Annotated in this window: 48 protein-coding genes and 2 pseudogenes; 29 read left to right on the top strand and 21 right to left on the bottom strand. The window is 68.3% G+C overall.

Annotated elements, in window-relative coordinates; genetic code table 11:
* Positions 1 to 869 precede the first annotated feature (869 nt).
* The gene (locus tag ACIA5D_RS50030; RefSeq protein ID WP_396037809.1) at positions 870 to 1637 is read right to left on the bottom strand and encodes a lysostaphin resistance A-like protein; all 768 of its coding nucleotides are present in this window, start codon (positions 1635 to 1637) and stop codon (positions 870 to 872) included.
* A 419-nt stretch (positions 1638 to 2056) separates the two neighbouring features.
* Here ACIA5D_RS50030 and ACIA5D_RS50025 point away from each other — a divergent pair, with 419 nt between their 5' ends.
* From ACIA5D_RS50025 to ACIA5D_RS50010, 4 genes are all read left to right on the top strand, one after another.
* Entirely contained in the window at positions 2057 to 2488 is a 432-nt protein-coding gene (locus ACIA5D_RS50025; RefSeq protein ID WP_396037808.1) for a hypothetical protein, read from the top strand.
* Positions 2489 to 2492: 4 nt separating this feature from the next.
* A complete protein-coding gene (locus tag ACIA5D_RS50020) occupies positions 2493 to 5873 on the top strand; it encodes a BTAD domain-containing putative transcriptional regulator (protein ID WP_396037807.1) in 3381 nt (1126 codons plus the stop codon).
* A gap of 66 nt (positions 5874 to 5939) precedes the next feature.
* Complete coding sequence (locus tag ACIA5D_RS50015; protein ID WP_396037806.1) at positions 5940 to 6449, top strand: hypothetical protein; 510 nt, start codon at positions 5940 to 5942, stop codon at positions 6447 to 6449.
* 89 nt (positions 6450 to 6538) lie between these two features.
* On the top strand, positions 6539 to 7474 hold the full coding sequence (locus ACIA5D_RS50010; RefSeq protein WP_396037805.1) for a type II CAAX prenyl endopeptidase Rce1 family protein: 936 nt from the start codon (positions 6539 to 6541) through the stop codon (positions 7472 to 7474).
* 238 nt (positions 7475 to 7712) lie between these two features.
* On the opposite strand, the gene ACIA5D_RS50005 is transcribed toward ACIA5D_RS50010, so the two are convergent.
* Together ACIA5D_RS50005 and ACIA5D_RS50000 are read right to left on the bottom strand one after the other, a co-directional pair.
* Positions 7713 to 8129 carry an ASCH domain-containing protein gene (locus ACIA5D_RS50005; protein WP_396037804.1) on the bottom strand — a complete coding sequence of 139 codons (417 nt, stop codon included), beginning with the start codon at positions 8127 to 8129 and terminating at the stop codon, positions 7713 to 7715.
* A gap of 361 nt (positions 8130 to 8490) precedes the next feature.
* Positions 8491 to 8637 carry a hypothetical protein gene (locus ACIA5D_RS50000; RefSeq protein ID WP_396037803.1) on the bottom strand — a complete coding sequence of 49 codons (147 nt, stop codon included), beginning with the start codon at positions 8635 to 8637 and terminating at the stop codon, positions 8491 to 8493.
* Positions 8638 to 8695: 58 nt separating this feature from the next.
* On the opposite strand from ACIA5D_RS50000, the gene ACIA5D_RS49995 reads away from it, so the two are divergent.
* Entirely contained in the window at positions 8696 to 9262 is a 567-nt protein-coding gene (locus ACIA5D_RS49995) for a hypothetical protein (RefSeq protein ID WP_396037802.1), read from the top strand.
* Between the two features lie 216 nt (positions 9263 to 9478).
* Here the strand turns inward: ACIA5D_RS49995 and ACIA5D_RS49990 are convergent, their stop codons facing one another.
* Positions 9479 to 10042 carry a GAF domain-containing protein gene (locus tag ACIA5D_RS49990; RefSeq protein WP_396037801.1) on the bottom strand — a complete coding sequence of 188 codons (564 nt, stop codon included), beginning with the start codon at positions 10040 to 10042 and terminating at the stop codon, positions 9479 to 9481.
* Between the two features lie 1135 nt (positions 10043 to 11177).
* On the opposite strand from ACIA5D_RS49990, the gene ACIA5D_RS49985 reads away from it, so the two are divergent.
* Together ACIA5D_RS49985 and ACIA5D_RS49980 are read left to right on the top strand one after the other, a co-directional pair.
* Complete coding sequence (locus ACIA5D_RS49985; protein ID WP_396037800.1) at positions 11178 to 11525, top strand: hypothetical protein; 348 nt, start codon at positions 11178 to 11180, stop codon at positions 11523 to 11525.
* 284 nt (positions 11526 to 11809) lie between these two features.
* Entirely contained in the window at positions 11810 to 12337 is a 528-nt protein-coding gene (locus ACIA5D_RS49980) for a hypothetical protein (RefSeq protein WP_396037799.1), read from the top strand.
* A 153-nt stretch (positions 12338 to 12490) separates the two neighbouring features.
* On the opposite strand, the gene ACIA5D_RS49975 is transcribed toward ACIA5D_RS49980, so the two are convergent.
* Positions 12491 to 12835 carry an Lsr2 family protein gene (locus tag ACIA5D_RS49975; RefSeq protein WP_396037798.1) on the bottom strand — a complete coding sequence of 115 codons (345 nt, stop codon included), beginning with the start codon at positions 12833 to 12835 and terminating at the stop codon, positions 12491 to 12493.
* Between the two features lie 323 nt (positions 12836 to 13158).
* On the opposite strand from ACIA5D_RS49975, the gene ACIA5D_RS49970 reads away from it, so the two are divergent.
* Positions 13159 to 13329 (top strand): hypothetical protein, encoded by a 171-nt coding sequence (locus tag ACIA5D_RS49970; protein WP_396037797.1) that lies wholly within the window; start codon positions 13159 to 13161, stop codon positions 13327 to 13329.
* Positions 13326 to 13838, top strand: a complete 513-nt coding sequence (locus ACIA5D_RS49965) for a hypothetical protein (protein ID WP_396037796.1) — start codon at positions 13326 to 13328, stop codon at positions 13836 to 13838. Before ACIA5D_RS49970 ends, ACIA5D_RS49965 begins: the two co-directional genes overlap by 4 nt.
* A 162-nt stretch (positions 13839 to 14000) precedes the next feature.
* Here the strand turns inward: ACIA5D_RS49965 and ACIA5D_RS49960 are convergent, their stop codons facing one another.
* The gene (locus tag ACIA5D_RS49960) at positions 14001 to 14405 is read right to left on the bottom strand and encodes a hypothetical protein (protein ID WP_396037795.1); all 405 of its coding nucleotides are present in this window, start codon (positions 14403 to 14405) and stop codon (positions 14001 to 14003) included.
* Positions 14406 to 14598: 193 nt separating this feature from the next.
* Between ACIA5D_RS49960 and ACIA5D_RS49955 the strand changes: the two genes are divergently transcribed.
* The 4 genes and pseudogenes from ACIA5D_RS49955 (at position 14599) to ACIA5D_RS49940 (ending at position 18737) form a co-directional block, all read left to right on the top strand.
* Positions 14599 to 15099 carry a hypothetical protein gene (locus ACIA5D_RS49955; RefSeq protein WP_396037794.1) on the top strand — a complete coding sequence of 167 codons (501 nt, stop codon included), beginning with the start codon at positions 14599 to 14601 and terminating at the stop codon, positions 15097 to 15099.
* A gap of 285 nt (positions 15100 to 15384) precedes the next feature.
* Complete coding sequence (locus ACIA5D_RS49950) at positions 15385 to 16071, top strand: hypothetical protein (protein WP_396037793.1); 687 nt, start codon at positions 15385 to 15387, stop codon at positions 16069 to 16071.
* Between the two features lie 449 nt (positions 16072 to 16520).
* The gene (locus ACIA5D_RS49945; RefSeq protein WP_396037792.1) at positions 16521 to 18116 is read left to right on the top strand and encodes an MFS transporter; all 1596 of its coding nucleotides are present in this window, start codon (positions 16521 to 16523) and stop codon (positions 18114 to 18116) included.
* Positions 18117 to 18343: 227 nt separating this feature from the next.
* A pseudogene (locus ACIA5D_RS49940) lies at positions 18344 to 18737 on the top strand (DDE-type integrase/transposase/recombinase).
* A 62-nt stretch (positions 18738 to 18799) separates the two neighbouring features.
* Here the strand turns inward: ACIA5D_RS49940 and ACIA5D_RS49935 are convergent.
* On the bottom strand, positions 18800 to 19189 hold the full coding sequence (locus ACIA5D_RS49935; RefSeq protein WP_396037791.1) for a DUF2255 family protein: 390 nt from the start codon (positions 19187 to 19189) through the stop codon (positions 18800 to 18802).
* Positions 19186 to 20076, bottom strand: a complete 891-nt coding sequence (locus tag ACIA5D_RS49930) for a helix-turn-helix domain-containing protein (protein ID WP_396037790.1) — start codon at positions 20074 to 20076, stop codon at positions 19186 to 19188. The genes ACIA5D_RS49935 and ACIA5D_RS49930 overlap by 4 nt, the downstream gene beginning before the upstream one ends.
* Positions 20077 to 20530: 454 nt before the next feature.
* On the opposite strand from ACIA5D_RS49930, the gene ACIA5D_RS49925 reads away from it, so the two are divergent.
* The 6 genes from ACIA5D_RS49925 to ACIA5D_RS49900 are packed head-to-tail and all read left to right on the top strand — an operon-like array spanning position 20531 to position 29497.
* Positions 20531 to 22099, top strand: a complete 1569-nt coding sequence (locus tag ACIA5D_RS49925) for an APC family permease (RefSeq protein WP_396037789.1) — start codon at positions 20531 to 20533, stop codon at positions 22097 to 22099.
* Positions 22096 to 22941: an urea amidolyase associated protein UAAP1 gene (locus ACIA5D_RS49920; RefSeq protein ID WP_396037788.1), complete on the top strand. Its 846-nt coding sequence runs from the start codon at positions 22096 to 22098 to the stop codon at positions 22939 to 22941. The genes ACIA5D_RS49925 and ACIA5D_RS49920 overlap by 4 nt, the downstream gene beginning before the upstream one ends.
* A complete protein-coding gene (locus tag ACIA5D_RS49915) occupies positions 22938 to 23579 on the top strand; it encodes an urea amidolyase associated protein UAAP2 (protein ID WP_396037787.1) in 642 nt (213 codons plus the stop codon). Before ACIA5D_RS49920 ends, ACIA5D_RS49915 begins: the two co-directional genes overlap by 4 nt.
* Positions 23576 to 27139 (top strand): urea carboxylase, encoded by a 3564-nt coding sequence (gene uca, locus ACIA5D_RS49910; protein WP_396037786.1) that lies wholly within the window; start codon positions 23576 to 23578, stop codon positions 27137 to 27139. Before ACIA5D_RS49915 ends, uca begins: the two co-directional genes overlap by 4 nt.
* Entirely contained in the window at positions 27136 to 28812 is a 1677-nt protein-coding gene (atzF, locus tag ACIA5D_RS49905; protein WP_396037785.1) for an allophanate hydrolase, read from the top strand. The genes uca and atzF overlap by 4 nt, the downstream gene beginning before the upstream one ends.
* A 4-nt stretch (positions 28813 to 28816) precedes the next feature.
* Entirely contained in the window at positions 28817 to 29497 is a 681-nt protein-coding gene (locus ACIA5D_RS49900) for a helix-turn-helix domain-containing protein (RefSeq protein ID WP_396037784.1), read from the top strand.
* Positions 29498 to 29599: 102 nt separating this feature from the next.
* Here ACIA5D_RS49900 and ACIA5D_RS49895 read toward each other — a convergent pair whose 3' ends face one another.
* Together ACIA5D_RS49895 and ACIA5D_RS49890 are read right to left on the bottom strand one after the other, a co-directional pair.
* Positions 29600 to 29746, bottom strand: a complete 147-nt coding sequence (locus ACIA5D_RS49895; protein WP_396037783.1) for a hypothetical protein — start codon at positions 29744 to 29746, stop codon at positions 29600 to 29602.
* Between the two features lie 244 nt (positions 29747 to 29990).
* Entirely contained in the window at positions 29991 to 30482 is a 492-nt protein-coding gene (locus ACIA5D_RS49890) for a hypothetical protein (protein WP_396037782.1), read from the bottom strand.
* Between the two features lie 266 nt (positions 30483 to 30748).
* Between ACIA5D_RS49890 and ACIA5D_RS49885 the strand changes: the two are divergent.
* Positions 30749 to 31204: pseudogene (locus tag ACIA5D_RS49885) on the top strand (DnaB-like helicase C-terminal domain-containing protein); the annotation flags it as partial.
* A 429-nt stretch (positions 31205 to 31633) separates the two neighbouring features.
* Here ACIA5D_RS49885 and ACIA5D_RS49880 read toward each other — a convergent pair.
* The 4 genes from ACIA5D_RS49880 to ACIA5D_RS49865 all read right to left on the bottom strand — a co-directional run bounded on the left by ACIA5D_RS49880 (position 31634) and on the right by ACIA5D_RS49865 (position 37125).
* On the bottom strand, positions 31634 to 35509 hold the full coding sequence (locus ACIA5D_RS49880; protein ID WP_396037781.1) for an SGNH/GDSL hydrolase family protein: 3876 nt from the start codon (positions 35507 to 35509) through the stop codon (positions 31634 to 31636).
* 70 nt (positions 35510 to 35579) lie between these two features.
* Positions 35580 to 36017 carry a hypothetical protein gene (locus ACIA5D_RS49875; protein WP_396037780.1) on the bottom strand — a complete coding sequence of 146 codons (438 nt, stop codon included), beginning with the start codon at positions 36015 to 36017 and terminating at the stop codon, positions 35580 to 35582.
* Positions 36018 to 36160: 143 nt separating this feature from the next.
* Positions 36161 to 36595: a hypothetical protein gene (locus ACIA5D_RS49870; RefSeq protein WP_396037779.1), complete on the bottom strand. Its 435-nt coding sequence runs from the start codon at positions 36593 to 36595 to the stop codon at positions 36161 to 36163.
* A gap of 296 nt (positions 36596 to 36891) precedes the next feature.
* Entirely contained in the window at positions 36892 to 37125 is a 234-nt protein-coding gene (locus ACIA5D_RS49865; protein ID WP_396037778.1) for a hypothetical protein, read from the bottom strand.
* 333 nt (positions 37126 to 37458) lie between these two features.
* Here ACIA5D_RS49865 and ACIA5D_RS49860 point away from each other — a divergent pair, with 333 nt between their 5' ends.
* A complete protein-coding gene (locus ACIA5D_RS49860) occupies positions 37459 to 38163 on the top strand; it encodes a hypothetical protein (protein WP_396037777.1) in 705 nt (234 codons plus the stop codon).
* Between the two features lie 117 nt (positions 38164 to 38280).
* Here the strand turns inward: ACIA5D_RS49860 and ACIA5D_RS49855 are convergent, their stop codons facing one another.
* On the bottom strand, positions 38281 to 38436 hold the full coding sequence (locus ACIA5D_RS49855) for a dihydrofolate reductase family protein (protein ID WP_396037776.1): 156 nt from the start codon (positions 38434 to 38436) through the stop codon (positions 38281 to 38283).
* A gap of 520 nt (positions 38437 to 38956) precedes the next feature.
* Here ACIA5D_RS49855 and ACIA5D_RS49850 point away from each other — a divergent pair.
* The 3 genes from ACIA5D_RS49850 (at position 38957) to ACIA5D_RS49840 (ending at position 44774) form a co-directional block, all read left to right on the top strand.
* Positions 38957 to 41866 (top strand): BTAD domain-containing putative transcriptional regulator, encoded by a 2910-nt coding sequence (locus ACIA5D_RS49850; protein ID WP_396037775.1) that lies wholly within the window; start codon positions 38957 to 38959, stop codon positions 41864 to 41866.
* Positions 41867 to 43263: 1397 nt separating this feature from the next.
* Entirely contained in the window at positions 43264 to 44070 is an 807-nt protein-coding gene (locus ACIA5D_RS49845) for a BTAD domain-containing putative transcriptional regulator (RefSeq protein WP_396037774.1), read from the top strand.
* A gap of 395 nt (positions 44071 to 44465) precedes the next feature.
* Positions 44466 to 44774, top strand: a complete 309-nt coding sequence (locus ACIA5D_RS49840; RefSeq protein WP_396037773.1) for a hypothetical protein — start codon at positions 44466 to 44468, stop codon at positions 44772 to 44774.
* 117 nt (positions 44775 to 44891) lie between these two features.
* Here ACIA5D_RS49840 and ACIA5D_RS49835 read toward each other — a convergent pair whose 3' ends face one another.
* Entirely contained in the window at positions 44892 to 45026 is a 135-nt protein-coding gene (locus tag ACIA5D_RS49835; protein WP_396037772.1) for a hypothetical protein, read from the bottom strand.
* A 502-nt stretch (positions 45027 to 45528) separates the two neighbouring features.
* On the opposite strand from ACIA5D_RS49835, the gene ACIA5D_RS49830 reads away from it, so the two are divergent.
* Positions 45529 to 45822 carry a transposase family protein gene (locus tag ACIA5D_RS49830; protein WP_396037771.1) on the top strand — a complete coding sequence of 98 codons (294 nt, stop codon included), beginning with the start codon at positions 45529 to 45531 and terminating at the stop codon, positions 45820 to 45822.
* 30 nt (positions 45823 to 45852) lie between these two features.
* Here the strand turns inward: ACIA5D_RS49830 and ACIA5D_RS49825 are convergent, their stop codons facing one another.
* Entirely contained in the window at positions 45853 to 46764 is a 912-nt protein-coding gene (locus ACIA5D_RS49825; protein WP_396037770.1) for a LysR family transcriptional regulator, read from the bottom strand.
* Between the two features lie 318 nt (positions 46765 to 47082).
* Here ACIA5D_RS49825 and ACIA5D_RS49820 point away from each other — a divergent pair, with 318 nt between their 5' ends.
* The gene (locus ACIA5D_RS49820; protein WP_396037769.1) at positions 47083 to 47727 is read left to right on the top strand and encodes a dihydrofolate reductase family protein; all 645 of its coding nucleotides are present in this window, start codon (positions 47083 to 47085) and stop codon (positions 47725 to 47727) included.
* Positions 47728 to 48067: 340 nt separating this feature from the next.
* Positions 48068 to 48856 carry a methyltransferase domain-containing protein gene (locus ACIA5D_RS49815; protein WP_396037768.1) on the top strand — a complete coding sequence of 263 codons (789 nt, stop codon included), beginning with the start codon at positions 48068 to 48070 and terminating at the stop codon, positions 48854 to 48856.
* Between the two features lie 794 nt (positions 48857 to 49650).
* Here the strand turns inward: ACIA5D_RS49815 and ACIA5D_RS49810 are convergent.
* Together ACIA5D_RS49810 and ACIA5D_RS49805 are read right to left on the bottom strand one after the other, a co-directional pair.
* Entirely contained in the window at positions 49651 to 50016 is a 366-nt protein-coding gene (locus ACIA5D_RS49810; RefSeq protein ID WP_396037767.1) for an SDR family NAD(P)-dependent oxidoreductase, read from the bottom strand.
* A 38-nt stretch (positions 50017 to 50054) separates the two neighbouring features.
* Complete coding sequence (locus ACIA5D_RS49805) at positions 50055 to 50951, bottom strand: alpha/beta hydrolase (RefSeq protein WP_396037766.1); 897 nt, start codon at positions 50949 to 50951, stop codon at positions 50055 to 50057.
* Positions 50952 to 51081: 130 nt separating this feature from the next.
* On the opposite strand from ACIA5D_RS49805, the gene ACIA5D_RS49800 reads away from it, so the two are divergent.
* A complete protein-coding gene (locus ACIA5D_RS49800) occupies positions 51082 to 51552 on the top strand; it encodes a MarR family winged helix-turn-helix transcriptional regulator (RefSeq protein ID WP_396037765.1) in 471 nt (156 codons plus the stop codon).
* A gap of 226 nt (positions 51553 to 51778) precedes the next feature.
* Here the strand turns inward: ACIA5D_RS49800 and ACIA5D_RS49795 are convergent, their stop codons facing one another.
* The gene (locus tag ACIA5D_RS49795) at positions 51779 to 52429 is read right to left on the bottom strand and encodes a response regulator (RefSeq protein WP_396037764.1); all 651 of its coding nucleotides are present in this window, start codon (positions 52427 to 52429) and stop codon (positions 51779 to 51781) included.
* Positions 52426 to 53607, bottom strand: coding sequence for a sensor histidine kinase (locus ACIA5D_RS49790; protein WP_396037763.1), 1182 nt, complete (start codon positions 53605 to 53607; stop codon positions 52426 to 52428). The genes ACIA5D_RS49795 and ACIA5D_RS49790 overlap by 4 nt, the downstream gene beginning before the upstream one ends.
* A gap of 133 nt (positions 53608 to 53740) precedes the next feature.
* On the opposite strand from ACIA5D_RS49790, the gene ACIA5D_RS49785 reads away from it, so the two are divergent.
* The gene (locus ACIA5D_RS49785; protein ID WP_396037762.1) at positions 53741 to 55192 is read left to right on the top strand and encodes an alpha/beta hydrolase; all 1452 of its coding nucleotides are present in this window, start codon (positions 53741 to 53743) and stop codon (positions 55190 to 55192) included.
* Positions 55193 to 55518 lie beyond the last annotated feature (326 nt).

Here is a 55518-nt window from a genome sequence, read left to right as displayed (position 1 = left end):
CAGAATCCCGAACGGTTCACCCGCCGACCCCAACCGAAGAGCCTGCGACTGGCCGACACCGCCTGGATCAACAAACCCGAACCCGCCACCGACCAGCCCGAGGCCATGACCCTCGCTGCTTAACACCCACTGGTCTCACCGATCTTGACAAATTCCGCACGCGCGTACGACGCTCCCGTCGAACGGCTGCTGCCGTCCATCAATGAAGTATTCGGTCCTCGTGATTCTGTTCCGGAGCGGTTCAGCCAATGCCGCATTGCTTCGGCAGCGCTGTGGCTGCCGAAAACTCATCCGAGTTCCTGACCTGGGCGTTGCTCGGAGTCTCCCCGACGGGAACGGTCCGCGGATGAACGTGTTCAAGTTCTAAGGCTCGTTTCTGAACGTGCTCAGATAGATCGCGGCTATCGATCAGGATCGGACGCGTGGTGCGAGCCAAAGGCGCGGTCGAGTTTTCGGCACCCACAGCGCTCCCGTGCGGCTGCGGCGCTGCGCGGTTCCTTCTCGATCAGTTCGGCCCGCACCCGCGCGGCGTCCGAGCGACACGCCAGGACACCGACGAGGTCGTTGCCCTGGCCCGCGCACACGCTGACGACCCACAACCTCGACTCCGGCCGCTGGTCCAGCCAGTCTCGGATGTGCGTTGCGCGAGCAGCAGCCGCGCCGGATGCTCTCCTGCCGCGCAGCCTGTTCCTCGCAGGGGCATTTGAAACCGTCGTTCCGATGATCGCGGACGAGTCCCTACCCACGCTGTCGCGGACCCTCGCAGAGATCGATCCAGGCATGCCTGGATCGTCTCGACGCGCCCGCGTCGGCATCCGGGCCCAGGCGGCAGCCCAGTGCGTGGTCCTGATCCCGATGCAGGCGCCGGCTCACCCCAGGACGAGGCTGAGGGCGCCCGCGAGCACCACGACGCTCTGGGCGCTGTGCACGATGATGCCGATCAGCGCGCTGCGGTACCGGCGGGACGGCAAGGCGATCGCGACCGTGTCGACCAGGGCGGCGGGGATCGCCCACGGCATGTGCAGGTGGTACACCGCGAACAGCACGCCGTTGGCCACCCAGTCCCCGCGGCCGAAGGCCTCCCGCATCCGCGGCAGGAGCAGGCCACGGAACAGCAGTTCCTCGCCGAGCACGGTGTTGAAGATCGTCAAGGCGACGATGACGGCGAACCAGGCCCAGCTGTCAGCCAGGAGGGCCGAGCCGGCGTCCGACTGCAGGAACGTCGGCAGGTCGTAGCCGGCCGCCGGCATCGTCGACGGCAGGAACTCCTCGGCGCCGAACAGCAGGATGCACGGCACAAGGACCAGCCAGAGCAGGCCGCCTCGACGGCCGGTCCCCGGGTGCACCGGCGCCCGGAGCCAGAGCGCGTCCCGGACGACGGGCCAGCTCAGTGTGCCCTGCTCGCGCCGGACGAGCGCCACGACCAGGACGAACTGCCAGATCAACCCGGCGGTAAGGCTCAGCGTGACTGCTCGCTCCAGCGCCGCGGGCCCCGAGAAGGCGTGAGCCAGAAGGGGTGCGACGACCCAGGCCAGTATGCCCATGGGAAGGGCCGCCGCCGCCCACACCGCGAGGACCTTGCTGCGGCTCCATTGGGCGATCTGCACTGTCCGCAAAGCCGTGTCGTTGGACGTCATGTCAGGCTCCTTCTGTTCCTTGGCGGATGGGGGCGGAGGTGGTCCGGCGAAGGGCCCCGGCGAACCACTGACGCCAGGGTCGAGGCGACAAGGCGGCCTCCGGGGCGTTGGTGATCGTCGGGCCAGGCACTCGCAGCGTCCGCAGCGCCAGGACGAGAACGAGGGCCTGGGCCGCCCCCGCAAAGGCCATAGGGTGCGGTTCGGTTGTCAGAGCTCCTGAGGTAGTGGTCATGGCGTGCTCCTCGGTGCACCGGCTGTCGGCGCGGGCTTGGTGTGCGGGGTGTGAGTGATGAAGCTTGGCGAGCCGAACGTGTGCTCTTGTGGTGGATGTGAACGTGGGCAGTGTGCCGGCGAGCCGTTGTGGCCCGATTGGAGGCGGCGCCAAGCCAGGTCCAACTGTGGTGGTGCACGGTGGGCCCATGGATGACTCCGACGAATCGCTGCTCGTGCGGCATGTTCCGGTCGTGGACGAGAGTGCGCTGGGCTGGATCCGACCGATGGCGCTCAGCAACGGCCCCGCCGCCGTGCTGCCGACCTGGCCGGCGCCGGTGCAGATGTTCGTGTTGTCCGATCCCACGGCGGCGACGGTGGAGGACCCTGCTGCTGTCCTGCTGTTGCACGCGGACGTAGATGGTGTCACCGCCGTTCTGTGCGCTCTGGCCGTACGGCCGGGTGCTTCGCGGCGGTCGTTGGGCGCCCGAATCCTTTCTGATGTTGCCGACTTCCTGCGCGCCGCCGGTATAACCCGGTTTTGCGCTCATCCGAGATCTTTGTCAGCAGAGGTCATAGGCCTACTCCGCGACGCCGGGTACGGGCGCTCTGCGGACGGACGGTGGACACTCGACCTGTGAGCCCATGACCGCTTCCGACCGCCCGGTATGGTCCGATTCCCGCGCCACCGACGGTGCCAACCGGGTGGTGGACGATGCGCAGGGCGTGCCGCCGGCAGTACGGTTACCCCGCTCGTTACGGAGGGGAGCGGCAGTGGTGAAATACCGGATCCTCGGCCGCTTGGAGGTGCGCTCGGAACGGGGCCTCGTCGAGGTCGGTCCCCCCAAACAACGCGCGGTCCTGGCGATGCTGCTCCTGCAGGCCAACCAGGTGGTCTCACTCGATCGGCTGATCGACCAACTCTGGGGCGATGCGGCGCCACCGCAGGCGATCAGTTCGTTGCGCGCATACGTGGCCAATCTGCGTCGAGTGCTTGAGCCGGATCGAGCACCGGGAAGCCGGCCAGGTGTTCTCGTCACGCGACCTCCCGGCTACCTGCTGAACGCGGACCCGAGCAGCATCGACGCCTTCAGCTTCGAGAGCCTGGCCCTCACGGGTCACCAACTCCTGCAGGAAGGCCGTGTGGGGCAGGCGGCCACCGTCCTGCTCGAGGCACACCGATTGTGGGCGGGGGTCCCGCTTGCCGAGTTCGCGAGCGAGGCCTTCGCCGAGGCCGAGGTGACGCGTTGGCAGGAGCTCTACCGAGGGGTCCGCGAGGACAAGGTCGCCGCTGACCTGGCTCTGGGCGGGCATGCGGTTGTCGTCGCGGAGTTGGAGTCCATGCTCGTTGAACACCCGCTGCGGGAACGGCTCTGGGCGATGCTCATGACCGCTCAGTACCGCAGCGGCCGGCAAGCCGACGCCCTGCAGGCCTTCCAACGCGCGCGGCGTGTACTCGTCACCGAACTGGGGGTGGATCCAGGTCCAGAGCTGCGCCGGCTGGAGGCTGACATCTTGTCCCAGGCGGAAAGTCTCGACGTTGCGCCGACGTCCGCTGAGGGCAGCTCACCCGGGTCCAATGTGGCGCTCGTCGCGCCCAGGATTACACGAACACCACGACAAGCCGACGCAGCGACGATCGTCGGGCGTGGCGAGGAACTGCGGCAGCTCGACGACGCCTTCGAGCGGGCGGCCCGCGGTACCGGTGGTGTGGTCTTCATTCAAGGGGAGCCGGGTATCGGTAAGACACGACTCGTGACCGAGTTCGCGGCCGGCGCCGGGTCCGCCGAGGCGACCGTGCGGTGGGGTCGCTGCCACGAGTCTGCGGGTGCGCCGCCGCTTTGGCCGTGGACGGCGGTCCTGGACGAACTTCATGCCGACCTCGACGGCCAGGACGTGGCAGGCGGAACCGATCCGCGGCTGCGGTTACTGAGCCCGCTGCTCAGCCTGCGGCCCGTCGCCACGGGTACCACCGAGATCAGCGAATCCTTGCCGGCGCGTTTTGGCCTGTTCGAAACCATCTTTTCGGTGCTTCAGGATGCCGCACGCGGTCCCGGCGCGCTGATCGTCGTGCTGGAAGACTTTCATTGGGCCGATGTAGCCAGCGTCCAACTTCTTCAGCACCTCGCCGCCCGGATCCAGGTAGCTCGGATCCTGATGGTGGTCACGTATCGTGCGTCAGACCTCGCAGAGGGTCATCCGTTGGCCGACGCGCTGGGTGCCCTGGCGATCCAGCGTGGCGTGTCACTGCGGACGCTGGCGGGTCTCACCCTTCCCCAGGTCGGTGAGCTCGTGGAGCAGTCCACCGGCGATGACGTGGCCGGGCCGTTGGTGCGGACGATTTGGGAGCGTACCGGGGGCAACGCGTTCTTCGTGACCGAGCTGGTGTCGCTGCTGGTGAGCGAGAAGCGGCTCAACACTGATGACGCGGCGCGCAGCATTCCACCGGGCGTGCTCGGCGTCGTCCGGCGGCGGCTGGCACGTCTTCCGGATCAGACGAAGGCGGTGCTGGCCATCGCCGCCGTCCTGGGGCGCGAGTTCGATCTCACCATGTTGCAGTCTGTTTCCGGGCTGGGCGCGGAGGAAGTCCTCGACGCGATCGAAGTCGCCCTGCTCACCAACCTCGTGAGCGAACACGGAAAGGACGAGGACGCGTTCCACTTCGTGCACGCCCTCACTCATGATGCCGTGTACCAAGGGATAAGCCGCAGCCGCCGGATCCGGCTGCATGCCCGTGCCGCCCAGACGATGTCAGCGCGGGGTCGCACAGATGCGGCGACGGTCTCGATGCGCGCCCACCACGCCTGGTGTGGTCGCGGTGTGCTACCGGTCGAGGAGACAGTGCGCTGCCTTCTGCAAGCCGCCGATGTGAGCCGGTCCCGATTCGGCTGGGAGGACGGCGAAAGGATGCTCCGCCAGGCATCGTCGGTGCTCGACTCGGCACCGGCCGGGCCCGACCGGGACCGTCAGGAGATCAAGATCCAGTTTCGGCTGGGCCAGTTGATGCGGGCTACCCGCGGGCTTGCCGATCCGGAGACTGCTGAGCCGTTTCGACGCGCTCAAGAACTCGCGGTCGGGCTGGAACCCGATGCTGATGTGCTGGAGAGTATCGAAGGCGCCTGGGGTGTGTCGTTGAGCCGCGGCGACGTGGCGACGGCCACCAGGTTGGGCGAAGCGATCCTGGCGCTCGGGGAAAACGGCTCGGAGCCGACGTTCCGTATGGTGGGGAACTTCGCCATCGGTGCGAGCACCTGCTATTCGGGGAATCCTGGTAGGGCCCTCCGCCACCTGGATGCGGCGCTCACTCCGGCCCCTGGTAGTGCGGCCACCACGGCGCCACGCTTGGTGCGCTCACCTCTGGGGTTTCCGGTCACAGCGGTGGCGAGCAGCTTCCGCGCGATGGCCCTCTGGCTGATGGACAAGCCTGCCGAGGCGTGGGCATCGGCTCGCTCCGCTACCGCCTTGGCGCGCCTGGAATCGCCGTACGGCGCTGTGCTCTGCCTCCAGCTGGAGTTGTCGCTGGCGCTGCTCGAAGGCGACTTCGCAGCCGTCGGCCGGTGCCTGGCCGAACAAGCGCAGCTGCACAAACAGTTCGGTGTGGCACCCGAACACGTCACGCACGGCAGCATCATGGCCGGATGGGCAGCGATTCACGAAGGGCACGTCACCGGCGGACTTGCTCAGGTGGAAGACGGCTGGAGCGCCGTGCGGGACAGCCCGACCCGAATGGAGCACCCGTTCAGACTGTTGGTGCTGGCGGACGCCAGACATTTCGCCGGCCAGCTGGACAGCGCACGTCAGGCACTCGAGGAAGCCCTGATAGAGATGGACACGACCGGCGTCCGATGGCCTGAGGCTGAAGTGCGGCGCACCGTGGCGCTGCGGCTGCACGATCTCGGCGGTGTCCATCGCGCGCAAGCCCACGAGGCGTTGCATCAAGCAGAATCCGTCGCCATGGCACAAGGAGCCGAAGCGTTCGCACGACGAGCGCGGCAGACCCGTCGCCGCTGGACCCACCAGCAGTAGTCCGACGCGGGCCGGGCTTGGAGGGGGTTCCAAGCCGGTGCCAACACCCGCGAGCACGCTGCAGTCATGAATCGCATCCTGCTTTCCAGCCTCGTCGCCGCAGCCGCCTCGCTCGCCATCGGCGCCGCCGCAATCGCCAGCCCTCCGACCGCCGCAAAGGCGGGCGTCGACTCGGCGACGGCACACAGAGACGTGCTCACCTTCGCCGTCCACTTCCGTCCGTTCCCCGAGAACTTTGTCGATCTGGGCGAACCCGGCCCGGGAATCGGCGACCAACTCGTGTTCCAGGACGATCTGATGGACCTCACCGGACGCCACGTGGGTGTCGAGGGCGGCACCTGCGTCATCACGGCAGCCTTGCCGGACGGCTTCCAGATCGAATGCCTGGGAACCATCTCGTTGGCAGACGGCCAGATCAGCTACCAGGGCCTGGTCAGCAACGCGCCGACCAAGCAGTTGGCCATCGTCGGCGGGACCGGCCGTTACCGCGGAGCCTCAGGGGAGGCAACTCTCGTCGAGCTCGGCCACGACGACGCCGGCACCCTCACCGTGTCAATCGACCGTACGACGCGATGACGTTGCCGAACAGTTCCCACCAGGCTGACTGCTCGCCAACCCGACACAAGCCATACCGATCAGGCACGTCCGACCCTCAGGAGATCACGTTGTCAACCTCCACTGTGGCCTTGCCGCGCAGCGGTCTGCCGCGGCCCGCCCGCTACCCCGTGGCGACCCTGCTCGTGGGCACCATCGCGTTCACCTGGATCACTCAAGCGATCTCGTTGCTCGCGGGCTGGCCGGTGATGCCGGCCAAGATCGGCGAACTCCTCGTCCTGCTCGGCGGCGCCACCACCATCACCTACTGGATCAACGGCCGCCCCGGCGTCCGGAACCTCTTCGCCGGCCTGGTGAACTGGCGCCTCGGCGCCGGACGGTACACGCTGCTGCTGCTCGCCATGCCGCTGCTGACCCTCGGCGTCGCGGCCGCGACCGGCACCCTGCAAGCACCGGCGGACGGCTGGCTCAGCGTCGCACTGACTTATCTGATCTACCTGGTGTTCGGCGCCCTCACCGCCAACGTCTGGGAAGAGACCGTCTGGGCCGGCTTCGTCCAACAGCGCCTGATGACACGCCGCGGGCTGCTGACCGGCTCCCTGCTCACCGCGGTGCCGTTCTTCCTCATCCACCTGCCGCTGGCGTTCGAGACGCAAGGCTGGCAGGGCACCACCTGGACCGACGCGGCCGCGACCTGGGCCGTCCTACTCGCCGCCGCCCCGTTCATGCGATACCTGATCGGCACCCTGCTCATCGACACCCGCGGAAGCACCCTCGCCGCCGGGCTCCTCCACGCCTCCTTCAACGCCGCCGGCGCGTTGGCGGTCCTGCAGATCGGCTGGCAGGGCGTACCCGCACTCGCCCTCCTCACCGCCGGCGTTGTGGCGTACCGATCCCGCCACGGCCTATCCGCGACCCACGGCGTACCCGCTCCGGATTCGCCGGTCGAGCCATCTGTACAACCGGTTCACACCATGACCGCCGCGGCGCCGGCCACCGACAACCCAACACCGCTATCCTTACCTAGCCTCAAGACCGGTAACTAAACGATGCGGCGTGCCCGGGAATCAGTGTTCGTGGTCGATTCAAGTTGATGCGAAGAGGCTGCGTACTGATCTGCCGCCGAGCGCGTTCGGGGACCTGCCGGCCGTCACGCTGCGTACACCGGGCCGCGGCGGACACGCGGTCATACCGAGATGAAGCTCATGGCCAAACGTCGCAGGTCAGTGGGGTTAGGTCCGGGTCCTGCGGGAGGTGCGCGGGGTCCCCGTCGGTCGCGAAGGGTTAGAGGACGGCAACCAGGCGGAACCGCTCCAGTACGGCCGGCGTGTCGTCGTCCACGGTGAAGTCTGGGTCGCCCATCCAGCCTCGGTAGTCCGCGCCGTGCCAGTAGTCCTCGTGCCCGGCTCGCCAGGCGGCTACCGAATCGTGGCCCTCGCCTTCGTCGCGGGCATGGTCGAGATCGACGTCGCCAAGTCGACTGACACGCACCTCGATCAGCTCGATGACCGCGACCCGACGACCGGCGGAGTCGACCACCGCCGCTCGGGTTCCCACGACCGGAAGCGGTTCGCCGTCGATCTCATAGTCCTGGAGCAGGCCGGTGGTGGTGGATTTGGTCCCGTCCAGCACCGCCGCGACCAGCTTGTCGCGCAACGGTCCGGGGAAGGCGAACTCGAAGGTGGGCAGGTCGGTGGTCATCGGACGAGGCTAGCGGCCATGCGCAGCTATCACCTCGACGCCCGATCATGCCGCCGAGAAGGCGCGGTGTCTACGCTTCGTTTACTTCACGGCGGCTGTGGTCAGCAGGTGCGAGCTGATGCCGAACAGGCTTGGTTCCCGCTCGACGGAGCGCAGCGCCTCGAGCAGCCCGACGGTGCGCTCGTCGCCGTCCAGCCAGCCGTCGCGGTCGGCGAAGAGCCAGGCGCCACCCCTCCAGCGCGTACCTCGTCGCCGGGGTCAGGCCAGGCTCGGCGAACTCGGCCACGATCTCGTCGGGATGATGGAAGTACGCATGCGTGAACAGGTCCTGCTCGAAGGGCTTGTGCACCCCGGTCACGACCTAGGCATCGGTGATCCGGGGTACCTCCGGTTCGAGATAACGGCCCCGGACCAGAGTGTCGTACAACCCGGCGTACCGGCTGATCGTCGCCGCGACGACGATGCCGCCGGGCGCGGTCACCCGCGCGGCCTCCCGCAGGGCCCTCACTCGATCCCCGCGCTCGGGCAGGTGATACAGCGGCCCGAGCAGCAGGGTCGCCTGGTAGGTGGCCGTCCGGCTCGTCGAGCCGGCGGGCGTCGCCGAGCACCGCGTCCACCCCGGCGATCTCAGCGGCGTGCCGGACGTGCAACGGCATCGGGTCGACCAGCCGCGCCTGATAGCCGCCGGCGGCGAGCCAGCGGGCATGCACCCCGGCGCCGCCACCGACGTCGAGCACCCGCGCCGGGGCGGGCGGCAACAGCCGGCGCAGCACATCCTGGGTGCCCAGGAACTCCAGCCGACCTCGCCCGCCGGTCAACCGGTGCACCTCTCCGCCTCGGGCGTAGTAACCGCTGATCGCCGCGATCGGCTGATACTCAACCAGCTGGCACGTGGGCAGCAACCACATACACGAGACATCGATTCGCGATCGGACGAGCCCGGCGACGCCTTATCCGCGACTCGCTCGCCGCGGCGTTGCATGCGGCGGCCCTTTCCAGAAATGGGCCCTGGCAAGATTTCGCCCGTGAGCGCCCTGACGCTCGGTCAGGTCGATGGCGAAGGGGTCGCCATTCAGCTCCGACTTCGGCGACGCATTGTCATGCCGCCGATCGTGCCCGTAGGCGGGCAGTGAGCCGTCACGCCGAGTGACTGAGTCGCAGGGCTGGCCGACGCTTCGAACTGCGGTCAGAGCGCGCGTCGGCCCGGTGCGCAGACGCACCCGCAGGAACGATGCGAGAGCCGACGGGCCGTTTCTTTATCAGGCGTTGATGCGTTCCGCGGTGATGAAACCGGCAATCTTGCCAGAGGTAGGCATACGATCGGCGTTACCGATCACATGGGCCCTTACTCAGTTGACCGTTTCTCGCATGCGCTGCTCGGCCATGGCGCTGCGGATCACCATCAGGCGTAGTTCGAGCTCGTCGGACACTGTCGCGGCCAGGCGCTCCAGTGCGGTCAACTGTTGTTTCGTCGCCTCGCGCGGCCGGCTGTCGATCACGTTAACCGTGCCGAGCCGGTAGCCGTCGTAGGCCCGGATCGGCGCTCCCGCGTAGAAACGCAGGCGAAGCTCGCCGCGGACCAACGGGTGCTCGTGCGTGCGCGGGTCGGTGGCCGCGTTGTTGACCACATAGACGCCGTCCTGGGCGATTGCTGACCCGCACAGGCCGGGTTCCGGGCCGACCTCACGGACGCCGGGCAGGCCATAGGCGGCGACCAGCCAGACGCGATGCCGCTCGACCAGCGACACCGTCGCGATCGGAGTGTCGAAAAGGGCGGCGGCGACGAACGCGATCCGTTCGTACGTGTCCTCAACCGGCTCATCCACCAGCTGGTAGCGGTGCACAGCATCGAGCCGCGCCTGCTCTTCGGGGCCGAGGCTGTCTAGGTACTCATAGGTACCGCTGCACCGCATGGGGTCCTCCTCGCCTGATGATCACTCTGGGTCATATTAACCGTAGTGAGCGCGCAGCATGGCTGGCTATGCCCGTGTACAGCACTTCGCGGGCGGAATCGCTTCCACGCCAGAATGTCGCACACGTTGTCCGATCCCCGAGGTGCGTTCTTCCGCCGCGATCCGCGCCTCTGCGAGCCTGCCGGATATCTACGGTGGGTGGGTAACGGTCAAACTGTGCGGGATGCAGCTGGCCCCTGCGCATTTGTCGGGTCGTGGTGACGGCACGAGGTGCGCGGGCCATGAAGGGCTGCTGGTCGGGAGCCCGGCCCGGCTCGAACGGTGCCGCCATCCTTGGGTTCAGTGACGCGCGCTTACCCGGCATCGCGCGCGTTGGGCGGGCCTGCCGGTGCAGCATAGGACGCGTATGGACTCGACGCGGCCGTATTGGGTCTGGCCTGCGCGTAGATCAGCTCGGACCTCGCAGTAGCCGTCTGTCGGCAAGATCGAGTGACGTAGCCTCTGGTGATGGCGGAACAAGACGTCCTGGACCTTCCCCGGTTGTCCGCTGGTCTGTTCGTGGAATACCTCGGTCCCACGGAGGGCGGCCCTGACGTCACGACGATCGGCATCAGAGATCCCGCACCTCTGTGCGATCGCCTATGGCATGGACACCCCGGTGTGATCTGCGAGCCAGTACCACAGCATGTCCTGGTCACCTGAGTCGGACTCGAGCACGCGGTCGCCCGTTTCGCGGTCGGCTTCAGCTGCGACGACCGGGGCTGCTACGGCGGGCTGGGCATCCTCACCGCGCACGAATACGAGACGCGGCGCAGCCGGATCCCGACCGGCCGGCCACCGGCAGATTGACGTACCTCCATGCTCCAGCGCGGTGCGCACATCTGCCGCCGATGGTGCGTACGAGCGCGGGGCGAGTCGTCACGCTGCGTGCCGTCGATGCTCGGCCTACGTGCTTACGCCGACGAGAGGGCGCGATGGCGTCGCTCGCAGATTTCTGCCGCGCTGCTACCGAACCGCAACCGTGGTCGCAACGGAACGTACCTAGCCTGACCAGCGACCCGTCTTCGATGAGGAAGGACGGCGGCTTGACCGGGATCGTCCGGCTGCGGTCGGCTACGGATGGAAGGACGGCCTGGTGAAATTGCGGCATGCTGCGGCCGGCATCGTCGTCATTCTCTTTGCGGTGATGGCCGTGGGTCCAGCCGAAGCCGACAGTTCCGGCCGCTGCGGCGGCGAGCAAAGCGCGCAGCGGCAACACCCGCCCGAGCTTCGCTTCGGCGGCCCATCCGTTTCGTGGGACGAGGCTATCCGAGGCGGTGACCGGCAGCTCACGGAGGCGGAGTCGGAGGCCGCAATCGCAGACACTGAACGGAATTCCTCGATGTCTCACTACTATCCCGACAGGCCGGACGATCCTATCGAGAATCCGCCTCAGCCGACCAATACTCTCGAGAATGCGACGCCCACGCGTAGCTGTCCATGACGTTCAACTGCGAAGGGCCAGATCCGACGTCCGGATCTGCCGCTGTCCGTGGGGTCGCCCGGTGCGTCGCTGTGACGTACGGTGGCAGGCCGCGCCGCCGTGCGTGTCACCGACACAGCTCTCGCGGGGTCCGTCTCTGCTGCGCGGCAGCGTAGACGTCGGGATGGTGGTCGACCGTCTCCGTCGGCTAGCCTCGCCGCATAGAGGCAAAAGCTGGAGTGGTCCCCGACCGGGTGCCGGACCCCGTCGACATTCGTCTGCGGGTCGCTCGTGGTCGCCGACTGATGATCCCGCTGGACGAGAGCGTCACGATGCCGGCTGCTACGGCCGCCGCACGGGCCTTAAGCGTTGCACTGCAGCCCGATGTGATTGTCATCGCGTCGCCGAGCAGGGCGGGTCGGAGATCAGCCCTGACCGTGCTGCAACTCCTCACCGACTCGGAGGCTGCGACCGTACGCCCGGCTCTGGAACATCTTGTCGCCGAATTCCGGCAAGTGGCTGGCGAACTCGTCGATCAAATGCGGGCTGGCGTGGCACCCGGGAGTGACATCGACGGGGACTGCCCGGAGACGGTCCGTTGCCGCGACGCGACCTGGAACCTGCAACCGCACGGGGAGCATTGCCGGTTCGAAGATCCGGTTAGCGGCGAGGTCGTCGAGGCCAACATCGATGCCCCGGGCGCCGTCGATCCGTACTTCCTGTTGCTCTACGCGGAAACGTCCGGCCGGCATGGCGCGGTCGTTGGTGCCTGCACGGAGGGCTTCCATGACATGTGCCGTCTACTGGATTTCGCCGGCATAACGAGCGGCTAGTGCACTGCGCCGGGAACAATACAGCGGCACGCCAAGATCCAGTGCATTGATCTGCCGCGGACAAAGCGCGCGCCAGCGGCGGTGCAGCTCTTCGCTGCCTGGTGCTGGAGTGGTGCGCCCGCCGCGGCCGGGCGCAGCTCATTGCCCTACCGGTCAGCGCTTGGCGTGGAAGGCCTCGACGATCGAAGCCGGGATGCGTCCTCGTTCCGACACCTCGTAGCCGTTCTTAGTGGCCCATTCCCGGATGGCCTGGTTCTGATCGCGGTTCGACCGGCTCGATGCCGCTGTGGTGCGGGAGGCGATACGCCCGTTCGCGCTGCTGCGGCCGACCTTGGAGGCGACTGTCAGGTAGGGGTCGAGTGCCTTGCGGAGCTTGCCGGCGTTTTTCTCGGACAGGTCGATGGTGTAGTTCACGCCGTCGAGCCCGAACTCGATGGTGCGGTCGGCGTCACCGCCGTCGAGATCGTCCGTAAGCACCGTGATGGTTTGCTTGGCCATGGTCTCTCACTCCCCGAAAGCGCGAAGGACGCGGTGAATACGCAGCCGCTGTAAACCATAGTCGCCGTGTTCATGACGCTGTTCAGCGCGTTGACGAAATCATGATGCCGGCCTAGCTCGATGGAAGACCGTCCGGGTCTGCCGCCATGTGGGCGCGGCAGCCGTTGGATCGCTCCTCAGTGTCGACCGTGCCGATGCTGCTGCCGGCGGGAGGAGCACCATCATGTCGTTGCGCGGATGTCGTTCGGCCGATCCTGGGCGCTGTGGCGGCACGCCAGTTGAGCCGTCGGCGCCGTCCCGGTCGGCCTCTATAGAATTCGTCGATGGGCGACGATCTCCTCGACGACTTCATCCGTGCGAATAATGAGCGGGGCCTGGGCGTCTACGGGATTCACGTGTACCGGGAGGGCAGCCCGCCGATCGAGCGGCGGGTCCGCTCTGACGACCGGGTCAGTCGACGGACTGCGCGTGTCCCCGCTACGGTCGTGCGATGAACCGGCTGCGACGGTATCGCTACGTCGGTCCGGCAGAGCTTCGCGACGAACATCCGGCGACAGGAGCGGTCATCGTCGTTTCTCGCGAGACTCTGGACCGCTGGCTTGGTAGGCGCACGCAGGCCGAGTTGGACGAACCGTTCACCTTCGTCGTTGCCCTCGACGGCCGCCTCAGGCTCGCGCCGCGCCGCAGCGAACACGTCGCCCTGGCCGACGGCCAAGACGTGCTAGCCGCGGGCGAGATGACGTTCTCGTACGACGGTGGTGATCGCCGCGTACTTCACGTGACCAACCAATCGACCGGCTACTGCCCCGATCCCGACTGTTGGACAGCGGTCGGCACAGCACTCGACGACCTCGGCCTGCCTCACCCCGGCGACTTCAGCGCCAAGCTGGTCTTCCGCCGCTGTCCGACATGCGGCGAGCGCAACATCATCCGCGACGGCGATTTCACCTGCGCCTTGTGCGAGAGCGCTCTGCCATCGCAATGGAACTTCGCACCTGCTTGATCGGTCGTTGAGCTGGCATCCGGATTCGCCGCGAATCGGGTGCCGCGAGGACAAGACCCGGTGCGATCATCTAGCGGCGGACAGAGCCCTCTTCACAGCGGGTGACCTTCGGATGCCGGAAGGGACGCAGCGGAGCCGGCCGGTTTCGCCTCGGGCGTCAGCTCAGCGGAGCCTGCGCCAGACGCGTCTGACAAGATCACCCAGAGCGGTGGCAGCGAGCGCCCAACCTGCCAGCCGCAGCCACAGATTGCTGTGCCCAGGGGCAAAGCCCAGACCGACGACGATGTAGGCGACATCAGCCCACCAAGCGGTATGACCGTGCCGGCGCTCCGCGGTAGCCGCTTGCCTGAACGGGTCCCGTCCCATTGCCGTCCGGAACATCGTGGCGAGCTGGATCCTGCTGAACTCGCCGCGCCGAACGGCCTCGGCCACCGCGGGCATCACGTTCGCGACGCTCACCAGTTCCGCCTCCGTGAGGACGGCCACCAGCGGACGCGGGGGACCAATTCGCAACGTCACCTGTACCGTTCCGCTGCCGCTCCTGGAAACGGTCCACACGTCCTCCACGCTCCGCACCCTAATGGCACGCGGTACCAAGGTCAGGTGCCCTCTCATGGCCGCTGTCCGCGCGCTGGCGTGCGCGAGGTGTCCGGGCCGCTTGATCGGCAGGGTGATGGCGGCGGGGAGAGCGGCGGCGGGTGGGGCGTGCTGGGCGGGGCAGGACCTTCGGGGCATGGCGTGTGCTGCTTAGACTCCGGCTGTGCGGATCAGTAGACGGCGTTTGGGCACCGCTGTTGCAGGGCTGGTGCTAGTTGTCGTGATCGCCTTGGCGGCGACTGGCTTGCTGCGATGGAAAGCCTCCGGCATCGCGCATGCGATCGCCCCGCCCGCAGGGGCGGCCGCGCCTTCCTTCGACGGCGCGGAGTACGAGAGGGATGTCGCCGACCGCACCGCCCTCGTTGCGCTCAGGCTGGGCAACGATCGTGGGAGGGCAACTGTGCGCAGCTACGCGATGCCGCCCGGCTCGCCTTGGCTGCAGTCGCGAAAGGTCGTCGCCACACAGCTCGACCAGTGGGAGCAGGTCGGCGACTGCGCCGACAACCTCGAGGCCACGATCATTGAATGCGCCTGGCGGGAGCCGACCCGGTGGTGGCCCCGCGAGGTCACGCTCACCATGATGCGCCTGCCGTCGGCGGGCGAGGCACGTAGCGAGCGGACCGGTGCCACCTTCGTGATCATCGGCTCCGGCGTGGGTGAATAGCACGTCGAGGTCCGATCAGATCCTGCCGCATTCGCTGGCTGACCAAGTCCGCCGGCCAGGGGGCGGCATCGAAGCTTGGCGCGGGCGGCGTCAAGGCTGATCTGGGCAGCGGATGTCGTGTGCTGCCGATCACTGAGGCCGGGTCGGGACCGTGGTGTCGGAAACGGGGGAGCGAACTTCATGAGGATCACAAGGATGCGGTCTGCCACGGCCGGGATGGCCGTTGGCGCGTTACTGCTGGGCGGGTGCACGAGCGGGCGAGCAAGCGATTCAAGCAGGGCGGCTGTGGCCGCAGCGTCGGCCGCCCCGTCCACGTCGACGCCGTCCACGCTGGCCGGCAACGGCGTCGCCGACCTGGAACCAGCAGCGATCGTCAAGAAGGCGAAGTCCGCGTTGGCCGAGGCGAAGTCGTTTCGCTTCGAGGGCGTCGTCCACTCGGTTGACGAGCACTCGGTCGGCACGTCTTTCGCGCTCGACTTCAAGGTACGAGGCGCGGACGTCCTGGGCGCGCTGACGATCGATGGGTCGACCGTCGAACTACTTCGAGTCGGCAAGAAGGCGTACATGCGTCCGTACGAGGCGTTCTGGAAGGCGAGCATCGGCAACGCCAGCCAGGCGAAGAAGGTTATGGCAGTCGTCAAGGGTCGTTGGGTGCTGGTTCCGCCGACGAACAAAGATTTCGACAACATGTTCAACTACGCTGACGCCAACAGACTCATCGACGCTGACAGCGCCTACACCAAAGGCGATATCCAGATGATCGATGGTAAGCAGGCCGTCGCGATCAAAGACACGAGTTCGGATCCTGGCACGCTGTTCGTCGCCGTCGAGGGCCCGCCCTATCCGTTGCGGATGGACGGCGGTATCCAGCTTGGCGGTATCCTGACTTTCACCGATTTTGGGTCGGACTTCGCCGATCTGAAAGCGCCGTCGGCATCGAAGATTGTCGACCTCGCCACGTTGGCCGGCTGAACCGTCGCCGTTTCGTGCGTCGCTCGCTAGGCCCGGACCCACCGGCCAGACCGTGACCCTTGCTCCAGCCGCCAGGTACTGCCGGGTTGAACGGTGAGTCTCCGGGACGGCGAATCAGTATTCGGACAGCGCCCGTTGGGTCTGCGCGTTGGCCTCTCGCGAGCCCTTGCCGGACTCCCCAGGCCTGAAGCAGTGGTTCCTCGGCATCATGTTCGGCCTGAACCGGCTGCTGCTGCGCCAGGCGTTACTCGAGCCGACGCCATCCACGAGGGCCCAGGCCCCGGGTTCCGGGCGTTCCTAATACCAGTAGTCAGCACTGGCGCTTCCACTGTCTGCGGTGCGCCAGGCTTTGGTCGTGGACGAGCGTGCGTACCACGGAATCCGTACGGACGAAGGGTCCGGCGGCGCGAGCGGTGCGGCTGACCGTAGCCGCGTTTGGGGTGAGACAGATGGCTGAACTCCCGGCGACGGCGTCGCGGCAGCGGTGGACTCTTGGACTGGTGTGTACGGCGGCGTTCATGCTGCTGCTGGACATCACCGTGGTGGGCGTGGCGCTGCCATCGATCCAGCGCGACCTGCATGCGAGCCTGCCGGACCTGCAATGGGTGAGCGCCGCCTACGCCCTGGTGCTGGCCGTGCTGCTGCAGCCGGCCGCGACCCTGGGTGACCGGCTGGGCCGGCGCCGGCTGTTCCTGTTCGGAATGGTCGTCTTCACCATCGGATCGCTGGCCTGTGCGCTGGCCACGACCGCGCTGGCGCTCGAGCTGTTCCGCGCCTTGCAGGGGGTCGGCGGGGCGGTGCTGTTCGCCACCGCCACGCCACTGCTGCGCGCGGAGTTCTCCGGCGCCGCCCTGGCCCGGGCGCTGGGCGCCTTCGGCGCGACGCTCGGCGGCGCCAGCGCCGTCGGGCCGCTGGTCGGCGGGGTACTGACCGACACCCTGGGCTGGCGGTTCATCTTCTTCGTCAACCTGCCCATCGGGGTGGCGGCGTTCGCCGGCGGCATGGCCCGGCTGCGCGAATCCCGCAACCCGGCCGGCGGCCGGGCCGACTGGGTGGGCACGGCGCTGGTCACGGTGGCGCTGACCGCGCTGATGTTCGCCCTGATCCGGGGCAACACGATGGGCTGGGGGAGCCCGGCGATCGTGGCCGTGTTCGTGATCGCGGCGGTGGCGTTTGCCGGGTTCGTGTTCTACGAGTTGCGGGTCGCGGCCGCGCCGATGGCGGATTTGCGGCTGTTCCGGCGGCGCAGCTTCGCCGCGACCGGGTTCGTGGCGTTTGCGATCTCGGCGACAGCCATCGGGATGATCGGGTACCTGTCGTTGTACATGCAGAACACCCTCGGCTACTCGCCGGTCCAGGGTGGTCTGCGGTTCCTGCCGATGTTCCTGGCGTCGTTCACGGTCGCCCTGGTGACCGGCCGGCTGATCGGGAAAGTGCCGATGCGGGTGCTGCTGGGCGTGGCGATGGCCTCGGCCGCGGTGGGGCTGGGCTCGATGGCCCACTTGACCGCGACCTCGACCTGGCTGGTGTTGTTGCCGGGCCTGATCCTGGCCGGGTTCGGGCTGGGTATCACCTCCACCGGCCTGGCGTCGGCGGCGCTTTCGGCGGTGGAGCCGGCCCGCGCCGGGATGGCCGCCGGCCTGACGAACACGCTGCGCCAAGTCGGCACAGCCACCGGCGTAGCCGTGCTCGGCGCGCTCTACGCCTCCCGCGTCACCGCCGCCACCCAGCACGCCCTGACGGACTCGCCCGTCCCGCCCGACGTCGTCCATCGGCTCGCCGCTGCCGTTGCCTCCGGCGCCGGCACCCGGGTCGCCTCCGAGTTCCCGCCTGCCCTCCGTGCCGGGGTGACCTACGCTGCTTCCGCCGGCACGGCCGGCGGGCTCAACTACGTCCTGCTCGCCGCCGCCGCGTTCGCCCTGATCGGCGCGGTAGTCGGCTTCGCGTACGGACCTGACCACACCGGCAAGCCGCCGCACAGTCCCGCCCCCGGCGGCCAGGCGGCCCGGCCGGCGCCCGCCCAGCATCAAGCCCAGCGACCCTGATCATTCCACCGGCGTCGTCACGCATCAGGTGAAGATGATTCGTGACCCGGACGCGGTGCGCGACGTCATGCGTCGCGCGCCGCGTCGCCGACCGCGAGCTGACGGTCATCCGCCTGCCGTTCGGCGCAGAATGCAATCGAGTGCGCGGATTTGCGGCTCTGTTGCGTTCGCCCCGTCGGAAGATCGAGGCAGGCTTGACCGGTGAAGCATGCTGCGCAGACTCGTCCCTGGTTGCCTCCCCAGTCGCGTTCGTAGGGTTCCGCTTCCCGGCCGAGGTGATCGTGGTGGCGGTCCGGTGGTACCTGCGTTACGGGCTCTGCTATCGCGATGTCGAAGAGCTGCTCGCCGAACGCGGGATCGACGTCGACCAGGTCAGGGTCTACCGGTGGGTGCAGCGGTTCACCCCGCTGCTGGCCGATGCTGCTCGAGGCCGATCACGGTCAGCTCAAGCACCGACTGCGACCGATGCGCGGACTCCAGACCGATCGGACGGCCCAGGTGGTGATCGCCGGGCACGCCTTCGTGCAGAACCTGCGACGCGGCCACTACGACATCGCACTCGACAATCCGCCGGCCACCAGACTCGCCGCCGCCTTCGCCGGACTCGCTCGAGCCATCTGACCAGCGGCGGCCCAGGAAATTCGTCGCGCCTGCCGAACAGACAATGCAACGGCGCCGGGCGATCAGAGTGTGGTCGGGCGCAGGTCGATGCGCACCGTGAGTGGCTGCATCGCTTCGTTGGTGATCGACTCGATCATGCGCCGGCCGGCGAGGCGGTACTTCTTGGCGTAGGCGGCGTCGACCTGCTCGTGGGGTGCATCGGCGCCGTCATGGAAGGTGACCTCGCGCATGGTGCGGATGACGCGCCCCGCACGAATGATGCCGGCGCCGTTGGCGAGTGCACGCCGGTACCAGAGCCCGGAGGCGGTCATCGACCGTACGTAGATGTCGCCGTCGACGATGACGAACCCGACCGTGACATCACGGCTCGCAGTTCCGTCGGCGCGCTGCGGGTTGACCCGGAGCAGAAGCGACCGGGCGATACGTTTCAGATCATCGGCGGGCCAGGTCACGTATCGGTCCTTTCGGCGGGAGCGGGCCGGGTGGCGGCGGGAGCCGCGATCCAGGAGGCGAGGATCCGGAACTTCTCGTGCGTGGGCGAGCCGGGTTCGGCCGACCAGACGATCAGCTGCTGGGTGGGGTCACCGGCCCAGCTGAAGCCGTCCCAGTCGAGGACCAGGTCCCCGAGCTCGGGGTGGCGGATGGTCTTGGAGCCGAACTCCTGCCGGGCGACGTTGCGGGCCGCCCACCAGCGGCGGAATTGCGGGTGCGCGACCGACAGCTCGCCGACGAGGGCGGCCAGCCGCGGGTCGGTGGGGTTGTCGACGGCCTGCATCCGTAGCAGGGCGACGCCGGTGCGGGCCATGCTTTCCCAGTCGGGGTAGAAGTCCTTCATCCTCGGGTCGGTGAACATCATCCGCACGTAGTTGCGCTCGTGCGGGGCCATCTTGTCGACGTCGATCAGCAGCGCCGCGGCGAGCGGGTTCCAGGCGAGGATGTCGAGGTACTTACCGACCACGAATGCCGGCGTGTCCGTCAGCTGGTCGAGCAGCCGCTGGATCTGTGGGCGCACCGGGCTCGACCGGCGCGGCGGGGAAGTGCGCCGGTCAGCCTGCTGGGCGAGGCCCTCGACGTAGGTCTGCTGATCCGGGGTCAGGCGCAGGGCGTGGGCGATGGCCTCGAGCACGGGCTCGGACGGTGCGAGCCGGCCTTGCTCGATGCGGGTGTAGTAGTCGTGGCTGATCGCCACGCTCGCCGCGACCTCTTCGCGCCGCAGGCCGGAGACCCGGCGTGTTCCCGGGTCGCTCGGGGGCAGGCCCACGTCGGTGGGGTCCAGTTCGCTGCGGCGTGCCTTCAGGAACTGTCCCAGCTCTTCCAGGTGCGGGTTCTTCGCGCTCACATCGGGCTGCTTTCGTCGAGGTTGGGCCGCCTCGGCGCAGACGAGTGGCGTCTGCGCCGAGGCTTCGGATGGTCAGGCGGCCAGGTGGGCGCGGAAGAACCGGGACACGTTCCCGACGGCGTTGTCCATCTGCTGCGGCGAGGTCGTAGTAGTCGTAGTGGTTCCCGTCGGCCCACACGAGCTCGTTCTCTCCCTGGACGGCGTCGTAGAGGGCCTTCGCGTTCTCGGGGAAGGTGCTCTCGTCGGAGTGCACGACCATCGTCGGGATCGTCACCGAGGGCGCCTGGCCCAGCGGGTCTCTGCCGGAGCTGGGCCTGGACTGGCCGACGGTCATCGCGAATTAACGCGGCGGAACCGGGTCTTAACGTCGCGGAACTGCTTCCGGAACACCCGGGCTCCAACCTCAGGTCCATTACCTGTCAGGCGACAGATAAGACCCGCCGGAGGTGGAGTCATGAGCGCAACCGAGTCCGCGCCCGTCCGCAGCGCGGACGTCGACCCTGGTCACATCGGCTACAAACAAGAACTGCACCGGGGTGTCGGGACGTTCGCGTCCTTCGCCGCGGGTTTCTCCTTCGTTTCGATCCTGACCACGGTGTTCCAGCTTTTCGGGCTGGGCTTCCTGCTGGGCGGGGCCTCGTTCTTCTGGTCCTGGCCGGTGGTATTCGCCGGGCAGCTGTGCGTCGCGCTGTGCTTCTCCGAGTTGGCCGGCCGCTGGCCGGTGTCCGGTGCGATCTTCCAGTGGTCGAGCCGGCTGGCCGGGGTGAGCTGGGGCTTCTTCACCGGCTGGATCATGGTGATCGGCCAGATTCTCACCGTCGCGGTGGCGGCGATCGCCATGCAGGCCGTGCTCCCGGCCATCTGGTCGGGCTTCCAGATGGTCGGCGGCTCGTCGGCCGACCCGTCGATCCTCTCCGCGACCGGGGCGCAGAACGCGATCATCCTCGGCGTGCTCCTGCTGGCCGTCACGACGCTGGTGAACGTGCTGGGCATCCGGCAGATGGCCGCGGCCACCAGCGTCGGCGTCGCGGTGGAGATCGTCGGCGTGATCGTGCTGATCGGGGTGCTGTTCGCGCTCTCGGAGCGGGGCCCGTCGGTGGTGCTGCACCACACTGGCTGGAACGGCAGCGGTCCCTACTTCTTCGCTTGGCTGGCCTCCGCGCTGATGGCCGCGTACGTCATGGTCGGTTTTGATTCGGCCGGCGAGCTGGCGGAGGAGACCCACGCGCCGCGCAAGACCACGCCGAAGACGATCATCCGCGCGCTGACCACCTCGGGCCTGGGCGGCGGCCTGCTGATCCTGGCCGCACTGATGGCCGCCCCAAGCCTCACCGACGGCAACCTCTCCTCGCTCGGCTTGTCCTGGGTGCTCACCGAGCGGCTCGGCAGCGTGCTGGGCCGGCTGCTGCTCTGCTGCGTCGCGGTTGCGGTCTTTGCCTGCACCCTGGCCTGCCAGACCTCCGGGGCGCGGATGATGTACTCGATGTCGCGCGAGGGCGCCCTCCCGTTCGCGAAGGCGCTGGGCAAGGTCTCGCCGCGCACCGGGACGCCCATCCTCACCTCGATCGTGGTCGGCGGTGGCGCGGCGATCGCGCTGCTCGTGAACATCAACTCCACGACGATCTTCACCGCGCTCTCCAGCATCTGCATCGCGATGCTCTACATCGGCTACCTCGGTGTCACGCTCCCGCTGCTGGTGGTGCGGATCCGGCACCGGAACACCGACCGGTTCCCGGCCGGGGTGGACGAGGACGGCAAGCCGCTGTTCTCGATCGGCCGGTTCGGGCTCGCCGTCAACGTCGTGGCGGTGATCTACCAAGTGATCATGGTGGTCAACCTGATGTGGCCGCGGACGGAGATCTACGACCTCTCGCCGAACGGGAACTGGGTGCTGCAGTACAGCGCCCTGCTGCTGGTTACCGCCGTGGTGGCCATCGGCGCCGGTTACTTCGGCTACAAGCGGCTGCACCGACGGATCGAACTGGTCCACGTTCCGCACACTCACGTGCCTGCCGAAGCATGAACATCCGCGCCGAACACCGCACCGACAGCGTCCTCAGCGCGCGGGACGACGCCCGTGCCCAGGCCGGGCTGAGCAGCGAGTGGATGCCCTATCTGCCCGCGTCGAGCAGCCCGTACCTCCCCGCCGGGGTCGACCCGGCCGGGCTCACCTGGGCCGAGACGGTGGCGCCTGGCGGGTACACGCACAAGGTGCTCGCCCGGGGCACGCGGCTGCGCCTGGACGATCCCACCGGACAGGCGTGCGCGCACCTGCTCGTCTACAACGCGCTCGAGCCGGTGGAGCGGCTGAACGTGGCCGACACGCTGAAGATCCCGTGGCAGGCCTACCTGCGGGCGGGCACGCCGCTGCTCTCCGGCGACGGGCGGGTGCTCGCCAGCCTGGTCGAGGACTCCTCGGGGCGCCACGATGCGTTCTGCGGCACCACCACCGAGGCCTGGAACGAGCGCAAGTACGGCGACGCCCGGCCGGAGGGGCCCTCGCCCGCCGGGCGCAGCCTGTTCGTCAAGGCGGCCGCCAAGCACGGCCTCACCCGGCGCGACCTGCCGCCCAGCGTCAGCTTCTTCCAGGGCATCCGGGTCGCGGACGACGGCGAGCTGGGCTGGCTCGGCTCGGCCGGGCCCGGCACTCACGTGACGCTGGTGACGGAGCTGCCGCTGCTGGTGCTGCTGGCCAACGTCGCCCACCCGCGCGACCCCCGGCCCGAGTACGTGGTCGGGCCGCTACGGGTGCACGCGTGGCGCGGCGAGGCCACCGGCCCCGCCGACCCGCGGTTCGACGCCACCCCGGAGTTGAACCGCGCCTACCTCAACACCGTCGACTACGCGGAGGCACGCGGGTTATGACCGTCCTTGAGTGGAGTGGGCCCCTCGTCGGCGGCGCCGTGACCAAAGACGAACGCGTGGCGCCGAACGCGTCCTGGTCGGGCGTCGTCGCGGCCGGGCAGGTGCTCACGATCGTCGACGTCGGCGGCAACCAGTCGGCAGACTGCCTGATCTACAACGCGCACGACCCGGACGAGCGGTACAGCGTGCCCGACACGCTGGCCTGGCAGGGCAACGCGTACGTCCGCACCGGCACCGTCCTGCGCAGCAACGAGGGACGCCCGCTGATGACGGTCGTCGCCAACGAGATCGACCGGCAGGACACCATCGGCGGGGCGTGTGGCAAGGAGTCCAACACCCTGCGCTACGGCCGCCACGTGATGTTCCACCACGGCTGCCGGGAGAACTTCCTCAGCGAGGGGGCCAAGCACGGCCTCGGCGTACGGGATCTGGTCTCGAATTTGAATTGGTTCATGAACGTCCCGGTCGAGCCCGACGGTGCGCTGGGGATCGTGGACGGGATGTCGGGGCCGGGCAAGCGGGTGGCGGTGCGGGCCGAGATCGACGTGCTGGTGGTCGTCTCCAACTGCCCGCAGATGAACAACCCGTGCAACGACTTCAACCCCACGCCGCTGCGCATGATCGTGGTGCAGCCGTGAGCACGGTGCTGATCGCGAACCGTGGCGAGATCGCCCGCCGGATCATCCGCACGGCCCGCAAGCTAAACCTGCGTACGGTCGCGGTGTTCTCCGACGCCGACCGGGCTGCGCCGCACGTGCGTGAGGCCGACGCCGCGGTCCGGCTCGGCCCGGCGCCGGCCCGGGAGTCGTACCTGCGTGGCGATCTGATACTCGCCGCCGCGCTGAGCAGCGGAGCCGAGATCATCCACCCCGGCTACGGATTTCTCTCCGAGAGCGCCGAGTTCGCCCGCGAGGTGGAGGCGGCCGGGCTCTGGTTCGCCGGCCCGACGCCCGAGCAGATCGTCGCGTTCGGCGCCAAGCACACCGCCCGGGCGCTGGCCGAGCAGGCCGGCGTTCCGCTGCTGGCCGGCACCGGGCTGCTGGGCTCGGCCGACGAGGCGGTGGCCGCGGCGGAGGCGATCGGCCTGCCGGTGATGCTGAAGGCGACCGGCGGCGGGGGCGGGATCGGCATGCAGGCCTGCGCCTCGCCGGACGAGGTGCGCGCGGCCTTCGCGCGGGTTGAGGCGCTGGCCCGGGCGAACTTCGACTCCGCCGGGGTCTTCCTCGAACGGCTGGTCCGGCCCGCCCGCCACGTCGAGGTGCAGGTCTTCGGCGACGGCGCCGGGCGGATCGCGGTCCTCGGCGACCGGGACTGCTCGCTGCAGCGCCGCAACCAGAAGGTGCTCGAGGAGGCGCCCGCGCCGGGCCTGCCCGGGCCCGTCCGGGAGCGGCTGCACGCCGGCGCCCGAACGCTACTGGCCACGGTGGACTACCGGGGCGCCGGCACGGTCGAGTTCGTGTACGACCCGGTCCGGGCGGAGGCCGCCTTCCTGGAGGTCAACACCCGGCTGCAGGTCGAGCACCCGGTCACCGAGGAGGTCTTCGGGGTCGACCTGGTGGCGCTGCAGCTGGAGCTGGCCGGCGCCGGGTCGGTGGATCCCGCGCTGTTCGAGCGGGACTGGCGGCCGTCCGGGTTCGCGGTGGAGGCGCGGGTCTACGCCGAGGACCCGGCGAAGGATTCGCTGCCGTCCTCCGGCCTGGTCACCCGGGCGGCGTTCCCGACCTCAATTCCCGGCGTACGGGTGGACGGATATGTCGAGACCGGCCTGGAGGTCTCGCCGTACTACGATCCGATGCTGGCCAAGGTCATCGCCACCGGCCAAACCCGCGACGAAGCCCTCGACCTGCTCGGCGAGGCTCTCGACGCGACCCGGATCGACGGCATCGTCACCAACCTGGGGCTGCTGCGCTCGCTCACCGACGACGCCGACCTGCGCGCCGCCGTCCACTCGACCACGACGCTGCGGTCCACGGCCGACCCTCGGCCGCGGATCGACGTGGCCGCGCCGGGGCCGATGACCACCGTCCAGGAACTGCCCGGGCGGCTGGGGTACTGGCACATCGGGGTGCCGCCGAGTGGGCCGTTCGATGCCGTCTCGTTCGCCGAGGCGAACCTGGCGGTGGGCAACCCGGCCGGGAAACCCGCGCTGGAGGTCACCGCGGGCGGCCTGTCGGTCCGGTTCTCCACGCCGTCGGTCGTCGCGGTGACGGGGGCCCCGGTGCCGCTCACCTTGGACGACGAGCCGGTGGATCTGTGGACCGCGATCGAGGTGCCCGCCGGGGGAGTGCTCACCCTCGGCTCGTCGACCGGTCCCGGGCTGCGCACGTACGTCGCGGTGCGCGGCGGCCTGGACGTGCCGTCCTATCTGGGCAGCGCGGCCACCTTCACGCTCGGCGGGTTCGGCGGCCACGGCGGCCGGGCGCTGCTCGCCGGCGACGTGCTGCGCCCCGGCCACGTCGAGGATGGTGAGGAATTGCCCGCGCCGACTCCCCTCGATCGACGACCTCACCTGACGAACAGCTGGCAGGTCGGGGTCACCGAGGGACCGCACGCCGCGCCGGAGTTCTTCACCCGGGCGGACATCGAGGTCCTGTACGCCACCGACTACCAGGTGCACCACAATTCCGCGCGTACCGGCATCCGGCTGATCGGCCCGAAGCCGGCCTGGGCCCGGCCCGACGGCGGCGAGGCGGGCCTGCACCCGTCGAACATTCACGACACCCCGTACGCGGTCGGGGCTCTGGATTTCACCGGCGACACCCCGATCATCCTCGGGCCCGACGGACCGTCCCTGGGCGGCTTCGTCTGCCCGGCCGTGGTGGCCAGCGGCGAGCTGTGGAAGCTCGGCCAGCTCCGGCCCGGCGACACCGTACGGTTCGTTCCGGTCCGGGAGGCCGACGCGGCCGGTCTCATCAGCTGGCGCAGCGCCCCCACGGTCGCCACCCGGGGCGGCGACGGCGACGACGGCGTCCTCGGCCGGGTCGAGGCGAGCGCGGACGGCCCGGCGGTCAGCTACCGGCGCGACGGCGACGACAACGTGCTGGTCGAGTACGGACCGATGGAGCTCGACCTGGCGCTGCGCATGCGGGTGCACGCGCTGCAGGAGACCCTCGCCCGGCACCAGCCCGGGGGGATCCTCGACGTCACGCCGGGCATCAGGTCGCTGCAGGTCCACACCGACGCGAGCGTGCTGAAGGCCCGCGACGTCGCCGCCCTGCTGCGCGAGCTGGAGGCCGAGGTGCCGCCCACACACCAGCTGGTCGTCCCTTCGCGCACCGTCCGACTGCCGCTGAGCTGGGACGATCCGGCCACCCGGCTGGCCATCGAGCGATACATGGCCGGGGTACGCGACGACGCGCCCTGGTGCCCGTGGAACATCGAGTTCATCCGCCGGATCAACGGCCTGGACACACCCGACGACGTCTACCGCACGGTGTTCGACGCCAGCTATCTCGTGCTCGGGCTCGGCGACGTCTACCTGGGCGCGCCGGTCGCCACCCCACTGGACCCGCGGCACCGGCTGGTCACCACGAAGTACAACCCGGCCCGTACGTGGACGGCGGAGAACTCGGTGGGCATCGGCGGGGCGTACCTGTGCATCTACGGCATGGAGGGTCCCGGCGGCTACCAGTTCGTCGGCCGTACGATGCAGATCTGGAATCGCTTCCGCTACCGGGACCAGCCCTGGGCGCTGCGGTTCTTCGATCGGATCGAGTGGTACCCGGTGACCGCTGGGGAGCTGCTCGAACTCCGCGCCGAGAGCGACGCCGGCCGGCTCGCCCTCGACACCGCCGAGGGGTCGTTCTCGCTGGCGGAGTACAACGCGTTCCTGGCCGCGAACGCGGAGTCGATCGCTTCATTCCGCGGCCGGCAGTCGGCCGCGTTCGAGGCGGAGAAGGAACGGTGGCGGGCCGCCGGCGAGTTCGACCGGCGGGACACCGAGCCGCCGGCGTCGGCCGCGGAAGTGGCGCTGCCGGCCGGGGCCACGGCGGTGACCGCGCCGTTCACGGCCACGGTCTGGCAGCTGTCCGCCGCGCCCGGCGACCTGCTGGCCGCCGATGACCCCGTGCTGTCCCTGGAGGCGATGAAGATGGAGGCGAAGGTGACCACACCGGTGCCAGGCACCCTGGTCGAGTTGTACGTGAAGGCCGGAGAGCAGGTCGCTCCCGGCCAGATCCTCGCGGCGGTGCGGCCGTGACCGCAGACCTGGCGGCCCGAGTCAACGCCGCCTTCGACCGGATCGAGGCGGCCGACCGGCCGGAGATCTGGATCTCGCTGCGCGATCGGGCCGCGACCCTCGCCGAGGCGTCCGCGGTGGATCCGTCGTTGCCGCTGGCCGGCCTGGTTTTCGCGGTCAAGGACAACATCGACGTGTACGGCCTGCCCACCACGGCCGGCGCCCCGTCGTACGCCTACCGGCCCGGCGCCGACGCCACCGCGGTGGCCCGGCTGCGGGCGGCGGGCGCGGTGGTGATCGGCAAGACGAACCTCGATCAGTTCGCCACCGGCCTGGTCGGCACCCGGAGCCCGTACGGCGCCGTCCGCAACGCCTGGGATCCGGCGCGCATCTCCGGCGGCTCGTCGTCGGGGTCGGCGGTGGCGGTCGCGCTCGGCCTCGTCGACTTCGCGCTGGGCACCGACACGGCCGGGTCCGGCCGGGTTCCGGCGGCGCTGAACGGGATCGTCGGGGTGAAGCCGACCCGCGGTCTGGTCCCGGTCACCGGTGTGGTGCCTGCCTGCTACTCGCTCGACTGCGTGACCGTCTTCGCTCGCGACCTGACCCTCGGCCGTACGGTCGCCGAGCTGATGGAGGGGGTCGACCCGGCCGATCCGCTCTCCCGTTCTCTTCAACCGGCGCCGGCCGCACCGGCCCGACCGCGGATCGCCGTTCCCACCCCTTCGCACCTGCAGGGACTCGCGCCCGGATGGCGGGAGGCGTTCGCCGCGGCCGTACGCCGGTTCGCCTCGGCCGGCGCCGACATCGTCGAGGTCGACGTCGCGCCCCTGTTGGAGGCGGCGTCGCTGCTGTACGACGGGGCGTTCGTGGCCGAGCGGTACGCAGCCGTCGGAACGCACCTGGAGAAGCACGCCGACCTCATCGGCTCCGACCTGGATGCGACCGTCGCCGGCATCATCCTCGGCGGCAAGGAGAAGACCGCCGCCGACTGGGCCACCGACGCCGGCCGGCTCGCCACCCTCAGCGCCGCCGGCCGGGCGGCGCTCAGCGGCTGCGACGCGCTGCTCACCCCCACCACCACCGGGCATCCCACGCTGGCCGAGGTGGCCGCCGACCCGGTCGGGGCCAACGCTCGGATGGGCCGCTTCACGAACTTCGCGAACCTGCTGGACTACGCCTCACTGGCGGTGCCGGCCGGGTTCGTCGGCGGCCTGCCGTTCGGGGTGATGCTGACCGGGACCGCCTTCACCGACCGCGCGCTGGCCGACCTGGCCCGCCGGTTCGCCAACCCGGGCATCGACCTGTTCGTGGTCGGCGCCCACCTCACCGGCCAGCCGCTGAACGTCCAGCTGGCGGCGGCCGGCGGCACGCTCGTCGCGGCCACGGCCACCGCGCCGAGCTACGCCCTGCACGTGCTCGACACCGATCCGCCCAAGCCGGGGTTGGTCCGGGTCGGTGACGGCGGACGCAGCATCATGGGCGAACTGTGGCGACTCCCGGCGGATGGCTTCGGGGTCTTCGTCGGCTCCATCCCGGCGCCGATGGCCATCGGCCGGGTGACGCTGATCGACGCCACCTCGGTCAGCGGCTTCCTGGTCGAACCGGCGGCGCTGGAGAACGCGCCCGACATCAGCCACCTCGGCGGGTGGCGCGCCTACCTCGCCGAGCCCGCGGGGAACGCCATGAAAAGCTGACGACATGACGCAGCGGCCTCGACCGGGACGGCCACGCCATGCGCCCGCCTGGGGGCCGGCCGACGCCACTCCGCGCGAGCAGATCCTGGACGCGGCCGCCGCACTGTTCGCCGAGCGCGGCTTCGCCGCGACCACCACCCGCCTGATCGCCGAGCGGGTCGGCATCCGGCAGGCGTCGCTCTACTACCACTTCGCCGGCAAGGACGAACTGCTCATCGAGCTGCTGACCACCTCGGTCCGGCCCAGCCTGGACGCCGTCCGGCGGATCGAGGGGCTCGTCCCGGGCACCGCCAGCGCCGCCGCCGCGCTGTACCTGCTCGCGCTGATCGACGTGCAGACCCTCAGCCGCACGCCACACAACATCGGCACGCTGTACCTGCTCCCCGAGGTGCAGCACGAGCGATACGACTCGTTCCGCGCCGAACGCCAGGAACTGCAGGACGCGTACGGCCGGTTGGGCGCCCGGGCGGCCAGCCCTTCGGTGCTGGCCGGCGGCGGTGCGCAGCGCCTCGGCGAGCTGCTCATCCAGGTCACCGAGGTGGTGATCCAGATCCGTCGCGCCCGGGAGCCCGACAGCGCCGACGCGCAGGCGATCGCCGCCTCCTGCCTGCGGTTGTGTGGCTGCCCGCAGTCCACGATCGACCGGGCCCGCGCCGAGGCCGGAGAGCTACTCGCACGCGCTTGAGCGACTTCAGCCGGCGGTGCGTTCAGCCGGATCCGATCCAGGTTGACTACGAGTGTCGGCATCGCGGTCCAAACTCTCGGCGAGCGTGACGCCGAATCGCCGCTATCCGGCGGCCAGCCGGTAGGCGCGCAGGATCGTCCCGGTCATCGTGGTCCCGGTGGCGTCGGTTGCGGTGGCCCGTAGCGATGCGAACCCGCCACCGTCCGGGTGCCGGACGGTGGCGATCCAACCTGCCGGTGTCGCCCACAAGCCGGCACCGACGTTCGTATGCTCCGCGGTGAGCTGGCAGGCGAGTGGGCGCCGGCGCCCACAACTCATCGGCCACACAAGGTGATGTTGACGCTCCCGGTGACGTCCGGATTTGCCGAGAAGAGTGCGTCTTCAGCGCCTCCGCCGAATCGCTTATCAAGACAGCTGAATGCGGGACCCTCTTGCGTAGACATTGCCGAGAGCAGCGTACTACTGTCGGGGTCCGTACTTCGCCAGATGAACGCTATTCGTGCCGACCAAGCCACAGCTTGACGCCGATGTTCGTTAGACCGATTCCCACCAGCAATACCTGGTCGCCATGCTGTGCTGCCGAGACGAATGCCTCAGCCTGGTCAAATCCGTTTGGCTTTACGGGCATCCGTGTCCACGTCAGTCCTTCCGCAGAGGCCCACAGCAGACCAACGGCGCCCGGTTGGCCTGGTCCACCCGACGAACCTAAGGCCAGGAAGCCGCTGTTTAACGCAACCACCGCGTCGACATTGAGCTCGCTCACAGGAACAACGCCGGCATCCGGAAGGCGTCCGGGATCGAACGATTTGGCGCTATTCCAAATCTTTTCAGCAGGCCTTCGCGTCCACGCAATGCGTCTGTTGTCGGGGGTCCACCCGAGAAGCACGGCGCCTTTCGCTCCCATCGTTGCCGCGTCTAGAATCTGTGCATCCGGCAGATCGGCGGAATGGTCGCTCCACTCGACTCCATCTGACGACTCAAACATAACGTGGTCCAGCCCCTTATGGGAGCCTCCGCCAACGAGCAGAAATCCGCGGTCCGAGGCGGCCAAATCGGGGGAGCGAGGCCTGTCTTGTCGCCGGCCGGAGCTTTCACCGGCAAGGCGAAATTCTGTCCATCGCTAGCGAGCCACGTCCGGTAGCCGGTGGCGGGGGTGCCTCAAGGTTGTCCATGCTCGTTGGGCCGCTCAGTCCAGCGATTAGCACCCCCGTCGGTCCGGCCGCGATCGCGCACAGCGCCTCGTCGGGCCACAAGCGGGTGAGCGAAGACGTCGCCGCCCTGGGCGACATGCTGCAGCCCACGCTCGACGAGATCGAGGCGGTCGGCGCCTCGGGCGGCGTGATGAGCGGCGTGCCGAGCGGCTTCGGCGACCTCGACCGCCTGCTCAACGGCCTGCACCCCGGCCAGCTGATCATCGTGGCCGGCCGTCCCGGTCTCGGCAAGTCGACCGCGAGGATGGACTTCGCCCGCAACGCCGCCATCCGCCACAACTGCGCGAGTGCCATCTTCTCGCTCGAAATGAGCAAGATCGAGATGGTCATGCGGCTGCTCTCCGCCGAGGCCCGGGTGCCGCTGCACGTCCTGCGCTCCGGCCAGCTCACCGACGACGACTGGAGCAAGCTCGCCCGCCGCATCGGCGAGATCAGCGAGGCGCCGATCTTCGTCGACGACACCCCGAGCATGAAACTCATGGAGATCCGGGCCAGGGGCTGACCGTTGCCGAGACACAGGCACGTGAAAGCATCGGCCGTTCGCGAGGCGCGGGCTGACCACCAAATCCACACCCTGGCCGATTGCCGCGGCCGATCGTTACCCACGCTCATCACGCCGGGCCAGGCCGCCGACACCCGGCAGCTGATTCCGCTGCTCGAGCAAGTCCGCGTCGCCCGGCCCGGTGGGATCGGACGGCGCGCCGGCGCGCGCGTCATGTGGTGGCTGATCGCACTGCGCGGCCTACGCCGCGCGGTGAAGCAGCCGGGCTGTGGCGGTCCCCGACGTCGACCTGGACGCCGAGGTAGCGATGATCAAGCAGCAACGCATCGCCAGCGGTCACCTGATCAATGTAGGGCCGCACACCGGCGATCGTCCGTGTCGCAGGGAGTGCGGTCCCAAGCCTCCACAGTTTCGGTGATCGGGTCACATGTTCATGGATCGGAAGGTTCTGTTCAGACTGTTGGCGTATTTGGTGGCTCCCGCAATCTTCGGGTGGAAGGATTGCGCCGATGTCGGGTTGGCAGGGGTATCACCGGGCGTTCGGTCGGTGACGATGCCGTGGATTGTTTCTGGGTTTCCGCAGATTCCTTGTCCGGCGAAGTCTTGGCGTGGGTCGGAAAACCAGGTGAGTGCGCCGGCGTTCGTGGCGTCTGCGGCGGCGCCGCTCATCTCTTGTGCCATCACGTCACCCATGTCGTTCATCCATTTAGCCTCGTCGGGATTGAGCCCAACGTTGATCACGGGAAGGCTGACAATGCATGCGCCGTCTCGTTCCAGCAGCAGAGGGTATCCCATTAGAACGATCTTGGCGTTGGGGGCAAGGAGGTGGATGCGGACCAGCGTTTGTACGATCGACTGTCGGACTGCGGTCCGAATCAGTTGCGGCTCCGCTTGGATGAGTGGGGCGCTATCTCCGGAAAGGGTCGAGTTGTAGCACAGCACCGCAGTCGGGCTGATGCACTGCGTAACGATCCCGGCAAACCGAGCGTCGTTTCCGCCGATCGACACGGTGACAAGAGTGGTGTTCTTGTCGATGTATCCTTGGTCCAACTGGGCCAGTTCGCCGTACTCCCACTTGCCACCAGCGTCGCCGAAGTCGTTGGACACCCCGGAAGGCAACAGGTTCTCGGTTTGCGCGCCGGAGCAGGCGATGAGGTGATAGTCCATCGTGTTGTCTCTGCTGTCGGCGCGGGCGCCGATGCTCTGCGCCGAGTCGGCCAGGTACGCCTGACGTGACCAGGCATACCGCGAGCGGTGGCAGGCGTCCCGCCATGCGGGGTCTCCACCGTCGACGTCGGTCTCCTTGTAGTAGTCACCGCCTCCGGTAGCCGATGATCCCTCACCGGAGGAGTAGGAGTCGCCGAGGGAGACGACAAAGTCGCGGGGTTTTGCAGACAACGGCTGGATGGCAATGGCGTCCCAGGCGATGTCCTCGTCGCCGTCGCCGTCTGGTGTCTGGGTGCTGAGGCTGATCCTGGGTGTGCCGTTGAACTGGAACACGCCGAGTGAGAGCCAGGTGTTGGCCTGGGTGCGCTGCTGGACCACCCGATGAGAGCTGAGCACATCGTTGAGTGTGTATCGGGCCTGGCGGGTGTGTGCACCGTGGTCGGGTGTGCGGATCAGCACTCTGGCCCATCCGTTCAGACTCTGCCCCAGGGTCCAGGTTCCGGTGACCTTGAGCTTGTCGCGATAGCCCGGCATGCGGGTGTGCGCGAACCAGAAGTGGCCATTGTGGCCACCGTCGAGCTGATGAAGGTCAATCTTGCCCGGATAGGTTCCGGGCATCGCCGGGTCCTCGAGGAAGGAGAACGAGAAACTGCCCGCGCTGCTGGCTGTCCCGCATCGCGGGACCAGTGTTCCGCTCGGGACGTCGTCAATGACCAGGGATCCGCTGGGCAGTCCGGACGTCGCGGCGCATTGCGGCGGGTAGTGCGTGCCGTCCGGCTGCTCCGGGTAGCTGGTGTCGAAGCGGATCAACTCAAACCCGCAGGTGCTGTCACATGCGGGTTTCCAGGTCGCCGGTCTGGTCCACCAGCAGTAGGAGTCATATGCGCCGTTGTACCGGTGCAGACATGGGCCGCCGTCGGCGCCGCTCGTGCTGAAGGGGTCGCACTGGTTGGAACTGTCGCAGAACAACGCGTGCGGCGGGTCTGCCATGTCCTTCTCGTTGTCGTTGATCCACCAGGCTGGACGAAACCCGGGACCATCAGGGGTGTCGATGGCATAAGAGGCGAATCCCACCACTTTCTCCGGGTACGGCCACCGCTCGGGATGCGCAGCGTCAGCCCAGCTGTTGTGGTAGAGGAACGGCTTGCGGGTTGGGCTGTAGCGTGGGTTGATCGGGTTGTTGAACCAGCCCAAACCCCACACGCCGTGGTTCTGCGCAGCTTCGGACTGCTTGTGGAACCCGCTGTTGTACGCCCAAGCGGCGTAGAACCAGTTCTCGATCCGTTTCGGGTCGCCGTTGTTCAAGGCCATACCGGCGTCGGTCACCTGGTTCCACTTGTCCTGGATCAGGCTCATCCCAGCGGCGATATTCGTCGCGTAGTCCAGCGCGACCGCCCGCTGCTGGGTAGCCGACAGGATGACCTCACCCGGCTTGGGATGTGCGGTCATCCGCATCCCGTCGGTGCGCTGCGAAATGCCATAGCCGCAGTCAGAGTCGTCCCAGTGGATCATCCAATCGAGGATCTCACCGCTCGTATCATCAAGTTTGAGCCCGTACACATTGCCGGTCAGCGGGTTGCCGTATTCACCCGAAAACGCTTTACCGGTGGCCTGCCACAGGTTGGACTCCTGCGCGAGGATGCCCAGGAAGATCTGCGGCGGCACATGAACACCCCCCGCGACAGGCGGAAACAGGCTCTGTGGTGAGAATGCCGGCAGCCCGAACCCTTTGAACCCAGCCGGCCGAGTCACGGTCAACGCACCCTGTACCGCCATATCCACCGCCCACTCGGCCTGCCGCGGTGTCGGCTGATAAGCCATCGTCCGTACGTCGTTCCGGGCAATCGAGCAGTACCGATCACTGTCGATCGGACTCGTCGACGAACCCGCCAAGGCTGACACAGAACCGCTGCCCGGGCCGGTGGAGCCAGCAATGGGCGGCGCCGTACCGCCTGACGGGTCGCGGCCGCCCATCCGTCCCTCAGGCTGGACGGCAAACCGCACGGACTCGCCTGTCCCTGTCGCCACGGCATCGATCATCACCGGCTGCGGCTCGAGCGGATCCGAAAGGGCCACCACTTCGCCCGCGAGGGGAGCTCGCTTGGTGGCAACCGATGTCAGCGCCAAGCCGCCGATGACCGACACCTCGGCGCCCGCCGGCGCTTTGACCTGACGTACGGTCTTCGGCAAACCGTCAACCTTGCGGGGATTGCCAGTAATGAACACCGTGCCGCCCCTACCTCGGCTCAGTCCTAGTTGGTCCCAGCCGCCCGTGGCCAAGACCAAGGACTTCCCTTCAACGGCTCGCAACACCCGAATCGAGTCGCGCGTCAAGTCCAGGTACGTGACGCCGCCCTCGCTGTCGGGTTGCAGCGAGAATGGGGCACCGCTCTCCGTGGTCATCGGGGTCATCGGGGTCATCACCCCGGTGGTCCCGATTCGGACCAGCTGCCGGCCGGACGCGGCAACGATCTCGTCCCCTGCCGGGACTGCCGAGGTAACCTGCCCGGCCAGCACGATGGCCGGCTTCAACTTGCCCGCTTCCGCGTCCACGGGTACCAGTCGCGTCTTGCCTAGGTCCTCGTCACCTTCTTGGGTGAGTATCGCCACCTCCCCAGTTCCACAGCCGGGATTGAAGTAGGCCAGACTCGACATCACCGCCAGCTTGGTCACCGCGCCGTTGCGCAGATCCACGATCGCGGTAAACCCGCCCCGCCGCGCCAGCACCTCGTTGTTCGTGAACGCCCGCGGCGCATACACCACGACTACGCGATCGCCCGAGCCGGTCATACAGGCGTTACCGATCCATTGGTCCGTGTCCAACCCGGGTTCGGCGAGCGTCGCTACCGTCCGCCACGTGTAACCCGTTCGCGCCTCGGCGACCAAGACGTGAAGCCCGGTTGCGTCACCGCTCGTCGTCCACGCCATATCCGACGAGGTACGCCACGCCTTGCCGAGGACAACAGCCCGACGCTCCGACGGCACCGTTGCGGCACCAATGCGCGACGAATCCACGCCGCCGTCCGACCGCGGGCCGGGTGGGCGCGCCACCGCCGCATCGCTTACCGACCCAAGCAACGAGAGCGCCAGTACGGCACTGCCAGCAACGGCGATAGACCGGGCTCTGCTCATAGGAACTCCACGGCACAGAAATTGACCACCAAATTGTTGCCGACGACCGAGTTATGCGGCGGCACCGGGCTCAGCAAGCGTCATCCCATGGCGTCCATGTGCCATGGACGTTGAAGCGACACCAGCTGGTCCAATTGTCCGTGCCGACAGTTCGCACGCCTTCGTATCCGGTGTCGTGGGCCGGGTAGGCTCCGTTCGGAATGAACCGGCTGGCCTTGCCGCCGAGACTCTTCCAGCCGCCGCTACCCTGCCAGGCGTGCCAAACGGCGTAGTTTGTCCCAATGTAGAAATATTCTCGGCTACCGCCCGAATGCACGTAATAGAACGCACTGAACTCACAAATAGTCTTACCGACGTACCCATACACGTTGACGGTATTACAGACCGTCAGTGTCGCCGAGTCGCCGACGGACGAGGATCCGGGAATGACCACAACATCGACAATGTCACCACTCGGGACGCTCGCTTGCGCCGCCGGAGCAAATCCCAGAACCATCGAGCCAAACACGACACCAACTGCGAGCCTACCCAGAATTCGCCGACGCGTCGCTGCTAGTGATCGCATAAACCCTCCAATAAACGGATCTATGGGAGCCCGAGGGTGAGATTTTCCCGGGCTCCCCGGACAGTGGGAGCGGCCGTCGGACGACGTTAACCGTCGTGACTGCGCTGGGTGTATGCAGTGCACCAATTTTCGAACGTGTTGGGGTCGCCAGGGCCATCCGACAGGCAGACCTTGAGCCCGACATAGTCACCCGCGTGGACATCGCCGAACGCTGCGAACGGATCCCAGAGCACGGGGTCGCCCGCATAGCCGTTGCCGTTGTACTTCCAGCCAAGGTAATCGCCGTTGAGCCAGGCATATGCCTTGGTGCCGTAGCCGTCGGCATAGTAATCATGGATGACAACGTAGTCGTCGTTGTCGCCGCCTCCGGGCCATCCTTCACCAGCGTCAACGAAGTCGACACAGGCCCTTTCAAGAGCGCACACCCAGAAGCTGTCGTTGTAGCGCGCTGCCTGGGCCGGGCTGGCGAAGGTAGCGATCACGATCAACACGACCGTCAGTATCGCCATCGTCCGCTTCATGTCCATCTCCTTTCTGTGTTGGGCGGCAGACATGGAATCGCTACCAGCTCGACATCAAGGCAAAGCGTCGTGGATCGGCGACGTTCTACAGGTCTCATCCACGTCCTCTCTCATCCACGTCCCCCTCCTAGTGCCACAGTTTTAATACCGTCGGCTCTCGATGACTTGGAGGTGTCACGAGCGAATATACTTCTACACTGCACAGGACCTGCACAATCCCCGCATAGAGCGCTGCACTCGAAATCCTCTCGCTGCAAATGTGCTGCGCGGCGTTCGGTGAGAACTAGCTCGCGTCACTATTGGTGACGGTTCCGGTCGAGCGCGCGGCGCGTACCGTCCACAAGGGTCGCCGTCCCGCTGACGTCACGAAGCCGCCCGCGGATGGCGCGGGCCGGGGTGCTCAGGCGACGTTGCGCGTAAGAGAGCGCGGTCGCGGAGAGGGTGGCCAGGGCGGCGCTGGCGACTGCGGCCGCGTTGATCGGCGGGGGCTGAGCCACGAACCCGACCACCACCGGGAACCCCCCACGCATTCCGTTGCCATCCAGCGGTACTTCCTCCGGTACACCTCAACGCTGCTTGGTACTCGGCGCAGCCGGGAGCCCAGCGCTGCGGCATTTCCGTCTCCGCGACAATCGCACTGCCTCGGCAATACCGCTCGGCCCGCTGAGCCATGTCGCCACGTGGGTGAGGGTCACTGCACGATCGGCTCGGCGTTTCATTATCGTTTCCAAATCGATACCACACGCTCGACGCGGCCAATATCGCAAATTTGGCCGGGACAACATTCGTACGAATGTGATTATGTCGCGCGGCGCCGGGTATGTATCCGCGCGACGTCCATTAGGCAAAAGGAGTTGCCGCCGATGAGTACCCACCTCCGCGCAACGCAACGGCTGGGAGCGGTCCTGGTAGCGGCTGCACTACTGGTCGCGTCGTCCGCTGCCACAGCCGTACCGGCCTCGCCCCGGACCCAAGCCACCGCCTCGCCGCCTGCGCCCACCCTCGACAGCGCCACCATCAGAGGCGACAACGTCGTCCTGATCTGGTCGCCCCCGGCGGGCAACGGCATCACGGATCACGCTGTCTTCGCCAACGGAAGGTTCCTGTTCCGTACGCTCAGCCCGGACATCACCACCGTCTTCCTCGCCTCCGAAGGCCTCTCCGGCGGGGAGGTGTTCACGGTCGCCGCCGAGGACAGCCAGCTCAATCAATCGCCGCCCAGCAACGGACTGAAGGCGGTGCCTCCACGCGTGCTGCCCGCACCCGTGCTGCTCAGCGGCAGCGTCGTCCCGGTCAATCCTCCGCCCTTCGTTAGGGTCACACTGACCTGGAGGGCGTCGCGGAGCGATCAGGACGTGATCACGTACACGATCTTCGCGACCGTCAGTGGAACGCCCCGCCCAGTCACCTCGGCGGACAATGTGACAAACCTGACCTTCATCCCTGACCCATGCGGTCCCATCGGGAGCTGCCCGTTGACTGGACGGGAGCCGTACACCGTGGTCGCCAGCGACCGCACCTTGGCCGTATCGCCGGCGAGCAACGCTATCGTTCCTACTCCTGTCTAGGCGGATGACTAGCAGTAACTGGAAGCAGGACAGGCATCAATGAAGTAGCCTCGCGGGCCGCCGAAGCCTTCCAGGGCACCGCGACCCGACGAGGCGGCCTCAGGTATCAGCGTCCGGTCACCGATCGATCAAGTCGTGCGGCATGAGTGAGCGGATGAGAGCCGCGCTGCCATGGATCTGGAGTTCACGGCCGGGTCGGCGCTTCAGCTTGGCGACCTCGTCGGCGACATCTCCCTTGAGCAGCATCGAGTTGTTCCACTCGACCTCGTCCAAGGGGTGGAGGCAACGTACTTGGGAAGGCTGTTCAGCCTGGTTGCGAAGGGGTCATTCTCATCGGTGACATGCGGCCAATGTCCCGCGAATAGTTCGTAGGTCTGCCTTTCCAGCAGGAAGGCGTCGGCCGCCGCGACCAGGCCGGCGTGCAGTTCGAGCAGTTCCTCGTCGATGTAGAGGCGTACCTCCCGCGAGTGGCGGGCTTCTGCTCAACGAGGTGCCTACCGGTGTAGATCAGCGACATCGTCGACCTCAAAGGTTTGGATGGTGTGGGCGGGCAGGTCTACCGCTGGCCGCTTGCCGCCCGAGGCGGCCGTTCGGGTCGGCGTCGGTCGCCCAGCTGCGGACCCGGGCCACCGACGGTAGCGAACCGGGACGGATCGTAGGTGACCTGTTGTGGTGGGTACATCTATCTCCGTCTCAAGGGCAAAGCGAAACTACCAGCACAAACAAAGATCACGTCACTTTGAAATCCCCTGGCAGTACCACGTGGCCGGGACGTCGATTACGATCGCTGGACGTGGAGTTTCTGCTACTCGGCACGCTGGAAGTGCGGGACCGGGACGGAGAGCCGATCGCTGTCGGTCGTCGCCAGGAACGCTGCCTATTGGGTCTGCTTCTGCTCGACGTTGGCCGAACGGTATCAACGGAGCGGCTGGTCAGCCTGCTCTGGCCGGAGCGCCCTGCGCAGGACCCGCGTGCAACACTACGTACCTACGTTTCACGACTGCGTAGCCGGATCGCCGCCAGCTCGGACGGCGCCGCGCTGCGCTTGTCCGTAAAGCCGGGCGGGGTGCTGGCCGAGACCGACCCGGCGTTGGTGGACGCGCATCGCTTTGCCCGTCAGGTCCACCTGGCCCGGGCCGATGCCGACCCAACCCGCCGCTCCGAGCTGCTCGGACCGGCGCTCGCGCTCTGGCGCGGCCCACTGCTCGCTGACGTGGCCTCCGACGGGTTGCGCGAGCGGGTCGGCGCCGAGTTGACCGAGCTGCGCCTGGCAGCCACCTGGATGTATGTCGACGCCGAACTTGCGCGCGGCCGGCATCACGAGGTGCTCGGCGCGCTCGCCACGTCCATCGCCGCGTACCCGCTGCACGAGCCACTCGTCGGCCGGTTCATGCTCGCGCTGCACCGGGCCGGCCGAGACGCCGACGCGCTCACCGCGTACCAAAACCTGCGCGCCCGGATGGCCGACGCGCTCGGCACCGATCCCAGTCCGCAGCTGCGCGACCGGTATGTGGCGATCCTGCGTCAGGACCCGGCGCTCGACTCGCCTGAGGCATCCGACCAACCGGCCCACGGGGTCCCTGAGAAGATCGCGACCGGCGGACACCGCTCGACCGGACCTGATGTCCCGGCCCAGCTACCCGTGGCCATGTCTGGCTTCGTTGGCCGTGAAGCCCAGTTGGCCCGGCTCGATGCAATCCTCGCCGCCACCGGCAAGCAGCGAACGTCGATGTCCATCACCGTACTGTCGGGTACCGCGGGCGTCGGCAAGACAACCCTGGCGGTGCACTGGGCGCACCGGGTCGCCGACCGGTTCCCGGACGGGCAGCTGTACATCAACCTGCGTGGCTTCGACCCCGGTGACCGGGCGATGGCCCCGGCCGAGGCCATGCGCGGGTTCCTGGACGCCCTCGGCGTGCCACCCGAACGCGCGCCCTCCACATTGGATGCTCAGGCCGCTCTGTTCCGTAGCCTGCTCGCCGGCAAACAGATGCTGGTCCTGCTGGACAACGCCCGCGACGCCGACCAGGTCCGGCCACTGCTGCCCGGCGGCCCCACCGCGCTGGCGGTGGTGACCAGCCGCAACCAGCTCACCCCGCTGGTTGCCATCGACAACGCCCGCCCCCTCGCCATCGACCTGCTGTCTACAGCGGAGGCACAAGAGCTGCTGGTCGGGCGTCTCGGAACCGACCGGGTCGCCGCTGAACCCTACGCAGTCGACCAGATCATCACCGCATGCGCCCGACTGCCCCTCGCGTTAGCCGTCGCCGCGGCCCGAATTCAGCAGACCGGCTTCTCGCTGGCGATCCTCGCCGCCGAACTCCGCGACACCGCAACCCGACTGGACGCCCTTGATGCTGGTGATGCGACCAGCCAGGTGCGAGCGGTGTTCTCCTGCTCCTACAACGTCCTGACCCCATCTACGGCCCGGTTGTTCCGGCTCCTCGGCCTACACCCCGGCCCAGACATCTCCATCCGAGCCGTGGCCAGCCTAGCCGGCGTGTCGCCACCTCAGGCCAAGGTGCTACTGGACGAACTTGCCCGCGCCAACCTGATCGTCGAGCATGTCCCCGGCCGGTTCGCCTCCCATGACCTGCTGCGCGCCTACGCCACCGAACTGGTCAATACCGTGGATACCGGTGCCGACCGATCAGCGGCGTGGAGCCGGACCCTCGATTACTACCTGCACACCGCCGATGTCGCCAATCGGCTGCAGGACCCACACCGGGACTGGATCACCTTGTCCCAGCCTCATCCCGGCGCCGACCCCGAGGACCTTGCCGGCCCCGAACACGCGCTGGCCTGGTTTATCGTCGAACGCCCGGTCCTGGTCGCGATCACGCGGCAGGCGGCCGCCATGCTCGACACTCGCACGTGGCAGTTGGCATGGAACCTCGCCGACTTCCTCGACGGGCAGGGGCATTGGCACGATTGGACAACAACACAGAACGCGGCCCTGGAAGTCGCGCGGCAACACGCCGACCGGATCGGAATGGCACACGCCCATCGATCGCTCGGCCGCGCCTACACCCGGCTCAGTCAAGGCGAGGACGCGGACTGGCACGCCCGCCAGGCCCTCGAGCTGTACCGCCAGCTCGGCAACCCCATCGGTCAGGGCCGCAGCAGCCTGAGGCTTGCAGGGCTGCTCGAACGGCGCGGCGACTACGCCGAAGCGCTGCACCATTGCCGGCAAGCCCTTGACCTGTTCGTTTCCGCCGGATACCTGGCCGGAAAGGCCGATGCCCTCAACGCGATTGGCTGGTGTCACGCCAAGCTTGGCGACCACGAGCATGCCCTGACCTACTGCCGCGAAGCCCTTGTCGCACAGCAGGAGATTGGCGATCAGGCTGGTGCCGCCGACACCTGGGACAGTCTCGGCTACTCGCACCACCATCTGCGCCACTACCCTCAGGCCATCACGTGCTACCAGCGCGCCATCGAGCTGTTCCAGGGACGCGGCGACCGCTACTACGAGGCCGTTTCCTTGATCCACCTTGGCGACACTCATGACGGCGCCGGCGATACTGATGCCGCCCGCGGCGCATGGCAACACGCTCTGGCCATCCTCAGCCAGCTCGGCCACTCCGACGCCAATCAGGTCCGGACCAGACTTCACGGGTCCGGACAGCGAGGCGTGCCAAAACCACCCTCACCTCGGCGTGCCTCGCAGCAACCTCGTCCAGGAACGGCTCACACAAGCTGATATTCGCCCCGCGGCCATACTGTCGGCGCACACGTAGTTGGCCCAGCCCGCGGTTACCGAGATGTTCCGGCAGGTGCGCCCTGGACAGGTCCAGAAAGCAGCGGACGAGGCCATGATCCGGCTGGTATCGCATCCTCATGCGGCGCCTCCGGTCGGGTTGCCGGCGCCGCCGACCAGGTCGCAACCGCGGACGTGGTCGACGATGCTTGCGGCCTGGGGAATACTCGCTCACCGGTCGGTGATCCCTTCCCGGTGCAGCCCGGCCGCGAGGGCCTGCCCCGCGGCGGTGCGTTGCGCGGCCGTGCCCGCGCCAGCAGGACCAGCGCCGTGAAGCACACCCAGGGCAGCACGTGCGCACCACCAACGACCATGTACTCGTTGCCGAAGAAACCGGTGGTCAGGTCGCAGGTTCGCCGTGAACGAAAGAGGCGGGTTGGGCGTGCCCGGCCATCCATTCCAATCCGTGAGCAGCTTGCTGGGGCAGCGCGAGGCCCACCACGGACATCGCCAAGGCGCCAGCGAACAGGCCTTCGAGGTATAGCTCCAGGTTGCGTAAAGTTCCACGTACCGCTGATCGTGAGGATGATGGTCAGCACAGGGATGCCAGGTAGCGGCTGCCGCGAACCCGACTTTGTGTCCTCCCCGCAGCCTATCCATCGAGCCACGTAGCGCAATGGACAGACGGCCTGGTACCCGGCCCGCCGCCGCGTGCCAGTTCAACATTGCGAGAATGCCGAATGACGTGCCACTACGGCGCTGATGACGGCCGCGTCGTTTGGCCGTGAGCTTGGGCTACTACCAGTGATCCGTGCGAGAACCGGCCGGATCAGGCGATGCCCGAGGAAGTGCAGCACTGTATCTGCGATCACCGCGGCTGTGCGGATCCGCCAGCATCCGGTGACGGCACGCGGTGCCCCAACGGCTGGAAACAAATCGGTAACGCGGTTGGTAACCCGTTACCGCGAGGCTCACCCCGGGATCGCGATTGCTTGCACACCCGAGGGAGAGCCGATGATGCGTGCGACCACCGTGGAAGGAAGACGGTTCGGCCCGACGGTGCGACTTCAACGGGGTCTGGCACGGCTGGCACCGCAGCCCGTGAACCGGGTATCGGTGTCGCGCCTGGCGTCTGCACTGACGCCACGCTCCAAGCGTCAGACGAGCCGAGCCGCTCAACGACGCCGGCGCTCGGTGTTGTCGACGCAGCGACGGCGGGCTGAGTAGCGTCCGTCCGCGGCCGCCAGCCAGCGAGGCCACCACCAACCAGTTGCCCGCCAGGCGGTCACCATCGTGGTCGACTTTCGTGCACGTCATTGAGTACCTGTGGCAGGCCGCCTGGTGCTTCCACACCGAAGCCGATCCCATCGCGCGAAGGGGAAGGGAGGGCGTAGCGGGTCATGACTACGGCAATCGGCGTCGGACGGCCGCCGGGTAAGGGTGGCGTGCGGCTGGAGTTTCGCCTGCTGGGCCCGCTGGAAGTGGTCGGTGACGCGGGGCTGGTCCAGACAGTTGGCACCAGGCTGCCGGCCGTGCTGGCCACCCTGCTGTTGCACGCCAACCGGACGGTGACGGTGGGTCGCCTGGCTCATGGTGTTTGGCAGAACCCTGCCAGCGGGGCGAACTCGAACATCCGCACGTACGTGGCCCAGCTCCGGGCGGCGTTCGCCGCCGCCGGGCAGCCTCCCGCGCGCCTGCTCACCGAGACTGGTGGATACCGGCTGGCGGTCGCCGACGGCGAGCTTGACGTGGCGTCGTTCGAAGCATTGGCCCAGGCGGGCGAGCACGCGCTTCGGCGCGGCGATCCGGGCGCGGCACAGGACCTGCTGCAGCGGGCCAAGGACCTCTGGCGAGGCGAGGCGCTCGCGGGGCTGACGGCTGGCCGGTTCCTGCAAGCCGAGGCCGCCCGGCTGGACTGGCTCAGGCTGAGCGTCATGGCGATGTGGGCCGACGCCGCGCTGGCCGCTGGCCGCCACGAGGCGGCGGTGGCCGAGCTGACGCGGCTGGTGTCCGTGCAGCCGCTGTGCGAGCAAACCTGGGCGAAGCTGATGCTGGCGCTGTACCGCTGTGGCCGACGCGCTGAGGCGTTGGCGGCCTACCAGCGGGCCTACCGGCTGCTGGATCAGCAGCTCGGCCTCGTACCGGGACGGCCACTGCAACAACTACAGCGCCAGGTCCTGGCCGCCGACCCGGTCCTCGACCCCTGAACCTTCGGCCTCGGGCCGACGCTGCCGCGCGCCATCGGCCACGCCGGGCGTGCGACCGGGGCCGTGCGGCTGGACACACGGCGACCTTCAACACCTTCATTGCGCAAGTCATCTGTCGGAATTGCCGTTGTCGGTTCGGGTCAGCTCACGCGCTTGGCGAGCCTCCTGGCGGCGCGAGCGGTGCTGTGGCTGACAACTCCGCGATCATCCGGGTTCTTGCTGACGCGTACGGCTTGGCCGGGGTCCGACTTGAGCGTGTTCTCGGCGGCGTGGCCGGTTCGAGAATCGAGAATCAAGGTGCGCCGCGGCCTGCACAGGGGCCAGACTCGCACTATGGGGTCTCTGTGAGGGTTTACGCGTTCGAGGGTGCGAGCGTTGTGTATGCCTGCGGATCGTTGACCTACGCCGAGGGCTACTTCGAGGCGATTGACGTCGAGGACGACGAGTATGTCTTCTTCGGCGCTGACGGCACCGTCATTAGCCCGTCGGTCCGGGATGGGCGGGTGGTCCTGACGCCGACGGATGAGAAGCGGCCCGGAGAATTGCGGATGCGGCTACGCGCCTACCTTGAGCACCCGCGCGTGGCGATGGACCCAGCGCTCGCTGATGAGCCGGTCGCGTTGGCGGACCTGTTGATGGAAAAGGAGCGAGCATCGTCGTGGCCTCGATGGCCGGCGTGGCTGCGGATCCGTCGATCCCGCTGATCTGCCGTTGTTGCGATCATTTAGGTGCACGGATCTGCCGCGCTCCGATCGTCACGGATAGTGATGAGTCGGTGCGGACGCAGGCCATGGCTTGGCCGGTCTGAGCTCGCCCTGTGCTCAGTGCCCCGTGGGCGGGATGTTCGAGGAGTGGCCCTTTTGCTCGTCGCGCTTCAAGCGTTTCGCCGTCTGCTTCTCCTTGATCGTCTTGCCCTTTTTCTTGACGTTCGCCTTGGTCGTCGAGTCCTTGGACATGATCGAACCTCCCTGAAACGGGTCGGTGGACGTGCAGCGTCGTGCTCGCCTGATCGCGGCCTGCGGGCGATTGAAAGATGTCCGCATGACAGTCGCGGAATTCGTACGACATGCTGACCTTACGCCCCTTCCGGCTCCCACGATGATCAAGAGGTGCTGCTGAGGCGGCGCCGGAGTCCGAGGACTTCACGGACTTGTCCGACCCCGGTGGCCACCTGCGATCCGGACGACGTTGTGTCGGGCGTGGTCTTCGGGCAGGGCGATTGCGTAGTTAGGCGGCAGCCTCTTAGCTGGATTTTTGCGGGGTGAGTGGCCTGTGTGGAGGCGAAGGTAGCGGGTGAGATCACATCGGTGATCATGAAGTTCTCTACGCCGCACGAAGCCCCGAGGACCTCACCCGCCGATGGCATAATCTCTCATCACCGCACTGACCGTCACGACACCCCACGCCGCCACCCCACCGACCCAGATCACTGATGGTGAGCGCAACGGCCTGCTGGCCGTGCTGTCGAAGATCCCGGATCCGCGTGACCCGCGCGGGATCCGCTTTCCGCTGTCCGCGGTGCTGGCCGTCGCGGTCTGCGCGGTCATGGCTGGAGCCTCATCGTTCGCGGCGATCACCGACGGGCTGCACGACCTCGACGAACACGCCCGTGCCCGCCTCGGTTTCGCCGACAGGGTGCCCGCCGGCACGACGATGTGGCGGCTGTTGATCCGGCTCGATGCGGGACTGCTGGCCACCGTCCTTGCCGGCTGGCTGCACGCCCGGACCGGAGCTTCTCTACTCGCGTCTTGACGTTGTCGCGGATTGGTCGAACTTCGCCGATTACTTTGCCGGCTCTCCATCTCGTTCCGGCCCCGGGGCGCGGAGTGTCATGGCAGTTGAAGCCAGGATCTCGATCAGCGCGGTCGTGGCGGGTGGGTCGGGCGGGTCGCCGTACGTGGCGGCGTAGATCTGGCGGGGGTTCTCGGTGAGTTGTGTGGCGTGGACGCCGGACGCTCGGTGCGCATGCAACGCGAGCCCGTTGACTATCGCAACGCCCATTCCGGCGGCTACCACTGCCTGGGCGATGACCGTGTCGTCGCAGGAGTAGGCGACGCGTGGTGAGAAGCCGGCGCGTGCGCAGGCCGTGAATGTGGCGGCTCGACAGCGTTCGCAGCCGCCGACCCAGGCAGAGTCACGGTGGTCTTCGAGACGCTGATGGGGTTGGTCACTGATGAGGTAGAGGGAATCGTCCAGGAGATGGGTGAGTCGGAATCCTTCCTCCTCGTCGGGAGGAGTCTCCGCGTTGCGGAAGATCAAGGCGATGTCGACGTGTCCGGAACGCAGCATCGTCAGGCCCTCGGCCGGGTGGGCATCGACGAGGTTCAACTCGATTCCCGGGTGCGACCGGGACAGCTCAGCGGCTGCCTTCGGTACGAGGGTGCTGAGGACCGTTTGGAAACCGGCGAGTCGTACCCGTCCGGCATGAAGGCCCACCCGGGCGGCCAGCTCGACGGATGCGGCGTTCAGTCGCCCCAGGATCTCCGTGGCCCGCTGCGCCAGGAGTTCCCCTTCCGGGGTGAGTCGGATCCCGCGGCCCACTCGTTGGACGAGCTTGGCTCCGGTGTCGGCTTCCAGCCGCCCGAGGTGGTGACTAACGGATGGCTGTGAGTAGTGCAACTCCTTCGCGGCTTCGGTCACCGATTCGTGGCGGGCGACCGCCTCCAGGACCTTGAGGTGGGTCAGGTTCAGCATAGATTAACTTTATCTATGAAATCTGGGCGGACTTGGCATTGGACGTCATGACATTGGGCAGCCATCATCGGATCATGCCGAGCTGATCAGACGAGGCTCAACACAAGAAGTCGAACGAGGACACGGCGCCCGGACGGCCTCGACCGCTGCCGACGGCAAGTACTCGAGCTCTTCTCGCCCGTGAACGGCACGCCGCGTCCCTGTGTCGAGATCGACGGGGTCGCCCACCGCGCCTGCCGCGCCCCTCGGCAACGGCACCTGCCGGTATGACGTCATGGCGGGTCCAACCATCCACCGAGTATCGAAGGAGCATCAGCCATGTCACTCACCCGCGTCCAGAGCTTCTCCATCTCACTCGACGGCTTCGGCACCGGTGAAGGTCAGACCCACGACGAACCGTTCGGTCACGCCGGGGATCGGCTGCACGAGTGGATGTTCGCCACCAGGTGGTGGCGTGGGCTCGACGAGCCAGGCGGTAACGGTGGCGTTGACGACATCTTCGTCCGGCAGTTCGATTCGGGGATCGGTGCCGAGATCATGGGTGCCCGGAAGTTCGGCTACCCCGGATGGCACGAGGACCCGCACTGGAAGGGCGCGTGGGGTCCCAACCCGCCGTTCCACACCCCGGTCTTCGTCCTCACCCATCACGTGCGACCGTCGATCGAGATGGAGGGCGGCACGACCTTCCACTTCATCGACGCCTCGCCCGCCGAGGCGATCGAGACAGCCCGCAAGGCTGCGGGCGGCCAGGACGTACGCATCGGCGGAGGCCCCACCGTCATCCGCGACTTCCTTGCCGCCCGGCTCATCGACCACCTGCACATCGTGGTGGTCCCGATCCTGCTCGGGCGGGGCGTACGCCTCTGGGACGGCCTCGAGAGCGTGGAGAAGGACTACCAGGTCGAGGCCACCTCCTCGCCCAGCGGCGTCACCCATGTGACATTCACCCGCACGGTGGTCTGAACCGCCTGGCAGATCGTGGAGCCGCGGGACTGATCGAGTCCGTGCTGATCCACGCCGCGCCGGGCAGGACGAGCTGTCCTGCCCGGCGGTCGCCAGGCCCCACACCCGTCCGGACGGCGTTCTGGCCGCCAAAGGCCCACTCCTCGTGCGCCAACCGGCCTGCCTGGCCGGGCACAGGAGCCGCGCGACCATCCCGGCCCAACCGACCATCCGCGCGCCACAAGGCTTGGGGCTGCCGCGGCTGGCGTACTCACGCAACAGACCGTGGCCGCCGAAGCGCGACGGCCGGCGCGAGCGGAGCGAGCGCCAAATCACGGCCGAGATGGAGGGAGACACGCGGATGACCGCAATGCTGGAGTTCGATGTCGAGGCGGCCCGCCAAGTCGAGGCGGTCTATTTGACCGCCGACGTCGTCCAGCAGCGCCGGGAGGTGGTGCGGCTGCTCGCGTTGGCCGCAGGCGAGGCGGTACTGGACATCGGCAGCGGCCCGGGCCTGCTGGCCACCGACCTTGCCCGGGCGGTCGGCTCGACCGGGCGGGTCTGCGGCATCGACGTTAGCGACAGCATGCTCGCCCTCGCCCGAGGCCGTGCGGTGCTGGCCGGCAGCGCCCCGGTCGAGTACCGCCACGGTGGCGTGGACGCGGTGCCGTACCCGGACGGTTCCTTCGACGCGGCGGTCTCCACGCAGGTGCTGGAGTACGTCGCGGACATTCGGGCGGCGCTGGCAGAGGCGTTGCGGGTGCTCCGACCCGGCGGGCGGATGCTGGTCCTGGACACCGACTGGAGCTCGATCGTGTGGCACAGCACCGACCCCGAACGGATGCGCCGGATCCTGCTGACCTGGGAACAGCACCTGGCGGATCCGTTCCTGCCCCGTACGCTCGGCCGGCAGCTGCGCCGAGCCGGGTTCGACGTCGCGCCTCCACAGGTGTTGACGTTACTCAACGTCGGCTACGAGGCCGCCACCTACAGCGGCCAGCTGATCCCGATTGTCGCGCGGTTCGTGACCGGCCGTGACGGGTGGACCGCCGCGGACGTCGACGGCTGGGTCGAGGACCTTCAAACGCTCGGCCCCGACTCCTTCTTCAGCCTCAACCGCTACGTGTTCTGCGCCACCAAGCCGCAATAGCGCGGCGAACAAACCCGTCCGGGAACCTGCCGTCGGTTTCCAGGACCGGCAAGGGTTGTGGCCCCGGCGCGGGCTCGGGTTCAGGACAGAGCGGTTCTACGTCAGCGCGAACTTGGCCTCAACACGTAGTTGTCGACGTAGCGGGGTGGTTCTCAGGGCTGGGGAAGGGAGTGGGAGACGCGTAGCCTGCTCCCTCTGGCAATTGCGTTTGGCGCTGCCGCGTAACCTCGCCGTCGCCGCGGGTGCCGTCGTGTGCGGCCTCGAACGCCATGATCCGTACGGCCAATGTCCGGTCCGCTGCCTCGCGTGCGGCCGGTGGGCGGTGTTGAGCGGTGTGAGTTCCAGCGATCCCCTGAGCTCTTCCCGGGACTGGCTGTCGCGGGCGTCGCCGCGGGCCAGCCGAGCGGCGAATGGGGGGCCAGAGACAGGATCGCCTCCTGCCGCAGGGTATACCGCTGCGGGTCGGTCATCAGCAGCTGGCCATCGCCTCGACGACAGCAGCCGCTGCGGCGGCGCTCGGGGTTAAGGAGCGCTTGCGGTGCTTGCTATACCCGCCCTGCCCAGGCGGCCGCCTCAGGGACCGATCGGACAGCCGTCGCGGTCGGCGCCGGGTTGCTGCTGGCGCCGCCGCGAGACGTTGGTGCTGACCTCCGCCGCGGTAAGGCGAAACGTGAGGCAGGCACGGAGGCCACTCCGAGAGACCGCCGATGTGCACGGCTTGCCGACCGCTGAGGTGCTTGCGCCCTGCGCCTCCCGGGTAGGTGTTTCTGATGGGAGCAGCTGGCTGGACGATCTCAATCATCGCGATCCTGATCATATTCGGGATCGCCGTTGAGCGTCCAGAGCCGGTTGACCTCGGCGGGGCTGACTGTCGCGCGGGGTGCGTATCCGCCGGCTCCCGCGTTGTTGATGAGCAGGTCGATGTCGTTCTGGCCGGCGCGGGTGATGGCGCGGTTCAGGCCGGCCTCGTCGGCGAGGTCGGCGACGAGGACTTCGACTGAGGCCCCCCGGCCCCGGAGCCGGGACCCGGCGTTCTCGAGGCGATCCTGCCGCCGGGCGACGAGCAGGAGGTCGTGACCAGCCTTGGCCAGCAGATCGGCCAGCGCTTCGCCGATGCCGCTGCCGGCGCCGGTGATGAGGGTGACGGGGCGGTGCGGCATGCGGATCTCCTGGGCTGTCGTCGGTGCGGTGGGACGGGTCAGGCGAGGTTGTCGCCGATGAAGCGGGCGGCTCGGTCGAGGGCTGTGTTTCCCTCGTCGAGGACGGCGGCGAAGGCCTGGAACACGTGCGGTACCCCGGCGGTGATGTCGAGGATCACGGCAACGCCGTCGGCTGCGGCCTTTACCGCGAGGCTTGTGGCGTCATCGAGGAGCACCTCGTGGGATCCGGCTTGGATGAGCAGCGGCGGAAGCCCGCTGAGGTCGGCGAAGATGGGGCTCACCAGCGGGTTGGTCGGGGCGGTGCCGGTTGCGTCGAGGTAGTCGCGGACCCGTGTACGGATCGACTGGGCACTGACGCTCGGGTCGAGTTCGGCCTTGGTGGCGTAACTGTCGCCGCTCACGGTCAGGTCAGTCATGGGGGAGAACAGCACTGCGGCCGCCGGCATGGTCAGGCCCCGGAGCCGGCCCGTGATCAGAAGCTCGATGGCGAGGTTGCCGCCGGCCGACTCCCCCGAGACGACGACATGCTCGGCGTCGCCGGCCTGCTCGACCAGGGCCCGGTAGGCGGCGGTGACGTCCTGCAGAGCAGCCGGATAGGGATGTTCCGGGGCAAGGCGGTAGTCGACCGAGACCGCGCGCATCCCCGTCTTGCGCGCCAGGTTGGCCGCCAAGCCGACCGAGCCTCGCGCGGAGCCGACAGCAAAACCGCCACCATGGGTGTGGAAGATCGTGCCGCGAGGCTCGACACCGTCGATGTCGATGTCGATGACGGGTACGCCGCCGAGTTGGCCCGGGGTCATCCGGACGTCCTCAGGAAGGGGCTGCACGGTCAGCATCTTCTCGAGGAGGGGACGGTGGACGGCGACGTCCCCGCCGAGGTCGAACGGGGCGTTGCGGAGAATCTGGTGGACCATGTCGCGTTGCTGGGCGGTCATGTGGGTTCCTGTCGTTGCGCGGATCGGTTGCGGCATGCCGTACCCGACTAGATTAGCCCTAATCTAGTTAGTGTCAAGCTACTTGTAGCTAAGGTAAGTTAGGGTGTGATCCGATACGGCGGGAGACGACATGACTGATCTGCGGCAGGTCTTCGACGATCTGGTCAGGTTCGAGACCATGCTCTGGACCGCGGTCGACGCGCGCCTGCAGGAGACCAGCGGCATTACCCTGGCCAGCTTGAACATGCTGTTGATCATCGACGCGACACCCAACTGCCGGGTCTTCGACATCGCGCGGGCGCTGGCGATCACGGTCGGGGGCACCAGCCAGGCCGTGGATCGCCTCGAGAAGGCCGGTTGGTGCGTTCGCCGAGCGCACCCCACCGACCGCCGCTCATCGATCGTGGAATTGACCCACCCGGGCAGGGCGCTCCTGGCCCGCGCCGCCCCGGTGTTCGACGAGGAACTGGACCGCTTGCTGAGCGCGCCGCTCTCCGGTGCCGACCTCGGACATTTGGCCGACAGCCTCCGTGCGCTGCGCCGATCAGCGGTAGCCGCCCCCGACACAGCCACCAGGGCCACGTCGCCGAGGCAGTACTGAAAAGATCCGCTGGCCCAACCCGCCAACGCCGAGGGCTGCTACGCAGCCGAACAGCACTCCCGAGCCGCCAACGTGAACGGCCCGGGAATGAACCAATCCGTTCCGAACTCGGCTCCGTTCGCGCCGTCCCAGCGTAGGGCGCCGCGTGCAGCGCCACGTCGCGGGGTTCCGCCACCGGCAACCACGACCCGAGCGACCCGGTCCCGATCGGGGTGGCAACGGGCGGTCACGCGGGGGTGATGAAGCCGGTCTCGTAGGCAGTGATCACCGCCTGGGTCCGGTCCCGCGCGTGCAGCTTGGTGAGCACGTTGCCGACATGGGTCTTGACTGTCTCGTTGCCCAGGTACAGTTGGGCGCCGATCTCGGCGTTGGACAGTCCCGCGGCGATGAGGCGCAGGACGGTGGTCTCCCGGTCGGTCAGCCGTGCCGAGCGCAGCGCGTCGCGGGCCGGCGGGCGCCCGAACCGGCGGACTAGGTCCCGGATCGCCGTCGGGTACAGCAGAGTGGTGCCCTGGGCGATGAGCCGGATCGCGTGCAGGATCTCGGCCGGCCGGGCGCGCTTGAGTAGGAAGCCGCTGGCGCCCTCGCGTAGGGCCGCGTAGACGTACTCGTCGTTCTCGAAGGTCGTGACGATCAGGATCCTGGGCGGGTCCGGCATCGTGGCTAGGATTTCGGCGGTCGCTTCGATCCCGGTGCGCTCCGGCATCCGTACGTCCATCAGCACCACGTCGGGCCGCAGTTGCCGGGCCTGGGCGACTGCCTGCGCGCCGGTGCCCGCCTCGCCGACCACGCTCAGGTCGGGCTCGGCCTGGATGAGCGCCCGCAAACCGGCGCGGACGAGGTGCTCGTCGTCGGCGAGCAGCACGGTGACGCTCATCGGGCCGGGTGCAGCGGCAGCCGCACCCGGACCCGCCAATGCCCGCCCTCCGCGGCGGCGGTCATCTCGCCGCGGAGCAGTTGTACCCGTTCCCGCATGCCGGGCAGGCCTTGGCCGCCGCCGTGCCGGGCGAACCGGCGCCGGGGGACCAGCGGATTGACGACGTCGAGTTCCACCTGGTCGGCGGTGGCGGCCAGGCGTACGGTGATCTGGGTACGCCCGGCGTGGGCGACCACATTGGTCAGGCTCTCCTGCAGGATCCGGAACATCTCCCGCGAGACGGTACCGGGCACGACCAGGATCGGGCCGCTGACCGTGGCGTCGATCCCGATGCCCAGCGTCCGGTTGGCCGCCAGCAATTGGTCGAGGTCGGCCAGCGTCGGCGCGGCCGCCGCCGGCGAGCCCTCGCGCAGCAGCCCGATCACGTGGTCCAGCTCGGCCATCGCGACCCGGCCGGTCTCTTCGATCGCGGCCAGCGCCTGCCGGGCGAAGGCCGGGTCCTGGTCGAACAGCACGTGTGCCGTGCCCGCCTGCAGTGTGGTGATGGTGAGCGCGTGGCCGATCGAGTCGTGCAGTTCGCGCGCCATGCGGTTGCGGGCGGCCAGGGCCCGCGTCCTCCGTTCCAGGTCGGCGACTTTCTCGGCCGGCGAGGGCCCGAGCAGCACTGGCGCAGTCCGGCTCAGCACCGCGCCGCAGCCCGCGACCAAGCCGGCGATCGGCACCGCCGCGAGCAGTGCGCCGACCGCGACGAGCACCCCGGGCCGGCCCGCCCGTGACTGCCAGTCCGGCAGGCTGACCATCCCGTCGGCGAAGGGCGCTGCCAGGCAGGTGGCCAGTACGAAGGGCGCCGCGCCGGTCAACACCGTGGCGATCCCGCCGAGCAGTAGGTGCAGCCAATACCAGACGCTCGCCCGCCACTGCGTACCTTCTGTCGAGAGAGGACCGGTCGTGTCGCCGAGCAGCGCTGTGGCTATCGCGATCTCCATCCGGCGGGTCATCGGCAGCAGGCTGACGAGCACCGCGAGCGCCACGGCCACGCCCGCGATGGCGACGCGGCCGCTCAGCCCAAGGATCGGCCCGTGGAAGAGCGCCGTCCAGATCAAGAACATCAACGGGTACGGCGCGAGCAGCGCCCCGCCGGCCAGCAGGCACGCCCACCGTCGCAGGAGGATTCGCACGAGCCTCATTCTGCCCGGACCCAGTCGGCATCGGCATCCCGACCGGGAGGGGGTGGCGTTTCCCGCAAATGGGGGAGACGCTCCCTCTGGCTCGTGATCCGCCGGGCCGCGGAACCGGCCAGGCTCGACACCCATGAGACGACGAATCCTCTGGGCCTTGCCCGCGGCGCTGGCGGTCCTGTTGCCGGCCGCCGTGGCCGTGGCGTACGCGGACACCCAGCCGGCACCGGCGGTCACCTGGGTGACCTGCGCGACCGACAGCGCCATCCCGGTGGCCGGGCGGCGCTGCGGCCAGGTGCGGGTACCCCTCGACTGGGCGGCCCCGGCCGGCGCCGCCATCACCCTGTCGCTGCACGTCGACCCGGCAACCGACCCCGTGGGGCGGGTCGGCGCGCTCTTCATCAATCCCGGCGGCCCGGGCGGCAGCGCGACCCAACTGGTCGACCGCGCGGTCCAGCTCTTCCCGGCCGAGCTGCGGCGGCGCTTCGACATCATCGGGCTCGACCCGCGCGGGGTAGGGGAGAGCACGCCGCTGTCCTGCGACCCGGCGCTGCAGCCGACCGCCGACGACCTCGACCCGCACGGCCCGGCCGCGTTCACCGCGTTGGTCGCCCGCAACCGGGCTTTCGCCGACAGTTGCCGGCAGCGCTCGGGGGCGCTGCTGTCGCATCTGGATACCGTGAGCGTCGCCCGTGACCTGGAGGCGGTCCGGCAGGCGATCGGCGAGCCGTCGCTGAACTGGCTCGGCTTCTCCTACGGCACCGCGATCGGCAACACCTACGCCACGCTGTTCCCGCGGCACATCCGCGCGCTGGCCGGCGACGGGGTGCTGGAGCACAGCCTGTCCAGCCGGCAGATGCTACTGGACGAGGCCCGCACCGCGGAGGACGGCTTCGACCGGTTCGTCGACTGGTGCGCCGGCTCGGTCGCGTGCGCACTGCACGGCCGGGACGCGGGTCGGGCATACGACGCCCTGGTCGCGCGGGCCACGGCCACGCCGATCGCCGCGCCCAAGGCCGGCAAGCCGGTCACCGGGACACAGATCCGTCTCGGCACCCAGGCGCTGCTGCTCACCCCGGCGCAGAGCTGGCCCGCGCTCGCCCAGGCGATCGTGGCCGCGGAGAACGGCGACGCCGACACGTTCGCGTCGACCTCGGTCATCGACCCGGTCCAGCAGGCAGTCGAGTGTCTGGACTTCAGGACCACTGCGACGAGTTACGCCGCGGTACGCGAGGCGCGGGCCGCCGCCGTACGGGTGTCGCCGCACCTCGGCGGCCTGGTGCAGTCCTGGACCGGTCTGACCGGGTGCGCCGGCTGGCCGATCACGCCGACCAACCCGCAGCACCCACTGCGCGTCCGCGGGAACCCGCCGATCCTTTTCGTCAACTCGCGGCACGACCCGGCGACCAGCTACGTCTGGGCCACCCATGTCGCGTCGGTGGTGCCGCGCAGCGCCCTGCTCACCTACACCGGCGACGGCCACACCTCGTACCTGACCTCCACCTGCGTGTCGGACACCGTCAACCGGTACCTGTTCACCACGAAGCTGCCCGCCCCGGGCAGCCGTACCTGTCCGGCCGTCTGACTCGTCCGGGCCGTTAGTCGGCCGCGGGTCAGCTGCCCCATCATCTGCCGCGGCCGGCCACGCTCGGCGACCAGCTGCAACCGCCGGCCTCGACGCCTTCCACACCCGAAACACGACCGAGCCGGCGGCGTCCGGCGACAGCTGGTTGAGGAGGCAGCGCTCGTGTCTCTGTTGGCGCTGCTGTTGTCGGTTGAGCTGTTCAACCGTGCTTTGAAACGGCGTTGTCTCCCTGCTGCCACATTTCATAGTTGCCGCATTCTGCGGTGATCTCGGCTGTTGCCTGAGCCGCGGTGAGGAAGTCGTCGACCACCGGTGAGGTGCGTGAT

This window comes from Actinoplanes sp. NPDC051513 (assembly GCF_044454685.1).
In the GTDB taxonomy this organism is placed as follows: domain Bacteria; phylum Actinomycetota; class Actinomycetes; order Mycobacteriales; family Micromonosporaceae; genus Actinoplanes.
Note: the sequence above shows the minus strand (reverse complement) of the source record. Positions and strands in the feature narration are given on the sequence as shown.

Excerpts from the sequence above, each read along its gene's own strand:
- ACIA5D_RS50030 (WP_396037809.1), bottom strand. The coding sequence starts at position 1,637 with ATGACGTCCAACGACACGGCTTTGCGGACAGTGCAGATCGCCCAATGG.
- ACIA5D_RS50025 (WP_396037808.1), top strand. The coding sequence starts at position 2,057 with ATGGATGACTCCGACGAATCGCTGCTCGTGCGGCATGTTCCGGTCGTG.
- ACIA5D_RS50020 (WP_396037807.1), top strand. The coding sequence starts at position 2,493 with ATGACCGCTTCCGACCGCCCGGTATGGTCCGATTCCCGCGCCACCGAC.
- ACIA5D_RS50015 (WP_396037806.1), top strand. The coding sequence starts at position 5,940 with ATGAATCGCATCCTGCTTTCCAGCCTCGTCGCCGCAGCCGCCTCGCTC.
- ACIA5D_RS50005 (WP_396037804.1), bottom strand. The coding sequence starts at position 8,129 with ATGACCACCGACCTGCCCACCTTCGAGTTCGCCTTCCCCGGACCGTTG.
- ACIA5D_RS49990 (WP_396037801.1), bottom strand. The coding sequence starts at position 10,042 with ATGCGGTGCAGCGGTACCTATGAGTACCTAGACAGCCTCGGCCCCGAA.
- ACIA5D_RS49980 (WP_396037799.1), top strand. The coding sequence starts at position 11,810 with ATGATCCCGCTGGACGAGAGCGTCACGATGCCGGCTGCTACGGCCGCC.
- ACIA5D_RS49975 (WP_396037798.1), bottom strand. The coding sequence starts at position 12,835 with ATGGCCAAGCAAACCATCACGGTGCTTACGGACGATCTCGACGGCGGT.
- ACIA5D_RS49970 (WP_396037797.1), top strand. The coding sequence starts at position 13,159 with ATGGGCGACGATCTCCTCGACGACTTCATCCGTGCGAATAATGAGCGG.
- ACIA5D_RS49965 (WP_396037796.1), top strand. The coding sequence starts at position 13,326 with ATGAACCGGCTGCGACGGTATCGCTACGTCGGTCCGGCAGAGCTTCGC.
- ACIA5D_RS49945 (WP_396037792.1), top strand. The coding sequence starts at position 16,521 with ATGGCTGAACTCCCGGCGACGGCGTCGCGGCAGCGGTGGACTCTTGGA.
- ACIA5D_RS49925 (WP_396037789.1), top strand. The coding sequence starts at position 20,531 with ATGAGCGCAACCGAGTCCGCGCCCGTCCGCAGCGCGGACGTCGACCCT.
- ACIA5D_RS49920 (WP_396037788.1), top strand. The coding sequence starts at position 22,096 with ATGAACATCCGCGCCGAACACCGCACCGACAGCGTCCTCAGCGCGCGG.
- ACIA5D_RS49915 (WP_396037787.1), top strand. The coding sequence starts at position 22,938 with ATGACCGTCCTTGAGTGGAGTGGGCCCCTCGTCGGCGGCGCCGTGACC.
- ACIA5D_RS49900 (WP_396037784.1), top strand. The coding sequence starts at position 28,817 with ATGACGCAGCGGCCTCGACCGGGACGGCCACGCCATGCGCCCGCCTGG.
- ACIA5D_RS49890 (WP_396037782.1), bottom strand. The coding sequence starts at position 30,482 with ATGTTTGAGTCGTCAGATGGAGTCGAGTGGAGCGACCATTCCGCCGAT.
- ACIA5D_RS49880 (WP_396037781.1), bottom strand. The coding sequence starts at position 35,509 with ATGAGCAGAGCCCGGTCTATCGCCGTTGCTGGCAGTGCCGTACTGGCG.
- ACIA5D_RS49870 (WP_396037779.1), bottom strand. The coding sequence starts at position 36,595 with ATGAAGCGGACGATGGCGATACTGACGGTCGTGTTGATCGTGATCGCT.
- ACIA5D_RS49865 (WP_396037778.1), bottom strand. The coding sequence starts at position 37,125 with ATGCGTGGGGGGTTCCCGGTGGTGGTCGGGTTCGTGGCTCAGCCCCCG.
- ACIA5D_RS49860 (WP_396037777.1), top strand. The coding sequence starts at position 37,459 with ATGAGTACCCACCTCCGCGCAACGCAACGGCTGGGAGCGGTCCTGGTA.
- ACIA5D_RS49845 (WP_396037774.1), top strand. The coding sequence starts at position 43,264 with ATGACTACGGCAATCGGCGTCGGACGGCCGCCGGGTAAGGGTGGCGTG.
- ACIA5D_RS49835 (WP_396037772.1), bottom strand. The coding sequence starts at position 45,026 with ATGTCCAAGGACTCGACGACCAAGGCGAACGTCAAGAAAAAGGGCAAG.
- ACIA5D_RS49825 (WP_396037770.1), bottom strand. The coding sequence starts at position 46,764 with ATGCTGAACCTGACCCACCTCAAGGTCCTGGAGGCGGTCGCCCGCCAC.
- ACIA5D_RS49820 (WP_396037769.1), top strand. The coding sequence starts at position 47,083 with ATGTCACTCACCCGCGTCCAGAGCTTCTCCATCTCACTCGACGGCTTC.
- ACIA5D_RS49815 (WP_396037768.1), top strand. The coding sequence starts at position 48,068 with ATGACCGCAATGCTGGAGTTCGATGTCGAGGCGGCCCGCCAAGTCGAG.
- ACIA5D_RS49810 (WP_396037767.1), bottom strand. The coding sequence starts at position 50,016 with ATGCCGCACCGCCCCGTCACCCTCATCACCGGCGCCGGCAGCGGCATC.
- ACIA5D_RS49805 (WP_396037766.1), bottom strand. The coding sequence starts at position 50,951 with ATGACCGCCCAGCAACGCGACATGGTCCACCAGATTCTCCGCAACGCC.
- ACIA5D_RS49800 (WP_396037765.1), top strand. The coding sequence starts at position 51,082 with ATGACTGATCTGCGGCAGGTCTTCGACGATCTGGTCAGGTTCGAGACC.
- ACIA5D_RS49795 (WP_396037764.1), bottom strand. The coding sequence starts at position 52,429 with ATGAGCGTCACCGTGCTGCTCGCCGACGACGAGCACCTCGTCCGCGCC.
- ACIA5D_RS49785 (WP_396037762.1), top strand. The coding sequence starts at position 53,741 with ATGAGACGACGAATCCTCTGGGCCTTGCCCGCGGCGCTGGCGGTCCTG.